Source organism: Pedobacter xixiisoli (assembly GCF_900215335.1).
In the GTDB taxonomy this organism is placed as follows: Bacteria; Bacteroidota; Bacteroidia; order Sphingobacteriales; family Sphingobacteriaceae; genus Pedobacter; species Pedobacter xixiisoli.
Genome location: NZ_OCMT01000004.1, coordinates 57672 through 115342 on the forward strand (window position 1 = coordinate 57672; position 57671 = coordinate 115342).

Annotated in this window: 52 protein-coding genes (2 of these 52 cut by a window edge); 27 read left to right on the forward strand and 25 right to left on the reverse strand. The window is 37.8% G+C overall.

The window, feature by feature from the left end; all coding sequences use genetic code 11:
* Positions 1–518: the 5' portion of a gluconate 2-dehydrogenase subunit 3 family protein gene (locus CRO54_RS16330; protein ID WP_097133164.1), read on the reverse strand. The gene continues 142 nt to the left of window position 1, outside the view; 518 of the gene's 660 nt are visible here — the first part of the coding sequence; it begins with the start codon at positions 516–518; its stop codon lies beyond the left edge, outside the window.
* Positions 519–521: 3 nt separating this feature from the next.
* Positions 522–2255 (reverse strand): GMC oxidoreductase, encoded by a 1734-nt coding sequence (locus tag CRO54_RS16335; RefSeq protein WP_097133165.1) that lies wholly within the window; start codon positions 2253–2255, stop codon positions 522–524.
* Positions 2256–2523: 268 nt separating this feature from the next.
* On the opposite strand from CRO54_RS16335, the gene CRO54_RS16340 reads away from it, so the two are divergent.
* Positions 2524–4509 (forward strand): M61 family metallopeptidase, encoded by a 1986-nt coding sequence (locus tag CRO54_RS16340; RefSeq protein ID WP_240775169.1) that lies wholly within the window; start codon positions 2524–2526, stop codon positions 4507–4509.
* Positions 4510–4646: 137 nt separating this feature from the next.
* Complete coding sequence (locus CRO54_RS16345) at positions 4647–5957, forward strand: M20/M25/M40 family metallo-hydrolase (RefSeq protein WP_097133166.1); 1311 nt, start codon at positions 4647–4649, stop codon at positions 5955–5957.
* A gap of 126 nt (positions 5958–6083) precedes the next feature.
* Here CRO54_RS16345 and CRO54_RS16350 read toward each other — a convergent pair whose 3' ends face one another.
* Positions 6084–6578, reverse strand: coding sequence for a GNAT family N-acetyltransferase (locus CRO54_RS16350; protein WP_097133167.1), 495 nt, complete (start codon positions 6576–6578; stop codon positions 6084–6086).
* 138 nt (positions 6579–6716) lie between these two features.
* On the reverse strand, positions 6717–7283 hold the full coding sequence (locus CRO54_RS16355; RefSeq protein ID WP_097133168.1) for a thiamine pyrophosphokinase: 567 nt from the start codon (positions 7281–7283) through the stop codon (positions 6717–6719).
* Between the two features lie 153 nt (positions 7284–7436).
* Here CRO54_RS16355 and CRO54_RS16360 point away from each other — a divergent pair, with 153 nt between their 5' ends.
* A complete protein-coding gene (locus CRO54_RS16360) occupies positions 7437–7937 on the forward strand; it encodes a DUF1579 family protein (protein WP_097133169.1) in 501 nt (166 codons plus the stop codon).
* 90 nt (positions 7938–8027) lie between these two features.
* On the opposite strand, the gene CRO54_RS16365 is transcribed toward CRO54_RS16360, so the two are convergent.
* Positions 8028–8969: an SPFH domain-containing protein gene (locus CRO54_RS16365; RefSeq protein WP_097133170.1), complete on the reverse strand. Its 942-nt coding sequence runs from the start codon at positions 8967–8969 to the stop codon at positions 8028–8030.
* Between the two features lie 168 nt (positions 8970–9137).
* On the opposite strand from CRO54_RS16365, the gene CRO54_RS16370 reads away from it, so the two are divergent.
* Entirely contained in the window at positions 9138–9323 is a 186-nt protein-coding gene (locus CRO54_RS16370) for a hypothetical protein (protein WP_097133171.1), read from the forward strand.
* A gap of 1 nt (position 9324) precedes the next feature.
* On the opposite strand, the gene CRO54_RS16375 is transcribed toward CRO54_RS16370, so the two are convergent.
* The 3 genes from CRO54_RS16375 to CRO54_RS16385 form a co-directional block, all read right to left on the reverse strand.
* Positions 9325–9513 carry a hypothetical protein gene (locus CRO54_RS16375; protein ID WP_097133172.1) on the reverse strand — a complete coding sequence of 63 codons (189 nt, stop codon included), beginning with the start codon at positions 9511–9513 and terminating at the stop codon, positions 9325–9327.
* Positions 9503–10603, reverse strand: coding sequence for a CapA family protein (locus CRO54_RS16380; RefSeq protein ID WP_097133769.1), 1101 nt, complete (start codon positions 10601–10603; stop codon positions 9503–9505). The genes CRO54_RS16375 and CRO54_RS16380 overlap by 11 nt, the downstream gene beginning before the upstream one ends.
* A 76-nt stretch (positions 10604–10679) precedes the next feature.
* Positions 10680–11231, reverse strand: a complete 552-nt coding sequence (locus tag CRO54_RS16385) for a C40 family peptidase (RefSeq protein WP_097133173.1) — start codon at positions 11229–11231, stop codon at positions 10680–10682.
* 457 nt (positions 11232–11688) lie between these two features.
* Here CRO54_RS16385 and pdhA point away from each other — a divergent pair, with 457 nt between their 5' ends.
* Together pdhA and CRO54_RS16395 are read left to right on the forward strand one after the other, a co-directional pair.
* Positions 11689–12684: a pyruvate dehydrogenase (acetyl-transferring) E1 component subunit alpha gene (gene pdhA / locus CRO54_RS16390; protein ID WP_097133174.1), complete on the forward strand. Its 996-nt coding sequence runs from the start codon at positions 11689–11691 to the stop codon at positions 12682–12684.
* A 34-nt stretch (positions 12685–12718) separates the two neighbouring features.
* Positions 12719–14386 carry a dihydrolipoamide acetyltransferase family protein gene (locus CRO54_RS16395; protein WP_097133175.1) on the forward strand — a complete coding sequence of 556 codons (1668 nt, stop codon included), beginning with the start codon at positions 12719–12721 and terminating at the stop codon, positions 14384–14386.
* Positions 14387–14727: 341 nt separating this feature from the next.
* Here the strand turns inward: CRO54_RS16395 and CRO54_RS16400 are convergent, their stop codons facing one another.
* Positions 14728–16437, reverse strand: coding sequence for a sodium:solute symporter family protein (locus tag CRO54_RS16400; RefSeq protein WP_097133176.1), 1710 nt, complete (start codon positions 16435–16437; stop codon positions 14728–14730).
* A 247-nt stretch (positions 16438–16684) separates the two neighbouring features.
* Positions 16685–19102 (reverse strand): PIG-L family deacetylase, encoded by a 2418-nt coding sequence (locus CRO54_RS16405; RefSeq protein ID WP_097133177.1) that lies wholly within the window; start codon positions 19100–19102, stop codon positions 16685–16687.
* Positions 19103–19263: 161 nt separating this feature from the next.
* Here CRO54_RS16405 and CRO54_RS16410 point away from each other — a divergent pair, with 161 nt between their 5' ends.
* From CRO54_RS16410 to CRO54_RS16420, 3 genes are all read left to right on the forward strand, one after another.
* Entirely contained in the window at positions 19264–19863 is a 600-nt protein-coding gene (locus CRO54_RS16410; protein ID WP_097133178.1) for an LEA type 2 family protein, read from the forward strand.
* A 182-nt stretch (positions 19864–20045) separates the two neighbouring features.
* Positions 20046–22817, forward strand: coding sequence for an outer membrane beta-barrel protein (locus tag CRO54_RS16415; protein ID WP_097133179.1), 2772 nt, complete (start codon positions 20046–20048; stop codon positions 22815–22817).
* A 92-nt stretch (positions 22818–22909) separates the two neighbouring features.
* The gene (locus CRO54_RS16420) at positions 22910–23542 is read left to right on the forward strand and encodes a transposase (protein WP_097133180.1); all 633 of its coding nucleotides are present in this window, start codon (positions 22910–22912) and stop codon (positions 23540–23542) included.
* A 28-nt stretch (positions 23543–23570) separates the two neighbouring features.
* Here the strand turns inward: CRO54_RS16420 and CRO54_RS16425 are convergent, their stop codons facing one another.
* From CRO54_RS16425 to hutU, 3 genes are all read right to left on the reverse strand, one after another.
* Entirely contained in the window at positions 23571–24200 is a 630-nt protein-coding gene (locus tag CRO54_RS16425) for a hypothetical protein (RefSeq protein WP_097133181.1), read from the reverse strand.
* Positions 24201–24266: 66 nt separating this feature from the next.
* Positions 24267–24644 (reverse strand): fluoride efflux transporter CrcB, encoded by a 378-nt coding sequence (gene crcB / locus CRO54_RS16430; protein WP_097133182.1) that lies wholly within the window; start codon positions 24642–24644, stop codon positions 24267–24269.
* Between the two features lie 80 nt (positions 24645–24724).
* Positions 24725–26365, reverse strand: a complete 1641-nt coding sequence (hutU, locus tag CRO54_RS16435; RefSeq protein WP_097133183.1) for a urocanate hydratase — start codon at positions 26363–26365, stop codon at positions 24725–24727.
* A 218-nt stretch (positions 26366–26583) separates the two neighbouring features.
* Here hutU and CRO54_RS16440 point away from each other — a divergent pair, with 218 nt between their 5' ends.
* The 6 genes from CRO54_RS16440 to CRO54_RS16465 all read left to right on the forward strand — a co-directional run bounded on the left by CRO54_RS16440 (position 26584) and on the right by CRO54_RS16465 (position 32592).
* Positions 26584–26919 (forward strand): hypothetical protein, encoded by a 336-nt coding sequence (locus CRO54_RS16440; RefSeq protein WP_097133184.1) that lies wholly within the window; start codon positions 26584–26586, stop codon positions 26917–26919.
* A gap of 117 nt (positions 26920–27036) precedes the next feature.
* Positions 27037–29343, forward strand: coding sequence for a TonB-dependent receptor (locus CRO54_RS16445; protein ID WP_097133185.1), 2307 nt, complete (start codon positions 27037–27039; stop codon positions 29341–29343).
* Between the two features lie 408 nt (positions 29344–29751).
* Positions 29752–30579 carry an ABC transporter ATP-binding protein gene (locus tag CRO54_RS16450; RefSeq protein ID WP_097133186.1) on the forward strand — a complete coding sequence of 276 codons (828 nt, stop codon included), beginning with the start codon at positions 29752–29754 and terminating at the stop codon, positions 30577–30579.
* Positions 30580–30585: 6 nt separating this feature from the next.
* Complete coding sequence (locus CRO54_RS16455) at positions 30586–31356, forward strand: hypothetical protein (protein ID WP_097133187.1); 771 nt, start codon at positions 30586–30588, stop codon at positions 31354–31356.
* Positions 31357–31372: 16 nt separating this feature from the next.
* On the forward strand, positions 31373–31741 hold the full coding sequence (locus tag CRO54_RS16460; protein ID WP_097133188.1) for a GntR family transcriptional regulator: 369 nt from the start codon (positions 31373–31375) through the stop codon (positions 31739–31741).
* Positions 31742–31752: 11 nt separating this feature from the next.
* Positions 31753–32592: a GIN domain-containing protein gene (locus CRO54_RS16465; RefSeq protein WP_097133189.1), complete on the forward strand. Its 840-nt coding sequence runs from the start codon at positions 31753–31755 to the stop codon at positions 32590–32592.
* Between the two features lie 193 nt (positions 32593–32785).
* Here CRO54_RS16465 and hutH read toward each other — a convergent pair whose 3' ends face one another.
* Positions 32786–34264: a histidine ammonia-lyase gene (hutH, locus tag CRO54_RS16470; RefSeq protein ID WP_097133190.1), complete on the reverse strand. Its 1479-nt coding sequence runs from the start codon at positions 34262–34264 to the stop codon at positions 32786–32788.
* Between the two features lie 90 nt (positions 34265–34354).
* Between hutH and CRO54_RS16475 the strand changes: the two genes are divergently transcribed.
* Positions 34355–35338, forward strand: coding sequence for an alpha/beta fold hydrolase (locus CRO54_RS16475; RefSeq protein WP_097133191.1), 984 nt, complete (start codon positions 34355–34357; stop codon positions 35336–35338).
* Positions 35339–35514: 176 nt separating this feature from the next.
* Here CRO54_RS16475 and CRO54_RS16480 read toward each other — a convergent pair whose 3' ends face one another.
* Entirely contained in the window at positions 35515–36531 is a 1017-nt protein-coding gene (locus CRO54_RS16480; RefSeq protein WP_097133192.1) for a Gfo/Idh/MocA family oxidoreductase, read from the reverse strand.
* 113 nt (positions 36532–36644) lie between these two features.
* Between CRO54_RS16480 and CRO54_RS16485 the strand changes: the two genes are divergently transcribed.
* Positions 36645–36989, forward strand: a complete 345-nt coding sequence (locus CRO54_RS16485; protein ID WP_097133193.1) for a hypothetical protein — start codon at positions 36645–36647, stop codon at positions 36987–36989.
* A 54-nt stretch (positions 36990–37043) separates the two neighbouring features.
* On the opposite strand, the gene CRO54_RS16490 is transcribed toward CRO54_RS16485, so the two are convergent.
* From CRO54_RS16490 to CRO54_RS16510, 5 genes are all read right to left on the reverse strand, one after another.
* Positions 37044–37724 (reverse strand): YiaD family glycine zipper/OmpA-like lipoprotein, encoded by a 681-nt coding sequence (locus CRO54_RS16490; RefSeq protein WP_097133194.1) that lies wholly within the window; start codon positions 37722–37724, stop codon positions 37044–37046.
* A 183-nt stretch (positions 37725–37907) separates the two neighbouring features.
* Positions 37908–38603 carry an ABC transporter ATP-binding protein gene (locus CRO54_RS16495; RefSeq protein WP_097133195.1) on the reverse strand — a complete coding sequence of 232 codons (696 nt, stop codon included), beginning with the start codon at positions 38601–38603 and terminating at the stop codon, positions 37908–37910.
* Between the two features lie 4 nt (positions 38604–38607).
* On the reverse strand, positions 38608–40080 hold the full coding sequence (locus tag CRO54_RS16500) for a DUF5687 family protein (protein WP_097133196.1): 1473 nt from the start codon (positions 40078–40080) through the stop codon (positions 38608–38610).
* A gap of 1 nt (position 40081) precedes the next feature.
* The gene (locus CRO54_RS16505; RefSeq protein WP_097133197.1) at positions 40082–41362 is read right to left on the reverse strand and encodes a replication-associated recombination protein A; all 1281 of its coding nucleotides are present in this window, start codon (positions 41360–41362) and stop codon (positions 40082–40084) included.
* Positions 41363–41613: 251 nt separating this feature from the next.
* On the reverse strand, positions 41614–42849 hold the full coding sequence (locus tag CRO54_RS16510) for a DEAD/DEAH box helicase (protein ID WP_171047963.1): 1236 nt from the start codon (positions 42847–42849) through the stop codon (positions 41614–41616).
* Positions 42850–43623: 774 nt separating this feature from the next.
* Between CRO54_RS16510 and CRO54_RS16515 the strand changes: the two genes are divergently transcribed.
* From CRO54_RS16515 to CRO54_RS16535, 5 genes are all read left to right on the forward strand, one after another.
* Positions 43624–44292 carry a succinate dehydrogenase cytochrome b subunit gene (locus CRO54_RS16515; protein ID WP_097133198.1) on the forward strand — a complete coding sequence of 223 codons (669 nt, stop codon included), beginning with the start codon at positions 43624–43626 and terminating at the stop codon, positions 44290–44292.
* 31 nt (positions 44293–44323) lie between these two features.
* The gene (locus CRO54_RS16520) at positions 44324–46303 is read left to right on the forward strand and encodes a fumarate reductase/succinate dehydrogenase flavoprotein subunit (RefSeq protein WP_097133199.1); all 1980 of its coding nucleotides are present in this window, start codon (positions 44324–44326) and stop codon (positions 46301–46303) included.
* A gap of 90 nt (positions 46304–46393) precedes the next feature.
* Positions 46394–47164, forward strand: a complete 771-nt coding sequence (locus CRO54_RS16525; RefSeq protein ID WP_097133200.1) for a succinate dehydrogenase/fumarate reductase iron-sulfur subunit — start codon at positions 46394–46396, stop codon at positions 47162–47164.
* 320 nt (positions 47165–47484) lie between these two features.
* Positions 47485–47691, forward strand: a complete 207-nt coding sequence (locus CRO54_RS16530) for a YtxH domain-containing protein (RefSeq protein ID WP_097133201.1) — start codon at positions 47485–47487, stop codon at positions 47689–47691.
* 57 nt (positions 47692–47748) lie between these two features.
* Positions 47749–48429, forward strand: a complete 681-nt coding sequence (locus tag CRO54_RS16535; RefSeq protein ID WP_097133202.1) for a class I SAM-dependent methyltransferase — start codon at positions 47749–47751, stop codon at positions 48427–48429.
* A 96-nt stretch (positions 48430–48525) separates the two neighbouring features.
* On the opposite strand, the gene pepT is transcribed toward CRO54_RS16535, so the two are convergent.
* Positions 48526–49779, reverse strand: a complete 1254-nt coding sequence (gene pepT / locus CRO54_RS16540) for a peptidase T (protein ID WP_097133203.1) — start codon at positions 49777–49779, stop codon at positions 48526–48528.
* 25 nt (positions 49780–49804) lie between these two features.
* Between pepT and CRO54_RS16545 the strand changes: the two genes are divergently transcribed.
* The 3 genes from CRO54_RS16545 to CRO54_RS16555 all read left to right on the forward strand — a co-directional run bounded on the left by CRO54_RS16545 (position 49805) and on the right by CRO54_RS16555 (position 53112).
* Positions 49805–50551: a porin family protein gene (locus tag CRO54_RS16545; protein WP_240775168.1), complete on the forward strand. Its 747-nt coding sequence runs from the start codon at positions 49805–49807 to the stop codon at positions 50549–50551.
* 82 nt (positions 50552–50633) lie between these two features.
* Entirely contained in the window at positions 50634–52376 is a 1743-nt protein-coding gene (locus tag CRO54_RS16550) for a M14 family metallopeptidase (RefSeq protein WP_097133204.1), read from the forward strand.
* A gap of 118 nt (positions 52377–52494) precedes the next feature.
* The gene (locus CRO54_RS16555; RefSeq protein ID WP_097133205.1) at positions 52495–53112 is read left to right on the forward strand and encodes a rhomboid family intramembrane serine protease; all 618 of its coding nucleotides are present in this window, start codon (positions 52495–52497) and stop codon (positions 53110–53112) included.
* On the opposite strand, the gene CRO54_RS16560 is transcribed toward CRO54_RS16555, so the two are convergent.
* Positions 53092–54054, reverse strand: a complete 963-nt coding sequence (locus CRO54_RS16560) for a hypothetical protein (protein WP_097133206.1) — start codon at positions 54052–54054, stop codon at positions 53092–53094. The genes CRO54_RS16555 and CRO54_RS16560 overlap by 21 nt on opposite strands.
* Positions 54055–54133: 79 nt before the next feature.
* A complete protein-coding gene (locus tag CRO54_RS16565) occupies positions 54134–55267 on the reverse strand; it encodes a hypothetical protein (protein ID WP_097133207.1) in 1134 nt (377 codons plus the stop codon).
* A 73-nt stretch (positions 55268–55340) separates the two neighbouring features.
* Here CRO54_RS16565 and CRO54_RS16570 point away from each other — a divergent pair, with 73 nt between their 5' ends.
* Both CRO54_RS16570 and CRO54_RS16575 read left to right on the forward strand, forming a co-directional pair.
* Positions 55341–56372: a dipeptide epimerase gene (locus CRO54_RS16570; protein ID WP_097133208.1), complete on the forward strand. Its 1032-nt coding sequence runs from the start codon at positions 55341–55343 to the stop codon at positions 56370–56372.
* Positions 56373–56727: 355 nt separating this feature from the next.
* Entirely contained in the window at positions 56728–57012 is a 285-nt protein-coding gene (locus CRO54_RS16575) for a helix-turn-helix transcriptional regulator (protein WP_097133209.1), read from the forward strand.
* Between the two features lie 67 nt (positions 57013–57079).
* On the opposite strand, the gene CRO54_RS21525 is transcribed toward CRO54_RS16575, so the two are convergent.
* Both CRO54_RS21525 and CRO54_RS16585 read right to left on the reverse strand, forming a co-directional pair.
* Complete coding sequence (locus tag CRO54_RS21525; protein WP_097133210.1) at positions 57080–57283, reverse strand: DUF6358 family protein; 204 nt, start codon at positions 57281–57283, stop codon at positions 57080–57082.
* Positions 57284–57368: 85 nt separating this feature from the next.
* Positions 57369–57671: the 3' portion of a rhodanese-like domain-containing protein gene (locus CRO54_RS16585; protein WP_097133211.1), read on the reverse strand. 15 nt of this gene lie beyond the right edge of the window; 303 of the gene's 318 nt are visible here — the last part of the coding sequence; its start codon lies beyond the right edge, outside the window; it ends in the stop codon at positions 57369–57371.

Consider the following 57671-nt stretch of genomic DNA (forward strand, 5'->3'; position numbering starts at 1 on the left):
GTATAGAACCCAGAAGCTACCAAATTCCTCAACCTGCTAAAAAAAGAAACACCCTGACTTAGCTCCTTTGGTGCTTTTTTAGGATAGGCAATTAAATCCACTAACTCAATTTGCTGTGTTTCATTACATTCTCTAAACGGTTTGCCAAAACGCTTTAGGCATTGCATATCAACCCAACGCAAACCACCTCGCATCGGTATTTGGTGCTGTGGCATATCGCGGACAATGAAATCAATAAAATCAGGTACTTTTGCATCAGAAGCACTTCCGCTCACTTCATCTTTAGGTATAATAATATCCGACAGAATGGTGATTGTAGCCATTTCTTCCTTTGTAAAAAACTTACCTTGCGCAATCAGCTGCTTTTCTCTTTCTAACTCCTCTTTTGCCCTATCATAATTAAAAACGGGTTCCTCTTGTTCCTTCTGAATAGGTAATTCTGCCTTGCTGCTATTTACCAAGGCAGTAGCAGAAATGGCACCAACGCCCAACATTTTTAACGTTTCTCTTCTGTTCATGGCTTATAAGTTTTGTTTTTTCATTTCCGAAATAATGTATTCACTAGCTCGCATCGATAATGCTAAAATAGTCCATGTGATGTTTTTATCCGCTTGTGAGGTAAAGGCAGCGCCATCTACCACAAACAAATTCTTACAATCGTGAGCTTGGTTATATTTATTTAAGACAGATGTTTTGGGGTCGCTACCCATCCGAGCGGTACCCGCTTCATGAATAATCTTACCTGGAGGTTCCAGTCCGTAGTTATTCCCTTTGTTATAATCGCCACCCCAAGTTACAATAGCGCCCATGTTGTGCATCATTTCGTCGAAAGTTTCTTTCATGTGCTTGGCTTGCAAAATTTCATGGTCGCTCCATTTCACATTGAACTTCAACACCGGAATACCGAATTTATCCACTACGCTCGGGTCAATTTCACAACGGTTATCATACATCGCGATAGCTTCCCCACGACCTGCCATACCTACACTTGCACCATAGAAATAACGATAATCTTCTTTTAAGGATTTACCGTAGCCACCCGCTTCCTTCTGCTGGCCACGAACTGCAAACTTTCCGTTCATTCCTTCGATACCGCCACCAAAACCATAAGCTGGTTGGCTCATTCCGCCCCAATACTCAATATGGTAACCTCGAGGGAAATCCAGTTTTTTATTATCTAACCACCAAGGCGAGTAGATGTGCATGCCGCCAACGCCATCTTCGTTATAGCGTTTCCTGTCAAATAATTGAGGCAGTACACCACCTAAGGCTGCTCCAGTAGAATCATGTAAATAGCGGCCAACTACATCGCTGCTGTTAGCTAATCCATTTGGATGACGCTTTGATTTTGAGTTTAATAACAAACGAGATGATTCACAAGCACTCGCCGCTAAAATTACGGTACGACCGGTAACTTGATATTCCATCATATCATCTTTATTGATGTACGAAACACCAGTTGCCAAACCTTCTGCATCGGTCAATACTTCCCTTGCCATCGCATTAGGAATAACATCAACATTTCCAGTTTCTATAGCGGGGTAAATGAGTACATTGGTAGAAGAAAAATCTGCTTTTGCCATACTGCAATTTCTATTACACTGACCGCAGAAAAAGCAAACACCTCTATCATCATTTAATTTTTGGGTAAGGATAGATAACCTTGACGGAATTACCTTTACCCCAGAAACTGCTGCTCCTTTTTGAATAAAAAGTTCATGTAAACGAGGTTTTGGAGGCGGCATGAAAAATCCATCTGGATGGTCTTCTAAGCCTTCATTAGTACCAAAGATGCCAATCAATTTATCCACTCTATCGTAAAAAGGTTTAATATCATCATAGCTAATCGGCCAATTTTCGCCTAAACCATCTACGTCTTTTCTTTTAAAATCTTTAGGCCCGAAACGTAAAGAAATACGTCCCCAGTGGTTGGTTCTTCCACCTAACATACGAGCACGCCACCAATCCCATTCGGTATCTGGTGCTTTGGTGTAAGGTTCGCCTTCTATGTCCCAACCATAGTAACAGGCATCAAAATCTCCAAAAGGACGAAATTTTGTACTTGCACCTCTACGTGGAGACTCCCAAGGATTCTTTAATTGTGTAATGTTCTTTTGTGGGTCGTACATGGCTCCGGCTTCTAAAAGGCATACTTTTAAACCAGCTTTGGCAAGTGTATAGGCTGCCATACCTCCACCAGCACCCGAACCTACAATTACCGCATCGTAATGTTTGCTTTGTTTCTTGATTTGCATCTAGGCTTATAAATTAGTTAGGTAATTTGAAGTTAATAGATTTTTGTGGTTTGGTCAAATGTTGATGAATCAAATAGCATAGCGGGCTTATGTCTTTGCGTTAAATATTTACTACCGCAAAGATTTTTGAAGTTCTCGCAAAGAACGCAAAGTTTAAAATTCATTTTGCCAGTTAGCCGATTGCAGCTAAAATACTTTTGCAAGTGTCATCCTGAGCTTGTCGAAGGATTGTTTTGTAATAGATGCATGATAAACTCAGCATGAAACTATGGAAAGCAGTATCAGCAAAAGATTGAAGTGGAAAGCAGGAATGACGAAGATATTAGCAAGTAAATGGCTTCAAATTATAAAAATCGTAATAAAATACTCACAAATCAGAATATTTATTAGCGAAGTATTAACTTCAACTATTAAATTACAAGCAATGAAGAATTATATACTCGCTGCTCTAATCATTGGCGCCAGCACGGCGGCAAAAGCGCAGCAAGAAATCAGCTATGAAGTAAGTTTCCCAAATGCGGTGCATCACGAGGCGGAAGTAAGCATGACCATTCCAAATATACCAACAAATGCACCATTGAAGGTAAGATTTGCTCGTTCTTCGCCAGGAAGATATGCTACCCACGAGTTTGGTAAGAACATTTATAACCTTAAAGCATTTGACGCAAATGGAAAATCTCTAGCTTTAAAACAGCCAGCTGGCGATGTTTATGAAATTGCGAAGGCCAGTGGTAAAATCAAGATTACGTACACCATTTTCGGAAACTGGATTGACGGCACTTACTCTGGCTTTGACGAAACGCATGCCCACATGAATACGCCTGCGGTTTTTGCTTTCCCAGTCGGGATGGATAAAAGACCAAGAACGGTAAAATTTAACTATACTGGTAAAACAGACTGGAAAGTTGCCACTCAGTTGAAACCACTAGGAAACGGCGTTTATTTTGCAAGAGATTTCCAATATTTTATGGATAGTCCAATAGAGGTATCTAATTACAAAGCGGCAAGTTGGGAAGTAAAAAATACCGATGGAAAAACCCAAACCATTCATTTAATGGCCCATTCAGAAGATGATGAAATGACCATCTTTAACTATGCCAATATGCTAAAAAAAGTGGTTGCTGAGCAAAAGGCAGTTTTCGGCGAGCTACCTAATTTCGACTACGGAAATTACTACTTTTTACATTGTGTGCATCCCAGTTATGCTGGCGATGGCATGGAGCACAGAAATTCTACGGTAATTGTACAGCGCACCCCAAAAATAGGCGGAAACGAAAGCAATTTGCTGGGAACTTTTTCACATGAATTTTTCCACGCTTGGAATGTAGAACGCCTACGTCCCAAAACCTTAGAGCCTTTTAACTTTACACAATCTAATATTAGCGATGAACTTTGGATTGCAGAAGGTTTTACGCAATACTACGGCAACTTAACATTGAAGAGAGCAGGCTTTAGAACTTTAGAAAATATCACTAGAGTTTTTGGCGGCTTGGTAAACTCGGTGAGCAACTCGCCTGGAGCAAAAAGTTTCTCGCCAGTACAGGCCAGCAGATATGCTGTTTTTGCAGATGCTGGCGTAGCTGTAGACCAAACCAATCAGAGAAACATCTTTACTTCTTATTACACTTATGGCGCAGCAGTGGGTTTGGCACTAGATTTACGTTTAAGAGCTGATTTCAACCTTACTCTAGATGATTACATGAAAGCGCTTTGGAAAGCTTACGGAAAACCAGAAATTGCTTACACTATCCCTGATTTAGAAAAAACCTTGGCTAACCTTACTAAAAACCCAAACTTTGCAAAACAGTTTTTTAACAACTATGTGTATGCAACTAAAAAGGAAGATTATGCATCTTTGTTGTTGAAAGCAGGATTGGTTTTACGCAAAGAAAATGCCGGCAAAGCGTATAGTGGCATCGGTCGTTTAGAAGGAGCTGACGGTAAGGTTGTCATTCCTGCTACATTGGTTGGCTCTCCAGCTTACATTGCAGGTTTAGATATTGATGATGTACTTTTAAAAGCTGATGGAATTGACATTAAAACTGCCAAAGATTTTGAAACGGTTACAGAAAAACACCAACTAGGTGAAACAATTGAAGTGGTTTACAGTCGAAAAGGAGTAGAAAGAACTACAAAGCTTACCTTTACAGAAAACCCATCTTTAGAAGTATTACCTATTGAAAATACTGGTGGAACTTTAACAGCAGAAATGAAAGCTTTTAGGGGTAAATGGCTGGAAAGTGCGGTGAAATAAGTGGTCAGGGATTAGGGAACGGGAATTAGTCAAGTTAAAACTGAAAATTCAAAAATAAAAAAACAGCAAGATGATGAGGAGGGTTGCTCTTGATACTCGGCACTCAAATCTCGCTACTAATATCTAAAACTATAAAAATGAAAAAAACAATATTCGCAATGGGATTAGCGGTTGCCTCACTAACGGCAAGCGCACAAAACATTGACAAGATTATCACTAAAGACTATGTAGACCATTTGATTAAAACTTTAAGTTCTGATGAAATGGAAGGTCGTGGTACCTTTACACCTGGTATTGATAAAGCAGCCACTTTTATTGAAAAAGAATTTGCTTCTATTGGCTTGAAACCTCTTGAAGGACAGGCAGGCTATCGTCAGACTTTCTACAAGTATAAGTTGAAGCCAGTGAGTACTAAAGTGACTGTTGATGGACAGGTTATCGCTGACGAAAATATATTGATTTATGGCAGCAGAGCTGAAAATGTTTCTTTCGACCAAAGCAATGGCGATGGCTGGATTAAATTAGATGAAAGCAAGGATTTCATGAGCCAATTTAGAACTTTAGCACGCAGTGGAAAAAGACAATTAGTTTTAGTTGATGTGAAGTTTGTTGATGCTTTTAAACGTATTAAGGGCATGATTGGCAGAGAAGCTATTTTAGATGAAGCTGAATTACAAAACCCTAAAAGTCCAGCGATAGTGTTTGTACTGGATAAGGAAAATGTAGCAAGCACTTTCAGTGTAGAACTTAAAAACACTGTGGCTAAAATGCCCTTGTTTAACGTTGCCGGTATCATCCCTGGTAAATCTAGAGCAAAAGAGTTAGTTGTTTTCTCTGGACACTATGACCACATGGGCATTGTAAAACCTGTGGAAGGTGATAGCATTATGAACGGAGCAGATGATGATGCTTCTGGAACTTCTGCAGTAATTGCCTTAGCTAAATACTATAAAAAACTGAACAAAAATGAGCGTACCCTAATCTTCGTAGCTTTCACGGGCGAAGAAATGGGAATGCTAGGGTCTAAGTACTTTTCAGAGAAACTAAATCCAGATGAAGTAGTTGCCATGTTCAACATAGAGATGATTGGAAAAGACAGTAAGTTTGGCAAAAACACTGCTTTCATCACCGGCTACGATAAATCTGACTTAGGCAAGATCTTGCAGAAAAACCTAGAAGGAACTGAATTTACTTTCCATCCAGATCCATACAAAGAGCAACAACTTTTCTACAGAAGTGACAACGCTACCTTGGCTGCCTTGGGCGTACCTGCACACACCATCAGTACTGACCAAATTGATAGCGACAAATTATATCATACAGTGAAAGACGAGTATAGCTCTTTGGATGTAGATAACATTTTATCAACCATTAAAGCAATTGCAAAAAGTGCAGTAAGTATTTTAAGCGGAGCTGATACGCCTAGTAGAATCCCGAAGTTGAAATAAACTTTTGCACAGTCGTCATCCCCGTGAAGACGAGAATCGTAATGCGAGTTATACAGAAATCCTTTATCTATCGCATTAAGATCCAAAATAAATTTGGGATGACGTTAAATCGAAGAAGGATAAGATTTACAACTCCTTTTCCATCACGTAATCATTCATATAGAAACCGTTACCAATATCAAGGTCAACGGTTTCTTTTATTTTAAAGTCAGCTTTTTCATAGAAATCTTTGGCCTTATTGGCTCTATTTACATTGAGTTGTAGAAACTTTCCACCCTGAGCTTTCACTTGGCTTACTACTTCATTCATTAAGATTTTACCTACGCCTTTACCGTGCATTTTGGGCAACACATAAAGCTTATGCAGTTTAAATGTATGGGTATCGGAATCTATCACAGAAAAACCGGCAAAACCCACCTCTTTTTCTAATTCAGATGCAATGATAAAATGGTGACCCTGAAGCATCTGCCCCAGCAATTCGCCTTTATTGTACATCTTTTCCAACATGAAAGCAATTTGTTCCTGAGAAATAATATCGTCATAGGCAGTCGGCCAAGTTTGTTCGGCTATTGTTCTAATGATAGGTAAATCTTCTTCTTTCGCTTTTCTTAGGTAAATCATTTTTTCTAGGGGTCAGGAGTTAGTGGACAGGTATCAGTTTAAGTTAAAAGTATAAAGGCAAAAGTAAAAAGTTTTGAAAAGCACTCGTCTATTTATTCTCTCCCAGCTATCTAAATACTAACTACTAATATCTAAAAACTACAACAACTCTCCAAGAAACAAGTATGGTGCTTTGAACCTGAAGTTCACCATACCATCTTCTACTACTACGAACTCTGAGGTTTCTTGCTGCATTAAATTATCTGCTTCAAAATAAGCAATGATATCAATCAAAAAGATAGTGCCAGCTGGTTTCCAGACACTAAAGCCATCTTTAATGGCGTAATGCTTAGTTCTTTCGGTAAACAGCACCAGGTTTAAATCTGGCAAATAGCAGGTTAAATCATCAAAGCTGTTCATTTTGCTAATCACGTTTACCGCAGGATATTTCTCTTTTACCAAAAATTCCATCGCATCCTCAATTCCCTTTTTTTGTTGGGGAATAATTCTAATATTTTCTTGTAGCGCTGCACCTGCTTCTAGATTGCCAATTATAACATCTACCTTAAGACCTAAAGAAACTACTTTCTCGTATTCACTGGCCGCAACAATTACGGTTGGGCTCCACTCCAAAAGCTGACCAAGATGTTCTTCGTCAAAATTTGCAAACTCATGGATATATAAAGCAGGTTCTTGCTTTTCTTTTACAATATGATGTGATGACATTTGGTGAAGTTAAAAGTTTTTCAGTTTAAATTTTATAGTTTTAAGTTGGCAATTTACAGTTTTCAGTTAACCGATTAAACGGTTTGAACAATTAAGTAAAACATTTCAACCTTCCAACATTAAAACTTTACAACATAAATCCTATCTTAGAATATGAGCAAAAGTAAATTCGAAATTTCAAAAGAAGGTGGTCCGCACTTGAGACTGTTAAGTTTAGTAGGCAACTGGGATGGTAGCACCCGTACTTGGTTTGAGAAAGATGTACTGGCAGATGAATCGGCAACTACCAGTAAAATTATTGGCTTGCTAAACAAAAGATTTATACGATACGAATACCGAGGCACCATTAACGGAAAAACCCATGAAGGCTTAATGGTTTGGGGTTTTGACTTGGGCAATAACAAATGTGTTTGCAGCTGGATCGACAGTTTTCACATGGGTACCGGAATTATGTTTTCTGAAGGTAGTGAAACTAGCAATGGTTTTTCGGTTACCGGACAGTATAGCAACAGCGAAATGCCCGAACCTTGGGGTTGGCGTACAGAGCTAGAGATCATCAACTCCGACCAGTTTATCTTACGTGCCTACAATATATCGCCAACTGGAGAAGAAGCCAAAGCGGTAGAGACGATTAACTTGAGGATTGACTTGTAGTATTTGAAACACCTTAGACACCTTAGTTCATTTAAGAAAAATGTTTAAGCCAAATATCTAAAGTGTTCTTAGATATCTAAGGTGGTAAATCTATTTTTTATCCGCTGCAATTTGATTCGCTCTGCTCTGTTGCATTGCCATCATTTGCTTCATTGTATTGTTCATTCCTTCGGTGCTACCATCTAAGAAAATCACGTTGCCTTCGCTATATTCTGCAAATTGTTTGATCGCTTCTGTCCACATCGTGAATAGAATTACTGAAGTATCTAAATTAGCTTGTTGCATTTCGTGAGCAGCATTGGTCATACCTTTCGCTACCTCTTCCCTAAATAAAGCAATACCTTGTCCTCGTAATTGAGCGGCTTCACGTTCTGCTGTGGCAGCAATTTTTATTGCGTTACCATCAGCTTCTGCGCCTTTAGTTTTGGTAATTAATAATGCTTGACCTTCGTTTTCTGCAGCAGCTTTTAAATTGTTAGAAGCCACAACTCTACTCATTGAACGCATAATTTCCTCATCGAAAGTGATATCATTCAACTGCAAATCTTGCAAATGATAGCCCCAGCTTTCTAAAACCTGATCAATCTGATGTTTTACGTGTTCTACAATTTCATTACGTTGAGCTAATACATTAGCTTGTTTCTGCGTGGCTACATAAGCACGGATTGAACCTTCGATAGTACGAATTAATGCTTGCATCAAATTGTTAGCATCCACGAATTTAAAAGCTACATTTTTAATCGTTTCCTCGTCGTGGTTTAACACCGAATAAAGCAACATCGCCTTGAAATATACATTCGCTTGGTCTTGCGTTACTGCTTGGAAAGAAAGTTCAACCGAACGATTCTGGATAGAAATTCTAGAATGTATTACCTCGATCAAAGGAATTTTTAAGCTTAAACCTGGACGCAACAACCTTTGGTATTTACCAAAAATAGTGATGACTGCAATTGTACCTTGTTTAACGGTTACAAAAGAACTGAAGAGAATAATTAGCGCAAATACAAGTACGCCGTAGCCGAAATAATCCATACTGTGGGGGTTTGATACCCAATGATACTAAAAAATAACTAGTAAGAAGTAAAGGCACAACTATTCTTGTCAAAAGTTATCTTGAAAATACCCATATTAAATACCCCAAACAATAGATCAAAACAAAAAAGGTGAAGTACTGTTACTAGATGTGTTTAAGCTAATAACATGAACGTAAAAAGAATTTTTGGCACCACCCTAACAGTACTCGGTATTTTCGGATTAATTTACTGCGGCTGGGGATTCCTGAAACATACGCTAGGCACTAAAGAGCTTATTGTTGTAGGCATTATTGGTCTAATCTTTTTTGTATCTGGAATTGGGCTAATCAAAAACACCAAAGACGAAGCTTAATCTATTTGTTCTTCGATTTCTTTTGTCTGATAATTAGTATTTGGCCAACTGCTACCAAAGAACATCCAACAATAGTTACAATTAAAGATCTGGTACGCTCAGGATTTAGATAAAGCAAATACAAAGCATACATAACAATTGCAAAAGCGGCAATTCCAATTACATAATGTAGCGTTAGTTTATTCTTCATTTAACGATATTCTATTGTTATCAAATTTTAACCCATGACCTTTGAAATCGACATCGGTTAATGATTTTATTTTGTTAAACGCTGCATGAGTTTCATCTACTGTTAATCGATTAATTTTGTCCTGTTTCACAGAAACCACATCAGCGTAAAGGAAATCTCCTTTGGAATTTAATTTTAGTTGCAACAATGGAGCGATTCCATTTGGACCTTTCAAACTAAACATACCATAGGTACAGAAATTACCTAAGCTATAGGCAATAAATTTATTTTTGTAGACCTCTACTGCTCTAGTTACATGAGGTCCGTGACCTAAAACCACGTCTGCTCCTGCATCTATTACAGCATGCGCAAAAGCGTAAACATTGCCACGATTTTCCCTATAAAAGATTTCCGTTTTACGGGTAACGTGTTCAAATTTTGCACCTTCGCCACCGCCATGAAAAGACACGATAACGATATCAGCCTGCTCTTTTAGCTTTGCTATCAATAATTTAGCGCTATCAATTTTTCTGATATCTACCGTATTTTCGTTGGGAGCAAAAGCCGCGAAAGCATATTTCACACTGTCGATGGTAAAGAAATCAAATGGTTTATCTAACTGCCCAGCGTAGCTGATTTGCAAAGAATCTAAAATCTTCGCTGTGTTTTTTCTTCCTCGTGTGTTAAAATCACCAACATGATTATTAGCTACACTCAACACATTGAAGCCTGCGGTTTTGAAAATACCAGCATAACGATCGGGCATTCTAAAAGCATAACAACTATTAGGGTTAATACCATTACATTTGGATGAGTTGCCAGTGTTCAAGAAACATCCTTCTAGGTTACCAAACACTACATCGCCTTTGAGAAAAGTATCTACCTCTTTGAAACTATTTACAGCATCATCTGGTGGCAAATTTAATTTACTAGGAAAAGCAGAGCCCAACATGATATCGCCCACGGCAACAATGCTAATGGTATCTTTTAACTTTCTTATCTTAACAGTATCTGTTTTTACTTCTTGCTTGGTTTCAACTGGCTTATTCTGACAGCTCAACATCAAATAGGTGATGCCAATCCCAGCAAGTAATCCAAAAATTTTCTTCATCATATTCCAAAAAAAATCCTCCCCAAAATGGGAAGGACTATATCTTTATTCTGTGTTCCTTAATCTTTTATCAAAATTATTCAACAACCGCTCCGTCACCCGGCTCTAAAATTCTACCACCTTTATAAAAATAACGACTGTAATAAGGTTCGTTTAAATTGCTAATTACCACGCCTCTAGTACTCGATGCATGAGCAAAGCGATTTTCGCCTAAATAAACACCTATGTGAGAAATACTGCGGCTTTTAATTTTGAAGAAAACTAAATCGCCTTCTTTTAATTCATCTTTAGACAATGGATTTACCATGCTAAAAATATCACGTGAGTTACGTAAGATATTTGTATTGAAAACTTTATCGTAAATGGCTTTAGTAAAAGCAGAACAATCAATACCTTTTTTAGTGTTGCCACCAAAACGATAAGGAGTTCCAATCCATTCGTAAATAAACTTATATAACTTTAGGTTTGAAGTTGCATCTACAGCAACACCCATTACTTGCGAGAAATATTGCGAAGCTAAATTGTCTGGATCTTCTACTTTAGCAGCTTCTTTGGTTTTAGTTTGGGCAAACGTTGCCGAAAAAGATGCGAGAACGATTAAGGTAGAAAACAAAAACTTTTTAATCATGTGATACTATTAAGTTTGGGTAAAAAACAACACTTACACTTAACGTAAACCAACAAGGGCTTATTGTTACGGCAGCAAAAATAAAACTTAACATTGTTTTATCCAAACTTAAAATGTTAAAAAATAGGAGTTATTAACATTTCCATCCTTCATTAGATGGTAAGCACACATTTTTCTAAGTTTTTTTGATAAATCAATCTACCATTCTTTTTAAAAATTAAAAATTAGGCTAAACCCTAAGTACACCAAATTAAATTTCTGTTTTGAAAGCCTTTGAGTTTTAGCCAATAATCGCAAAACGAATAGCGTAAAATTTACCATTTTAAAAACTGGTATAAAAAGCAGTACAACAATGGGTTTAATTGATAGTTCATGTTGTTTTTACATTAGCGGGTATACAAAAATCCAAGAAAATAAATTAGATTTGCTCTCGTAAATAAAAATTTATCATCAAAACATGAGTGCAGTAGAAATTAATAAAGATACCTATTTGAAGTGGTTTGAATCGATGTTGCTGATGCGCAAGTTCGAAGAAAAAACTGGTCAACTTTATGGTCAACAAAAAATCAGAGGTTTTTGCCATTTATACATTGGTCAAGAGGCCGTAGTTGCGGGAGCAATCTCTGCAATGCAAAAAGGCGATTCGATGCTTACTTCATATAGAGATCACGCTCATGGTTTAGCTTTAGGAATGAGTGCTAACAGCATCATGGCCGAAATGTATGGCAAAGTAACTGGCTGTTCTAAAGGAAAAGGTGGTTCGATGCACATTTTCAGTAAAGAGCACAACTTCTACGGAGGTCACGGTATCGTAGGTGGTCAAATGCCACTAGGTGCTGGTATTGCTTTCGCAGAAAAATATAAAGGTACAGACAACGTAAACATCTGCTACATGGGCGATGGCGCTGTTCGTCAGGGAGCTTTAAACGAGTCGTTCAATATGGCGATGTTATGGAAACTTCCAGTAGTTTTTGTTTGTGAGAACAATGGTTATGCGATGGGTACTTCGGTAGAACGTACTACTAACATGATGGATATCTACAAAATTGGTTTAGGTTTTGATATGCCATGCGCACCAGTTGACGGTATGGATCCAGTTGCGGTACACAATGCAATGGATGAGGCTATTCAACGTGCTCGTGCTGGCGAAGGACCAACTTTCTTAGAAATGAGAACTTACCGTTACAGAGGTCACTCGATGTCAGATCCTGCTAAATATCGTACCAAAGAAGAATTGGAAGAGTACAAAGCAAAAGATCCAATTGAACAAGTAAGAGAGGTTATCCTTAAAGAAAAATATGCTGATGAAGCTTGGATTACCGAAATTGAAGAGAAAGTAAAAGGTATTGTTGATGAGTCGGTGAAATTTGCTGAAGAATCTCCTTGGCCACAACCAGAAGAATTATTCGATGATATCTACGTAGATACCAAATATCCTTTTCAAGAAGTTTAATTTTTAAGACAAGCATTCAAATAAAGATATATAAATGGCTGAAGTAATTAAGATGCCCAAAATGAGCGACACCATGACCGAAGGGGTTTTGGCGAAGTGGCACAAAAAGGTAGGCGATAAAATTAAAAGTGGCGATGTTTTAGCAGAAGTTGAAACAGACAAAGCAACTATGGACATGGATTCATATTGGGATGGCACTTTATTATATATTGGCGTAGAAGAAGGTCAAGCGGTTCCAATTGATGCTGTAATGGCAGTAGTTGGTAAAGAAGGCGAAGACTATAAAGCTGCGTTGGAAGCTGAAACTGGCGGTGCTGCAAAAGCAGAAACCAAAGAAGAAGCTCCGAAAGAAGAAGCAAAAACTGAAACAGCTCCTGCACAAGGTGGTGGTTTAAGTGAAGCAGAACTTTCTGCAAAAGGTATTACGGTAATTCGTATGCCTTTGCTAAGCGATACCATGACTGAAGGTGTAATTGCTGAATGGCATAAAAAAGTAGGTGATAAAGTAAAAGACGATGACATCTTAGCTGACGTAGAAACTGATAAAGCGACTATGGAAGTAATGGGTTACGCTACTGGAACTTTATTGCACGTTGGTGTACAAAAAGGCGAAGCTGCTAAAGTTAACGGCATTATTGCGATAGTGGGTCCAGAAGGAACTGATGTAAGCGCTATTTTAGCTGGCGGCGATGCTCCTGCTGCTCCTAAGTCGGAAAGCAAAGAGACCGAAAGTCCGAAAGCTGAAGCTGCAAAAACTGAAGCTCCAAAAGAAGAAGAAAAAGCGCAAGTTGCTGCTAGCTCAAACGGTGGTCGTATCATCGCATCGCCTTTGGCTAAGAAAATTGCAAAAGATAAAGGAATTGATTTAGCACAAGTTGCTGGTAGTGCAGAAGGTGGTCGTATCATTAAGAAAGATATCGAGAACTTTACACCATCGGCTGCTCCTGCTGCTAAAGCCGACGCACCTGCTTCATCTGAAAAAGCTGCTGCTGCTCCAGTAATCCCAACTTATGTTGGCGAAGAAAAATATACAGAGAAACCAGTTTCGCAAATGCGTAAAGTAATTGCTAAACGTTTAGGCGAAAGTTTATTTACAGCTCCACATTTCTACTTAACCATTAGTATCGATATGGACAACGCAATGGCGGCTCGTACGTCAATCAACACTGTTGCTCCTGTAAAAGTTTCTTTCAACGATATCGTGATTAAAGCGGTTGCTGTAGCATTGAAAAAACACCCAGCGGTTAACTCTTCATGGGGTGGCGATAAAATCCGTTTCAACGAGCATACTAACATTGGTGTAGCTATGGCGGTTGAAGATGGTTTATTGGTTCCTGTAGTTCGTTTTGCTGATGGCAAATCTTTATCTCACATTTCTGCTGAGGTGAAAGAGTACGGTGCTAAAGCAAAAGCTAAGAAATTACAACCATCAGATTGGGAAGGCTCAACTTTCACCGTATCTAACTTAGGTATGTTCGGTATCGATGAGTTTACATCTATCATCAACTCTCCAGACGGAGCAATTTTATCGGTAGGTGCTATACAAGCAGTTCCTGTAGTTAAAAACGGTGCTGTGGTACCTGGAAACGTAATGAAATTAACTTTAGGTTGCGACCACCGTGTAGTAGACGGCGCAACTGGTGCAGCTTTCTTACAAACGTTAAAACAATTGTTAGAAGCACCTATTACGTTATTAGCATAAAAATCTCTCTTTCGAGAACAATATAAAGGCTTCCAATTTTGGGAGCCTTTTTTATTTGGTAAAGATAATTGGTGCTTCTATTTATGTTAGTCCCGCTTTCGCTCATAGTCCTCGCTCCGCATCGCTAACGCTCTTGCTCGCTGTGGGCTAATCCACTCAATCGGGTTTTGATAACAAAAGACTTTACTGAACCACTTCATCTTTCCGTCATTTCGAATGACAATGAGAAATCTAACACTAGTTGGCAATTTGCTAGATTTCTCCTCGTTCCTCGTTCGAAATGACGTTACTATTAAGGTTTTCTAGGGAAGAAATTAGGATGTGAAGAATTGCAAAAAGATTTAAACCAAAGTGGTCGTGTCAACAGCCCTTTCCTTCATTAACTTTTGTATCAGATAAGCAATAATCACTACCGCTAAACACCCTACTACATTTAGCCATAAATAAGCCACCACTTCTGCAAAACCCAAAGCACAAACAATAATTTCTGCTGAAATAGCCGCATAAAAAACCGCTTTGCTTTTCACGTTCTTTAGGTAGAAAGCGACTAAGAAAACGCCTAAAATGGTTCCATAAATAAATGAACCGAGAATATTTACTGCTTCTATTAAGTTTCCGATTTTACTGGTAAACAAAGCCATAATGATACAAACCACCCCCCACAAAACCGTTGCCCATCGCGATGCATTCACATAAGTTCCATCGCTGCCAGTTTTATTAAAGATACGTTTATAAATATCCACCACTGTGGTAGAAGCTAAAGAGTTTAAAGCACTAGCTGTAGAACCCATGGAGGCCAAGAAGATAATGGCGATCAAGAGACCTATCAATCCCTTTGGAAGATACTCGGTAACGAAGCTCAGAAAGATGTAGTTGTTATCATTTGTAGAAGCATTAGCATCATTCTTTTTCATCAAAGTCGTTAACTCTTCTCTAATTATTTTGCCATCTTCATCATACTGTTTAACCAAAGTACGTTGTTGGTCAATCAATCTTTGGTTGTCACTTGCTAAAGCTGCATCTAGCTTTTCTACTTCCATTTTTTTCTTCTCAAAAAGCTGGTCGTACTTAGTTTGAATTTGGGCTAACTCTGCCTTGTGTTCACTTTTCTCGAGTTTATTTAACTCGTAACTATTGAAAAACAAAGGTGCTTTATTGTATTGATAAAAGGTAAATACTAGCACACCAATCAATAGAATTAGAAACTGCATCGGGATTTTCACCAAACCATTCATCAATAAACCCAATCGGCTTTGCCCTACAGAAGAGCCTGTTAAATATCTTCCTACCTGACTTTGATCGGTACCGAAATAAGATAATTGCAGGAAGAAGCCCCCAATAATCCCACTCCAAACATTGTAAGGGTTAGTCCAACTGAAATCGAAATCTATGGCGTTGGTACGTCCCATTTTTCCAGCAATGCTGATGGCTTTTCCAAAACCTACGCTCTCAGGCAACAAGTGCACTACCATAACTCCCGCAGCAAATAAGCCACAAAAGATAATACTCATTTGCAATAACTGTGTGTAAGAAACTGCCTTTGTTCCACCAAAAACTGTGTAAAAAATTACCAAGCCACCCATAAATAAAGTAGTATAAGTAACGTTGATATTTAGAATAGTAGAAAGGATAATTGCTGGTGCGTAAATGGTAATTCCAGTGGATAAACCGCGTTGGATTAGGAACAGAAATGCGGTTAAGGCACGTGTTTTAAAATCGAACCTTTGCTCTAAATATTCGTAGGCAGTATAAACCTTTAACCGATGGAAAATTGGCACAAAAGTGACGCACAAAACAATCATCGCCAATGGCAGACCAAAATAGAACTGCACAAAACTCATCCCTGAAGAATAAGCCAAACCTGGTGCAGAAAGAAAGGTAATGGCACTAGCTTGCGTAGCCATCACCGAAAGACAAACCGTGTACCAAGGCATGCTCTGTCCGCCCAATAAATAGGCATCCATGCTCTTCGTTCCACGACTTTTGTAAAGACCATAACCTACAATTCCCAATAGGGTTAACAGCAAAACCGCCCAATCTATATTGCTCATTGGAAATATTTAGTAAAAGCGTAAAACAAAGCGATTAGTAATACCAACCAAAATATAAGGAGGTAGTAAAACTGTTTCCAGGTTTTTACGAAAGGAGGTAAATCGTTTGGTTTTTCTTGCATGGTTGTTTTTTATGTGGTAGCGGTTACTTTAAATACTGCGTCATTTCGAACGTATGTGAGAAATCTAACAATTAATTAGCTTGTTGTTAGATTTCTCCTCGTTCCTCGTCGAAATAACGGAAGTGCTATTTGGATAGTAAATTCGCAAATAAACGATAAGCCCCAGGCACTCCGGCTGGCAATTGCCTGAAAAACGCTAATGAAGTGTAAACAAACTTTCCTTTACCGTAATTTGCAATCAGCAACGAACCGCCATTAGGTGCTTCACCAGTATCATTCATCTTTAAAATCGTTTCATATTTCGGGTCGATATCATCAGCAAAATACAAACCTCGTTCTTGTACCCAGCCAATAAAATCTTTCTCCGTAATTTTATTTGGTTGATTTAATGCCGCATGATTAGCTTTAGTAAAGGTAACTTTCGCATCCTCTTCGGTAACACGTTTATTTACCAATCTAAAGGGATAAGGACCAAAATTAGTTGATTTTAAACCATTGTTAACATTGTACTGTTCTAACAAAACCCCTCCGTTTTTCACGTAGTCCATCAGTTTGTTATAAACGTTCTTGGCTTCTTCGTTTACGTTAAAAAACCTCACACCAATGACAATAGCGTCAAAAGAAGAAAGGTCGTTTAGCATTATTTGCGTTGTATTCAAATGTACCACTTCATAACCTACTTGCTGTAGCGCATTGGCTACTAAATCTCCCGCACCATCAATATAGGCAACACGCTTGCCGGCAATTTTCAAATCGGCTACTTCCAATTTAGCGGTAGCATTTGGAAATAAATTGATATTCGGAATATGATCATAGCGAATAGTTCTAAAACCTTTACTCTCTGTTTCACCAGCAATTTTAACTTGTAGATTTAGCGTAGCTGATGTCGAATTTGCAGCAGGCGTAATGGTAAAAACGGCCAATTGCCCATCGCCTTTTTGTGTAAGACTGAAGGTGATTTTCTCTGGACTACTTTTCCATCCGGCAGGTAAAACTGGAACTACATCCCCAACTACATTTTTAGTGAAGCTCTTTAAGTTTACTTCTATCGCCTTTGGCTGACCGTTTACGAATAGATAAGCTTGATCACTTAAAGTTGCGGTTACTTTTGGCGCAATTACCAAAGGTTGATATTGTTCGCCCTTAATTGGATTGGTTGATTTAAAAAGGATAGGTAAACCTACCTCAATTTTTTCTCCTTTAACGATAAATTGAACGCTAGCAGCTAAACCATTCGGATTTTCGGGATAGCCAATTTCATCTTGTTGATCAATGGCGTAATAACCTATGGGATGCTCTTTTTTAAGATAATAAGGCTGTGTAATATCAGATTTTTCTGCTTTTAAGTTGTATTTCATCGATGAAAGACGATTGTCCTGTAAATCGATGTTTCTATCCTTTAACTGTCCGCTAATTTTTACTGGACTTGAGGCTCTGTAAATTGCATTTATAGTCACAGGAATGCTATCGCCTACGGCATAACTCGCTTCTGGCACAATAGCCTCTGCCCATAAACCTACACAAGCCATAATCAGTTCATCTAATAATTTATGATTAAAGCCCTGTTCTTTTGCAGTTAAATTTTTAAGCTTTAGTAAATCTGTTAGCGATGCTGATGGTTGATTGACTTTGTATTGCTGTTGTATCTGATTCAACAAATCTAAAACCTGCTTATTACTCACCGAGATATTGATGCCATCGAACAAAGAAACTTTTGCTGGTTCACCAGCGGTATGACTAAAATATTCGAAAGCCTCGCCTCTTTGCAAGGCAGAGCCAAAACCTTGGCTTTTATGGTTAGTACGACTGATAGCAGCAATTTCTCCGTAGTTTTTACCCAACAAAGGATTGTAAGTTCCTACATCCATTTTCAACTGGTCGGGAGCTGTGGTGTTGTTATTTCCAAAATTGTAGGTATTCCATAAAATGCGTTTTGCTTTCCAAACTGTTATCCCATTTTTTAATTGTTCTGGAAATTGCTTAGGGTCTGCAGCAGCTATAAAAGCTTCTCTAGCAATAATTGCCGAAGCAGCATGGTGCCCGTGTCCTGCTCTGGCATCTTCCGGAAAACGGGTGATAATTACATCCGGCCTGAACTTACGAATTACCCAAACAGCATCCGCTAAAATTTGCTGCTTACCCCAAATCTTGAAAGTTTCTTCTGAAGTTTTAGAAAAGCCGAAGTCGTTTGCTCTACTGAAAAATTGTTGGGCACCATCTACTTTTCTAGCCGCTAAAAGTTCTTGTGTTCTTATCTGCCCTAGCAGTTCTGCCTGCTCGTTTCCAATTAGGTTCTGTCCACCATCACCTCTAGTTAATGAAAGATAAGCAGTTCTTACCTTGGCTTCTTTTGCCAAATAGGCAAGTAATCTGGTATTTTCGTCATCGGGATGGGCTGCCATATAAAGTACGCTACCTTTTACTGAAAGACTTGCGATACCTTGAGCAATTTCTGCGCTATTGAGGGCATTTAGCTGTTGTACTTGTGCTTTCACAAAGCATGGCAATAGCATAGCAGCAAGAAAAAATGTCTTGATGTTCATTGTGTATTGGTTGTATGGCTAAAATAGTTAATTTTTGTAAAAGCCTCCCGAAATGGAACATTGTTTGCAGAACTTCTATTATATTTTTACAAGCCACAGATGCGCAGATTTTTCATCCCTGATTTTATCTATGGCCAAACTAAATTTTAAACACACACAAAATGAAAAATTTACTTTTAGCTTGCCTTATTGTCGTTAGCTTAGGCTCGTGTGGCATTAATAAACAGGCACAACAGATAAAAGCCTTGGAAAAGTGCGATTATCGCCTTACTGATGCCACAAACATTACGATTGCTGGAGCAGATGTAAGAAAAATTATTCAAGGTGGAGCTACTTCATCGCTGAATATTCCTGGTTTAGCATTAGGTTTATTGAGGAAAGATATTCCATTGAGAGCAAAATTGAATTTGGAAATTACCAATCCTACTAGCGCCTTAGCTGCCATTAACAACTTTGACTACATTGTACTAATTAACCGACAAGAAGTTTTCAATGGCTCGGTTGATCAGAGCGTGAGTATTGGTGCGGGTCAAACTACCTTAGTTCCTGTACAAGTAAATGCAAACATCTACCAGTTTTTAACAGATAACAAGATGGTTGACGAAATTGGTGCATTCATTGGTGGCGCAACCAACGGTTCTGAGAAAAAAGGATTGGTTACTTTAAAAATCCGTCCTTCTATTAAAGTTGGTGGCGGATTGGTAAAATATCCTGGTTATATTACCATTGATAAAGAGGTAAGCAGTAAGATTTTGCTGTAAAGAAATCATTTCGTAAACAAATATTACCGAGCCTATAAACTAAATCTTGAGAGATGAGTTTATAGGCTTTTTCTTTTAATTAATAGCCAAATCTTCAGAGGATTAATACATTATCTACAACTAGTTCTTCAATTCGGTGCAACATTAAACATTCCAGTGCGTCTTGTTGTAAAATCGAATAAATGAAGAAAATTCTATTATCGCTACTTATTATGCTAAGCTATCAGCTCTCTTTTGCACAGAAAGGCAGCGTTACTGGAAAGCTGTTAGACAGTGCCAACAACAAAACGACGCTCAACTTTGCTACTATCTCAGTATTTAAAGGGACTGATACCGTACTGCATACCTATAAACTTTCTGACGATAAAGGCGTATTTAAAATCAATAACTTAGAAATAGGCATTAAATACCGTTTGGTAGTCAACGCTTGGATGTATAATATTCACCGTCAGGAAGTAATTATTCAGGCTACTCAACCGAACGTAAATTTAGGAAGTATCTTCCTTTCAGAAAAAACAAATACGCTGAACGAAGTGGTGATACAATCAGAACGTCCGCCCATTATTGTAAGAAAAGACACCATCGAGTTTAATGCGGAATCTTTCAAAACTTTACCGAGTGCTGTAGTCGAAGATTTATTGAAGAAGTTACCAGGTGTATCTTTAGAAACTGATGGAAGTATTCTGGTAAATGGAAAAGCGGTTAGCAAGATTTTGGTAGACGGAAAGGAGTTTTTTGGTGGCGACCAACAGATTGCGACCAAAAATTTGCCTGCTAATATTATCGATAAAGTTCAGGTAAGCGATGACCCTGAGGCCAAAAGGAGAGATCCAGATTTAGTAGCGGCAAATGTTCCTCAAATCATCAATCTAAAACTTAAGAAATCTATTAAAAGTGGTGCTTTTGGAAAACTTTATGGTGGCGGAGGACCAAGAGAACTGTTTGAAGTTGGTGGAATCATGAACTTCTTTAGAGACACGACCCAAGTAAGTATTTTAGGCTACAGCAACAATGCCAACAAGCCTGGTTTTAGCATTGGCGATGTCATGCGAATTGGTGGATTTTCTAGGTCGGGTGTTAATTCTACGATGGTTAACTCAGATGGTGGTTTTTCTTTGAACGGAATTTCTTTTGGTGGTGCCATGAATGGTGGTGTACAAACATCGTCTGGTGCAGGGGCAAATTTCAATACCATCACTAAAAAAGGCATTAAAATCAACGGAAAATATTTCTTGGGATACGCAAAAACCCTAATAGAGCAACTTACCGATATTGAACAAACCCGTGGCGACAATCCGTTTTACATCAATACCAATTCGTTACAAAACAATAGAAACTACAGCCATAACTTTGGTGGACGCATTGAAGCAAAACTAGATAGCTTGACCAAGCTTACCATTGAGCCCAATGTTTCAATTGGATTGGCGAGAAATGCCGTAGATTTAAAAACAACGACCTTAAATAGCAACCGAGAATTGGCTAATAACGCTGATAACTTGTCTAGAACAAAGGGAAACAATGTCGATTACAACATCTCTACCAGCTTATGGAAAGATTTTAAGAAAGCTGGAAGGTCGTTAAACCTAACCCTGAATCTTTCGCAAAAAAATAACCTGAGCGACAATTTTATCTTAGACAATTTTAACGATCTAACTTCTAACACGGTACGAGATCAATGGCGGGATAATGACATTAGTAATTTCAATGCCAATATCAACGCAAATTACAGCGAGCCAATTAGTAAATCGTTAAGCTTAAATATTGCCACGAGCGCTAATTACATCGATAATGAGAATGCTTTAGCGACTTTTTTAAGAAATCCAAGCAATCAAGCTTACGACATTGCTATACCCGACTTTACAGAAACTGTTATGCAAACTGGTTTCAAAACAAACAATAGAGCTAGCTTGCGTTGGAAGGTAACGAAGGATTTAAATATTCAGCCAGGCTTTGTTTTCAATACCATCGACTTAGAAAATAAATTCACGAAGCAAGAAAACATTGAGCAGCATTTTAATTTCTTTGCTCCTCAGCTAATTATCAAGTACAAAAACCTAAACTTCAGTTACTCTCCTTCATTTAGAGAAGCCGATGTCAGATATCTACAAACAGTTCCCAACAACACCAACTCTACATTTATACAAAATGGAAATCCTAATTTACGCCCTTCTAGAACACATCAGGTTAATTTAAATGTATATAAATACGATACGAAAAGGACTCTAAACTATAACATTTACCTAGGCGGAAGTGTACAAAACGACGGTGTTATCATGGCAAGAGAAGTGGATGCTAATTTGAGACAGATTTCTACTCCAGTTAACCAAGATGGCATTTGGCAATTCCATAGCAATGGTAATATTTCGAAGGATTTTAAAAGTGCAAAAAGGCAGATTACCCTTAGCGCCGGATATTGGGGCAATTACAACAAGAGCTATGTAATTGTAGATAATGTAATGAGTGATAGCCGTTTAATTAATGGTGGGCCAAGATTGGGTGCTAGAATTAATTTGAACGATAAATTTGAATTTGGAGAAACTTACAGTTTTGGTTTCAACAAGAGTTTCTATGAAAACGATTTCTATACTAATTTAAACTATTACAATCATGGCAGCGATACTGAAATGATTATTCGCTTTCCTAAAAAAGTAGTTTGGGAAACGAACTATCGCTTGCAACATAACACACAAACCGTTAACGGGCAAAACAATACCATCAGCTTCTGGAATGCAGCAGTTACATTTCTTTTCATGAAAAACGACAGGCTACAATTAAAATGCGGCGTTAACGATATCCTTAACACTACCAATAGACGCTACGTTTACCTTAGCGAGAACTCAGTAAGAGATTTAAGAATAAATAACATAGGCAGACACGGGCTTTTTACCCTCACTTACAACATCCAAAATTTTGGCGGCAAAGTTGGCGGTAAAGACACCATGTTTAGGTTCTAAAAATGGTTAATAGTTAATTAAGATAAAAGACCGTGGATGCGGTCTTTTATTTTTTGTAGTATCTTTAATATACATCAAAACCTATTGAAGATATGCCTGAAAAGTTTCAAAACAAATACCGAATTCCATCGGCTAGAGCCACTTGGTGGGATTATGGCTCGAATGCACCTTATTTTGTAACTATCTGCACAAGCCGAAGCATACATTATTTTGGCAAGGTGATAGATGGAACAATGCGATTATCTGCTATCGGCTTAATTGCCCAACAATGCTGGAATGAAATTCCTTTACATTTTCCTTTTGTGATATTGGATGAATTTGTGGTGATGCCTAATCATATTCATGGGATTATCATTATCAATAAACCTAATATCTATATGCAATCTGCCGGCAATGTAAAGACGCAAAATTTTGCGTCTCCTAACTCATCCAATGGGACGCAAGATTTTGCTTCTTCGGCATCCAATGAGACGCAAGATTTTGCGTCTCTACCTGCGGAAAATCATACAAAAAACAAATTCGGGCCACAATCAAAAAACCTGGCATCTATTATCCGCGGATTTAAAATTGGCGTGACCAAATCTGCTCGATTATCAAATCCTGATTTTGCTTGGCAACCCAGATATCATGACCGTATTATTCGTGACGAAAAGGCATACGAAAATATTGCGAACTATATCCGAAACAACCCAAAAAACTGGAAGAAAGACAAATTTCATCAATAAAAAAGCCCCGACTAAATCGGGGCTTATATTATATTTTTTCTCCTCTTTCGAGTTTTTCTTTTCTATGTTCTTGCGATAGGTAATGTAACAAGGTATTCAATACCACGGCATTCCAATCGTCATGTAAACTTACATTGATATTCTTTTTTCTATCGTACATATCCTGAATATGCAAAACACCTTTATCCAGAAAATATTTGATTTGGCTCCAAGGTAAGATAGCTGTTTTTGTTTTGCCTAAAAACCAAGTTTTGTAAGATACTTCAAAACCTTTATAATCAAATTTTGCTGCGCCAACCTCTAATTTCTCTTGATTATTCAGTTTCTCAATGAAATCGTTTACTAAGTGTTTCTTCACATACTGCCACAAACCCGACATGATGTAGTAATAAGTATGGTCTTCCTCTAAAAGCTCTTCAACCTTACTGCTTTCAAACTGTACGCTAACAGATTTACCATCTTTACTTTTTACATCGATAGTATATTTCTTCTTGGTAGGTTTTTTTACAGGACCAATTAACGATACACCGTATTTCACAGCGGCAACATCGCCACAAGCTATACGGGTTTGATTTACTTCGATAGCTTCGGCAGTAATCTTTACTTTTTGCTTTGATGAAGGGATGACGATATCTACGTCGAAATTATGATGTTGCATGGGTCCGAATATACAGATATTTTAGAAATGAATATATATCAAAGAGCTATGATGTTTAAGATTATTTTACCAAGACTTACCGAAGCTTAAGCCAACGGCTACAGCTAAAAATCCAACCAATAAACTTGCGAGTGTGTAAATAATTAGCAGCGTATAATTTTGCTGTTGTAATAATTGAATATTTTCTGAGGCGAAAGTAGAGAAAGTGGTATATCCTCCACAAAATCCAGTAACAAAAAGCAGTCGTAGATTTTCATTTTCTGTTGGATTTTTTCCAAATATTCCTACACATATTCCGAGTATAAAACAGCCCAAAACATTAGCGATAAAAGTTCCCAATGGAAATCCATTTACAGCATATCTGGTTGCAAACACCGAAGTTAGAAATCGAAAAATGCTTCCTATTCCTCCTCCCAAACCTACTAGTAAAATTTGTTTTAGCATTCGTTTGAATTAGCCACAGATGCACAGATAAATCTAAATATTTAATAAAGATAAAACATCTGTGCATCTGTGGCGAAAAATTAAAGCCCTAATCTATGTTTTCTTAACGTATCTTTAGCAATATCGTAACCCGCATCGGCATGACGAATTACGCCCATTGCAGGGTCGTTGTGCAACACTCTTTTCAATCTTCTAGCGGCATCTTCCGTACCATCAGCAACAATCACCATACCTGCGTGGATAGAGTAACCAATACCTACCCCACCACCGTGATGTAAAGATACCCAACTTGCGCCACCCGCAGTATTAATCAACGCATTTAAGATTGGCCAATCTGCTACCGCATCCGAACCGTCTAGCATTGCTTCAGTTTCTCTATTTGGAGAAGCTACAGAACCTGTATCTAAATGGTCGCGACCAATGACAATAGGTGCTTTTACCTTACCTTCAGCTACCAATTTATTAAATGCCAAACCAGCTTTTTCTCGTTCACCTTGTCCCAGCCAACAAATACGAGCTGGCAATCCTTGAAAAGCAATACGTTCTTGTGCCATGGTAATCCAGCGTTTTAAACTTTCATTCTCAGGAAACAGCTCTAAAATCACTTTATCAGTTTCGTAAATATCCTGTGGGTCGCCACTTAAAGCTGCCCAACGGAAAGGTCCTTTTCCCTCACAAAACAACGGACGGATATAAGCTGGCACAAAACCTGGAAAATCGAAGGCATTTTTAACACCAACTTCCAAAGCTCTGCCGCGTAGATTATTGCCATAATCAAAGGTGATAGCCCCTCTTCTCTGCAGTTCCAGCATCTGTTCAACGTGTTTCGCCATCGTAGCATAACTTCGCTTAACATATTCTTCAGGATTTTTCTCACGTAATTCCGCAGCCTCAGCAACGGTCAATCCCTCTGGAAAATAGCCAATCAATGGGTCATGTGCCGATGTTTGATCCGTTAAAGTATCTGGAACTATGTTTCTGTCAATCAATCTTTGCAACAGCTCTACCGCGTTACAAACCACTCCGATAGAAATGGCTTTCTGCTCCTCCTTATATTGTAATGCTTTGTCAATCGCTTCATCAATATTATAAGCAATTTCATCAATGTATCTCGTTTCTAAACGTTTTTGAATGCGCCATTCTTCCACATCCGCAGCTAAGCAAACGCCTTGGTTCATGGTAATGGCCAACGGTTGTGCACCGCCCATACCGCCTAAACCCGCAGTTACATTTAGCGTTCCTTTTAAGTTACTATCAAAATGCTTCTTAGCCAAAGCAGCATAGGTTTCATAAGTTCCTTGCACAATGCCCTGCGAACCGATGTAAATCCACGAACCGGCGGTCATTTGTCCGTACATTATCAAACCTTTATCTTCCAGCTCATCAAAATGTTGCTGTGTAGCCCATTTGGGCACTAGCTGTGAATTCGAAATTAGCACTCTAGGTGCATCCTTATGTGTTGGCAAAACTCCTACAGGTTTCCCAGATTGGATTAATAAAGTTTCATCGTCTTCCAAGTTTTTTAATGCTTTGATGATGAGTTCTAGTGCTTCTTTGTTTCTCGCAGCTTTACCTCTTCCTCCATACACAATCAAATCTTCAGGTCTTTCGGCAACAGCTGGGTCTAAATTATTTAACAACATTCTTAACGCCGCTTCTTGCACCCATCCTTTACAATTTAAGGTTGCTCCAAGTGGTGTTTGACTTTCTTTCAGGTTCATATATTTGGTGGTTATTTTATTATTAAAAGTATTTTAACCACCTAAGACACCTTAGAAAACCTAAGACCTAAATGAGCTAAGATGTCTGAGGTGGTTCATTTAATCAACGCGTTGTTTATCACAGAAATCTAAAATTGTAATACTAAAATCGTAAATACCTTCATTGTTACAATTTCAAATTTAACGAATTATTATTATTTGATTAATTTCGCATTAGAATGCAAGCAAAGAAGCGTCATTTCTTGAAACAAATTTCTGCGGTACTAATTCTGGCGATATTTTCGTTAGCCATTACGCCTTGGGGAGCCTTGCATCATCATGAGAGCGAAACCGTTGTTCACGAGAAACATTGTACACATACCGTACACGTAAAAACATCTACCGAAACTTGCTTGATTTGTAAAGCACATTTCGAAAAGAATTTCACTACCGATTTCCATAATTACCTAGTTTATTTAAAAGGTAATCCTGTTAAGGCAATATTTCCATTAGTTGGTAATTCATTTACTGATATTATTGCCAGCTGCCTACGTGGCCCTCCAGCTCATCCATAAATCTACCTATTCTTTGTGTATGCTGTCTTTTTTCTGGCCAACAGGCGATGAAAGAGCGGTCCATTAATTATCCATCGTTTTACGTGAGTGGAAATACCGCTTAATTATATTTCTTTTATGAAAAGGTTACAACTTTTAGTAACTGTTTTTGGCATTTTACTGTCTTTAAATACCTTCGCTAATTCATTAGTTAGCATTAAAGGTAAGGTTGTCGATGCCTCAACACAAGCACCTCTAGCTGGTGCAACACTTTATATTTCTGATTTAAAAACCAGTACAAGCACCAATACCAATGGTGAATTTACCTTCAATAACGTCCCTTCAAAAGGTAAGTTCTTATTAGAGGTTCGTTATTTGGGCTACAAAACCACTTCAAAACTGATTGACTTAGCCACACAGCAAGAAATTACCTTTGCTTTAGAACCGTCGGTAATAGAAAGTGCCGAAGTCGTCATTACCGGAACTCCATTTAGTGCCAACAACAAAACCAACAGTTTGGCCGTGGTATCGGTTAGCAGAGATAAATTGGCACAATCTGCCGCTACCAACTTGGTAGATGCCATTGCTAAAATTCCAGGAGTAGCGCAAGTAACTACTGGTGGCGCAATTTCAAAACCCACCATCAGAGGTTTAGGCTATAACCGCGTATTAACGATGGTTGATGGCGCAAGAGAAGAAGGCCAACAATGGGGCGATGAACATGGAGTGCAAGTAGATCAATTTGCTGCGGCTCGTATCGAAGTACTGAAAGGTCCAGCGAGTTTGCTTTACGGTTCTGATGCCTTGGGCGGTGTTATCAATATTATTGATGATTTGGTGCCTGCCGAGGGAACTTACAACGGCAACTTCACCACCAACTACAACACCAACGGAGGCTTAACGGGCTCTTCGTTAATGATGCAAGGCAATACTAAAGGTTTTGTTTATCGTGGTCGTGTGTCTTACAAAAATGCTTACGGTTTTGGCTATAAAGGCCATGTAGTGCCAAATGCAGGTTTTAACGAAATCAACACGAGTGCCATGTTGGGCTTGAATAAAACTTGGGGTTATACGCACCTGAGTTTATCTCGCTTTGCAACCAATATTGGTTTGGTAGAAGAAGGTCCAGATGCTGATGGAAACTATTTAGACGAAGAGGGAAATGTGATTAGCAAAAGTGATGCAAAATCGAGGTCGTTGAACTTACCTTTTCAAAATATCAACCATTATCGTGCAGCTTTAAATAGCAATGTACTTTTGGGTGGCGGTCAGTTAAAATCTACTTTTGCATTTCAGCGCAACATTAGAAAAGAGTTTGAGGAAACTAAAGAGGAGCCTGGTTTAAACTTAGGCTTAAACTCTTATACTTACGATGTAAAATATTCTTTCGCCAATAACGGAGTTTGGGAACCGACCATCGGTTTGCAGGGCATGTACCAAACTAATAGAAACAGTGGTGAAGAATTTTTAGTACCTGATTATAATAGTAACAACATTGGTGCTTTTGCCTATTTGAAACGCAATTTCGAAAATGGTGCGATCAACGCCGGTGTACGTTACGATTACAAAAAAATTGATGGTAAAGATTTGTTCGAAGATCATGGCGACCATCAAGACCAAGTCTTCAGTGCCTTTAACAATAGCTTTTCTAATTTTACAGGTTCTTTGGGTTTTGCATTTGATATCGCTAAAAACCTAAACTTGAAAGGAAACATTGGTTCTGGATTTAGAGCGCCAAACATTGCAGAGCTAGGTGCCAACGGTAAACACGAAGGTACTTTTAGATATGAAATTGGTAACAGCAATCTGAAACAGGAAACTAGTTTACAGTTCGATTTAGGTTTGACGTATCAAGCAGAAAACATTACTTTGGGCTTAAATGCCTACAGCAACAAAATCTATGATTACATTTATTTAAGCAACCTGAACGATGAAACCATTGTGAACACCGACCATGATGGCAACACGGAAACTTTACCCGTTTATCGTTTCTTACAAACAGATGCTAACTTAATAGGTGGCGAAGCTTCGGTAGATTTTCATTTAATTAAGGCATTGCACTTTGAGAATACTTTTGCCTATGTGAAAGGCACTAACAAAGCCACCAATTCTCCTCTGCCATTTATTCCCGCAGCAAGTTTAAATAATGAGATCCGTTTTGAGCCGAACCTAAAAGGATTAAACGACAGCTTCATTAAAGTAGGTTTAACCAATGTTTTTAAACAAGATAGAATTGATGCTTTTGAAACAGAAACTGATGGCTACACCTTGTTTGACGCTGGAATTGGCACTTCCTTTAAAACTAAAAAAGGCAAGCTAAACGTTTGGATTACTGGGCAAAACTTAACCAACAAACTTTATTATAACCACTTAAGCCGCTATAAATTAGCGAATATTTACAATCCTGGTCGTAATGTAAGTTTTGGAATTAGCGTGCCGTTGTAGTATTGCACTTATTAGCATATTAGACTTACGAAGTTTTTAAACGGCGAAGCCTTCACCTTATTTACAATTATAAGCTAAAGTTAAACTTCGTAAGTCTTCAAGAATTGACATTCATAGTCCGTCATACCCAACTCGATTGGGTATTGTAAAGCGAAAGAAAGTCAATATAATTTCCGTCATTTCGAACGTAGAGAGAAATCTAGCATCATGTAGTTGGTTGCTAGATTTCTCCTCCTTCGTTCGTCGAAATGACGAAAACATAAAAGAAGTCCTTCATACACAAATGAAGAGCTTTTCTTTTTCTATCTCACCCATTCTCTCCAATCATCCTCAAAAAATTATTTACAAAAAATTTGGAGATCAAAAATTTAGAATTACTTTAGTGTATTATTTAACTAATACACTAGTATGATAAAGATAGACAATCTAAATTTTAGCTATAGCAAGCATAGAGTTCTCTTTAAGGATATCAGCATGCAACTGAGCAGTGGTCATATCTACGGACTATTGGGCAAAAATGGTGCAGGCAAATCAACCTTATTAAAAAACTTAGCCGGTTTGGTATATGCACAAAGTGGAAAAATTGAAGTTTTAGGCTTAGACCCTGCAAAAAGACAACCTGCACTATTGCAGCAAATCTGTTTCATTCCCGAAGAGTTTCATTTACCAGCTATCAAAATCGATAGTTATGTAAAAGCCAATGCTGCTTTCTATCCAGAATTCGACCATCAATACTTTGCAGATTTATTGAAAGAGTTTGATATCCCAGTTGGACAAAAATTGATTGACATGAGTTACGGACAGAAAAAGAAAGTGATTATCTCTTTCGGTTTAGCAACCAATGCCAAGTTAGTGATCATGGACGAACCAACCAACGGTTTAGACATTCCTTCTAAAGCGCAGTTCCGTAAAATTATGGCATCTGCATTAACGGAAGATAAATGCATCATTATTTCTACTCACCAAGTACGCGATTTGGATAATTTGATTGACACCGTAATTATGTTGGATGAAAATAAAATTGCGCTAAAAGCTACGGTAGAAGAAATTACAGACAAGCTTTCTTTCAAACGCCTAAAAGAAATTGATGAAACGGTAATCTATGCCGAACCTTCTTTAGCTGGCTACAATGCAGTAATGCCAAATTATCATCAAGAAGATAGCAAGCTAGATATGGAATTGCTCTTTAATGCAGTTTTAGCAGAGAAAAACAAACTGAAACCAATTTTTAACTAAACAGACATGAACAATACTTTCGACTTACATCGTTTTACGCTATTGCTTAAGAGGCAGTGGCTAGAGTTTGGTAAAATCTTTTTGATTACGTTATTGGTGGCTACAGGTGTTGTTGCTGCATTTTACGCACTAACGCTGTTACCTTTACAAGAACTTGGCTACATTTCTGATCAATTGCGCTTTAGAGAGCCGCTTTTCATCATATTTGGTTTTTTGTTCATTAGCATCATTGCAAGTTCATATTTTGCTCATCTGGGGCAAAAATCTAAAGCCATCATCGATTTATTGATACCAGCTTCTACTTTTGAGAAGTTTTTAGCTGGGTTTTTCTTCACTTCGATTTTATCTGTACTCGCTTTTCTTCTAATTTTTACGATTACAGATTGGGCTTTCATTACCTATATCAAATCATACTTCAGAACAGGAGACTTAAAGGAATTAGCAGAAGTGAAAACATTTTTCAGCAAAAATGAAATCGGCACATTTGCTCCTGTATATGTAATGCCTTTTACTGTTACCAGTGTTTTCCTACTTGGATCAGCTTATTTCAACAGGTTCCACTACATTAAAACTGCCATCTGTGTAATGCTTTTTAGTGGCGCATGGACTTACATTGTAATGAACGTGGTAGATGTACTATTGAGCGGTAAAACTTCAATTAATTTAGGCAACAATGGCAAAGATACCATGGAGTGGCTATTGTTCTCTATTATAGCACTATGCACATTGGTGGTTTTGAGCATCACCTACGTTCGCCTTAAAGAAAAAGAGGTTTAATTTTAAAGAGAGAAACATGGAATTTAGAGATAACAAAGCGATATATCTTCAGATAGCCGAATATGTTTGCGAGCATATTTTACTGGAGAAATGGCAAGCTGACCAAAAAATCCCATCGGTGCGGGAAATGGCAGTAACGCTAGAAGTAAACCCCAATACAGTAATGCGTACTTACGAATTACTTCAAAATAAGAATATCATTAACAACAAAAGAGGTATAGGTTTTTTTGTGGCTGAAGAGGCGGTAGCAAATGTAAAAAGCTATAGAAAAGCTCAGTTTATGGAAGATGAGTTGCCTATCGTATTTAGAAATATCTATTTGCTGAACATAGATTTTGAAGAGTTACAAACTCGCTATAACACTTTTGTTAAAGAAAACTTTTAATACTTGAACTCATGAAAACCAGTAATAAATTATTAATTGCTTTTGCAGCTGCACTTATCATTGTTCCGATTTTGAGTATGGTATATGCTTCAAAAGCTTACTACATAGATAGCCAGACTTGGGCTGATTTAGAGAAGCAAAATGACAGCTTCGATGGCAAATCAGAAAACATGGAAGCCATTCAATTGAACCAATTTAATGCCATTAGCATTGCCGATGGGAAGGAATATACCTTCTACATTCGCTTAATTAAGGATAACAAATTTGGTATCAAGATATATAAAGAGCATAAAGACTTGGTAAAGTGCAGTGTAGATAAAGATGGAAAGCTACAAATTACCTTAACAGGCAAAAACGTAGAACGTCGTTACATTAATTTGTTGATTTATGCACCAACCACAAATGCCTTAAACGTGAATAACGCTTCAACAATTGAGCTAAATGCAAAAGGAGATTCCATAGTTGTAAATCTTAAGAAGTTCGAAGATTTTAGATTTGGTAGAGATGCGAAATTCCAAAAAGCAAGTATTAACGCTGAAGATGGCTATACAATTTTTGAGGGAAATACAGCCGCAAAATCGATATACCTAAATTTAAAGAATGCAAACTTTAGAAGTGCGGGAGTATCTTTTGAAGACTTAGATATCGCTTCGGCAGGAAAATCTGACATTGATGTATTTGGTGGCAAAGCCAATAAGGAAAAATACGCCATCCGCAACCTAGCTTTGAAAACTACAGACAGTGCCAACGTTACTTTCAGATCTATTGATATTGGAAAAGCCAAAGGTTCTTTATCAGACCAAACCATTATTCAAATACCTGTTGCTAACTTAAAACAGATATTGAAGTAATCAGCAATTGGCGATAAAACCGTCATTTCGAACGCAGAGAGAAATCTAACATTCTATTTACTACTTGTTAGATTTCTCCTCCTTCGTTCGTCGAAATGACGACAAACCGTCTAATCTGGAGAACTTACTACTTAAAAACCCCTAACCTTATGATTTTCCTTATCGTAATCCTAATTATTCTTTGCCAAGCTTGCTAGTTTTGAATAAACTGCAAGGCAGCTTTAATATCCGTTGCCAGCAATCTATCTGCATCGTTAAAGCCTACTACCACTCTAAAATCCTGCATCAATTTTTCAATTTTTGGAGATGATTTTAATGGTCTTCTCAATTCTAAAGCTTGTGTTGCAGTAATCAGTTCGATGGCCAAAATACGTTCTACATTTTCTACCACACGCAAACATTTGGTAGCGGCATTAGCGCCCATACTTACATGGTCTTCCTGACCGTTGCTACTTACAATGCTATCTACCGATGCTGGTGTACACAACTGTTTATTCTCGCTAGCAATAGATGCTGCAGTATATTGCGTAATCATCAATCCAGAATTTAAACCCGCATTTTTCACCAAGAATGGTGGTAAACCTCGTGTTCCAGAAATCAGTTGGAAAGTTCTTCTTTCAGAGATAGAACCGATTTCGGCCAATGCCAAACACATAAAATCCAAAGTCAAAGCCAATGGTTGTCCGTGGAAATTACCTGCCGAAATAATCAAATCTTCATCAGGAAATACATTAGGATTATCCGTTACCGAGTTAATTTCCGTTTCAAAAACGGACTGAATGTATGTTACGCTATCCTTACTTGCACCATGCACTTGCGGCACACAACGAAATGAATAAGGGTCTTGCGTTTGCTTACCTTTTTGTACAATCAGCTCGCTTCCTTCTAGCCAGCTTTTTATATTTTCTGCTGTCTGCAACTGCCCCTTATGCGGACGAATGATGTGGCTTAGGTTTAAAAATGGATCAATGCGACAATCAAAAGCATCGATAGCGGTGGAAGCAATGGCATCGGCCCAAGCCAGTAAATTTTGAGCTTTTAACAAACAATGAACCCCATAAGCACTCATAAATTGTGTACCGTTAATCAACGCTAAACCTTCCTTACTTTGCAACGTTAAAGATTGCCAGCCGAGTTGCTCGTATAATTTAGCAGTGCTGATTTGTTTATCTTTATACCAAACATCGCCCTCGCCAATTAGCGGCAAAGCCAAATGTGCCAAAGGAGCTAAATCTCCAGAAGCTCCTAATGAACCTTGGGTATAAACTACTGGCAAAATATCATGATTATAGAAATCTATCAATCGTCGTACTGTAGTCAAAGCAATGGCAGAATGACCATAACTCAAAGACTGAATTTTTAACAAAAGCATCAACTTTACAATCGGCTTTGGCACTTCATTTCCAGTTCCACAAGCGTGAGACAGCAGTAAATTATGTTGAAGTTGTGTGAGTTTATCTGCTTCAACTTTTACATTTTGCAGGTAACCAAAACCAGTGTTAATTCCGTAGATGGGCTCTTCGGTTCTACTCATTTTATCATCCAAATAAGCTCTGCATTTAATAATTTTTTCTTCAGCAACAGCCGATAAAGCAATTTTTTGCGATGAATGAATAATTTCTTGGATAGCAGCAATAGTTAACCTATTAACGCCTACGTTGTACACGGTCATATCAATTCCATTTGGTCGCTTAAAAGTATAAATAATGATAAATTTAAACTAATTTGTTTCCTTCACGTTTATACTATTATTCGATTTATTATGAAACGTTTACTCTTATTTGCCGTTGCTTTTATTTTCAGTATCAACTTGTTTGCTCAAAAAACCGATACTTTATCCATCACTTTAGAGCAGGTAAAATATGCTTATCCCGTAAAATATTTACCAATACAGGTAGAAGGGCAAGATTTACGAATGGCTTACATGGACGTGGCACCAACCTCCAAAGCTAATGGCAGAACGGTGATGTTATTTCATGGCAAAAACTTTGGCGGTTATTACTGGACTAACGTCATCAAGGCATTAACAGCGAGCGGTTATCGTGTAATTGTTCCCGACCAAATTGGTTTTGGCAAATCGTCCAAAGCATTTATCCATTATAGTTTTCATCAAATGGCCAAATGGAATAGCCAATTATTGGATAGTTTGAAGATTTATAAAGCTGTGATTTTAGGTCACTCTATGGGTGGAATGTTAGCTACTCGTTTTGCGTTATTATTTCCAGAAAAAACGGAAAAATTAGTATTAGAAAATCCAATTGGATTAGAAGACTACAGAGCATTTGTACCTTATGTTACTACCGAACAACAATATAAGACCGAGCTAAAAACTACTGCAGAAAGTGTAAAGAAATATTATCAGAATTCCTATTTTACCGAGTGGAAACCGGAATATGACGATTTGGTGCGCATTGCTGGTGGTGTAACTTTCAGCGCCGATTATCCACGCTGGGCAAAAGTAGCAGCATTAACTTTTACCATGATTTACGAACAACCTGTAGTGCATGAATTTCCGTATGTGAAGGTACCAACTTTGTTATTAATTGGTAAAGAAGACAAAACCATTGTTGGTAAAGGTTTGCTTAGTACCGAAGACCAAAAAAAGTACGGACAGTATAAGGTTTTAGGAAAAGCTACCGCAGCTAAAATACCAGGTTCTAAACTGATTGAATTTGATGGCCTTGGGCATATTCCTCACTTAGAAAAACCAGAGGAGTTTATGAAAGCGCTGATTGGGAATTTGTAAATTGAAGCACAACCATAAATCAAAACGTCATTGCGAGGCACGAAGCAATCTTTCCAATTAATAAAAGATTGCTTCGTGCCTCGCAATGACGACAAAGTTTGAAAAGTAATTATTTCCTCTCTACAATCATATAACTCACTTTCTGAAATGAAGACCGATTTATGCAAATGCTTAGTTTAACTCTCTAAAATCTCCAGCTGAGCAATCACGTCTTCTTCCGTAATTGGGTATGGCTCGTTGTTAGCAATAGCTTGATAAACCAATTCGAAAAGTTCTCCATAATTACCTTTTGGCGATGCCACAGTTGTAATTTCTCTTCCGCCATCTGGTGTTACAATTGTCAGTTTGCCTGCATCTTCAGGTATTTCAATTCCATAACCTTCATCGGTTGGTTTCATGCCCTTTAATAATTGGCTTTCTTGAATATCACCGTGATTTTTAGAAAATGAGCCTAAAGAACCGCTTACAACAAATGCGGGAGGAATATCTGCTGCCAACATTGTAGAGGTTAAATACACATTTAATTGGTTAGCATAAGCCAAGTGAATGAAAAAATAATCATCTACCTTGCTTCCTTCTCTGTTGTTAGCGAGTACTTTATAAAACCTGTCTGGTTTACCGAATAAAGCAATAGCTTGGTCTAGCAGGTGCGGCCCTAAGTCGTAAGACAATCCACTGGCTTCAAAGCTACTGTCCTCTTTAAAAGTTTTAACTCCAATTTCGTTTCTATACCTATCGTAACGAAAATGAACTTCAATTAATTTTCCAAGTTTTCCACTTTCTATTATTTCTTTGGTGATGTTAAATCCACTATCAAACCTTCTATTTTGATAAACCAAAGCTTTTTTGCCCACTTCTTTTGCCAACGCAAATAGCTCTTTAGCTTGCGCTACTGTAGCTGTAAAAGGCTTTTCCACCAAAATATGCTTACCCGCTAACAAGCACCTTTTTGCATAATCGTAATGCGTATAATTTGGCGTATTGATAATAATAAGATCGATATTTTCATCAGCAATTAACTCATCGATGGTATCATAGCTTTTTACACCAGGATAATCTTGAGCTGCTTGCTTTTTACTACGCTCTGTAACTGCTACAAAATTAAACCCATCATTTAAATGGACAAAAGGTGCATGAAACACCTGTCCAGACATGCCATAGGCCATTAAGCCCACATTTATTTTAGAACCCATAATTACAAAGCTAAAAGACTAAAGCTAAAAGAACGAAGATTAAGGATGAAAGAGTAAAGACCAAAGCTTAAAGTGTAAGTACATAGCTTGAGTCAAATCTGTATATTTGCAATATGAAGCCAGCAGAAATCAATATTAGATGGAAAGAGCTGCAAGAAAAACTAGCCAAAGATTTTGACTCAGACACTCCTGATTTAAAAGTGGTTTTGTTTTTAATTGGTGTACAAGAGTTAGGTAAAGGACCAGGAAAGTTCAGCAAAAGACAAAAAGAAGAGTTAATGCATATTGCTACTTGTCGTTTGTTAAGCGAAATGGGATTTTATGAATTAGAAGCGCTAGACCAAGATGGATGGCCACATTGGAAATTGGTAAAACAAATTCCAGCGTACGCAGGTCTTGAACAAGAGATGCTTCTAAAATCTCTAGCTATCACTTATTTTGCAGACATCTACGAATAAAAAAAGTCCCGATTACTGAATCGGGACTTTTCTATTTATAAAGATAATCTAAAATTATCCTGCTTTTTCAGCAGCTTCTTTTTTCAATTGCTCGTTAGCTACGATTACAATCTCAACTCTACGGTTTGCCGCACGACCAGCGTCGGTAGTATTATCAGCAATAGGCTCGTTTAAACCTTTACCTTCTGTAACTAAACGCGATGCAGGTACACCTTGAGAAACTGCGTAAGTTTTAACAGCAGCAGCTCTTTTTTCTGATACTGTTTGGTTTACCGCAGCTGTACCAACATTATCAGTATGACCAATAACTTTTACGTCAGTTCCTGGATATTGATTTAACGAAGAAGCTAAAGATTGGATGTTAGTTTTAGCTGCATCTTTCAATTCTGTTTTATTGAAGTCGAAAAGGATACCACTATCAAATCTAACGATGATACCTTCACCTTCGCGAATTACCTCTGCTCCTGGAATTGCCTGCTTAATTTCAGCCGCTTGCTTATCCATTCTTTTACCAATGAAACCACCAGCAGTACCACCAACTGCAGCGCCAATTACAGCACCTACAGCAGTATTACCAGCCTTTTTACCAATTAGCGCACCAATTACGCCACCTGCAGCAGCACCAATACCTGCACCTTTTTGAGTATTGTTTAAGCTGTCGCAGCTTTGAAATGTCATTGCACCTACCGATAAAGCTATAGCGACAGTTGCTGTCTTAAATTTTGTAGTCATCATTTTCTTATTTCGTTTATTATAATGTTGTTAATTTTATATTCAAAGGTAATGCCAATTTTACACAACTGCATAAAATACTCTTAATACGAATAGAATCATCGCCTCAGATAAACAATCCTGTATAAAGATAGTTTTACATTTACCTCGAATTGGGCAAATAATTGACCATAATTATATACAGCCTTATTCCGAGAAATAGGCTTCCAGTTCCTTTAATGAATTTTCATCTGTATAAAAATCCTTTATTACCTTACCTTTTTCCAATAAGATAATTCTATCGCAAACATCCGTTACGTGATTTAAATCGTGGCTAGAAATAAAAGTAGTTAAGCGTTGTGTTGTACTTAAATTTTTCACTAGAGCTTTGAGCCTGATTTGTGTAGTTGGATCTAAATTTGCGAATGGCTCGTCCAAAATTAGCAGTTCTGGTTTTTGCATTAGCGCCGCTGCAATTCCTACTTTATTCTGGTTTCCCTTAGAGAAATCACGAATATATTTTCCTCGGCTTAAAATCTCCCCATTGAAAAATTCTTCATACTGTTTCAAATAATCACTTACATGGGCAACACTTAAACCATGCAAACTGCCAATGAAAGTAAAATATTCTTCGGGCGTTAGGTAATCTATCAAGAAACCTTCATCTAGATAAGAAGCCGTATAATCTTTCCATTGAGAACTATTGGCTACATTTACATCTTTTGATAAAATCTCACCGCTATCTGGACGGATCAAGTCCAAAAGCATTCTAAAAAATGTTGTCTTACCTGCCCCGTTATTTCCAACTAAACCAATGGTTTCACCAGCCTTAATATTTAAATGCTGAATATCTACTACGGTACGACCAGCGTAACCTTTTATTAAATTCTTAACTTCTATCATATTGTTATTCTCTAAAGCCTTCGGCTATTTTATAACGTTGTTTCTCAAATTTTCTAACAATAACCCCTACCCAATAATTACGCAAGAGTAAGCCTATTAAACCTAACAAAGCCAACATCGCCAAACCCAAATAAGGCTTATTAAATATTCCAAAAGGGATGTAAATAATTAAGGGAACCAGCAAAAGAGGTAAGCCCAACAGCCATTGCGAAGCGCCAACTCCTTGCCAGTTGAAACTTGCACTGCTAGTAATATCTAATCTTTTGTAATTAAAGTTGGCGAAATAAAGCACCACTACTGTACCCACACCAATGTTGTACAGGTAAGCTGCCAAATGCAATAACAGCAGTTTGTAGCTCATGAAACCATAAAAGCCAGAAAGCGCTGTAATAAGTGTACTGCTAATGGTAAACAACAAAAATTTAGCTTTGATAAAATCTCTATAATTGATTTTATTGACCAACAATCCGTCGAAATGCGCACTTTGCCAAGCATACATAAACTGTCCGTAAACTGAGATATTTATACCTGTCATGAAGATGGCTGCGAATAGCATTTTCCCAAACTCATCGTTATCAATTAAAGGCATACGGTAGAAAAAGAAGCCATAGCACAAAAACAAAAAGCCCATAATTACCGAACTTCTAGAACGTTTGTGCCGCAAAATCAATTTTAATTCTAGCGCTGCCAATTCTCCTGCTCTACCAAAATTATTCAGGAAAGGATAATCTGTACTTACTTTTTTATCGTCTTTTGTACTTAATTCTTCGGTATACAAATTAGCTGTTAAAAACTTAGCATTGATATAGAAGACCGCAAATGCAGCCAATGGGAATATCAAAGCCAAAAAAGGCCATTTTGCTATGTTTTGAAAAACTAGATTAGAGAAATCTCTGATGGAGATAAATCCGTAATAATCTGAAGCCGCCAAGCCTAAAACCACCAAAATGCCGACTGCAAAGATCAATACATTGTTAATGGCTCTGCGTTTGATATACAGCACCAAGAAATTATTGAAAACAATAAGCCCCAATATAGATACCATATAGGCCAATACTGCTACAGCACCACCTGAAGCACTGATATTGATAAAAATAAATGGAAAGAAAATAAAAAACGGCAGAATATTAAAGAACGAAAACAGCGACTTTAAATTCAGGAAGTTTACAATGGTTCTTCTAAATATATTTAAATGAAGATAAGGTACAATACTTAATGTTGGCAAATCCTGCATTTGTATTCTCACCGCTAAATCAAGCAGGAAATAATACAATATCAAGCCATTAAAAACTATGGTGGGATTAATGCCTGGCATAATTTTTTCGATGATAGAAGTCATCCAAAAGCCTATACCAATAGCTACTACTAAAAAGTACAGCATAAAAAAGCCCAGTACAATTTGGGCAGCAATACTTCCTGCCTTGTTTCTACTTCGCCAAAAAGATTTCCACTGATGCGATAAAAAAGTTGTTAGCATATTAATAATTGTATTTGTCTTTCCAATTTTGTTTCAGTTTCTCTCTTAATTTTTCTTCTGCTGGATTTTTACCAGGGTCGTATAGTTTGGTACCCCTTAGCTTTTCTGGCAAATACTCTTGTTCTTCGAAGTTACCATCGTAAGCATGTGAGTATTTATAATCTGCGCCATAGCCAATGTTCTTCATCAACTTTGTTGGCGCATTACGTAAATGCAATGGCACAGGCAAATCTCCTGTTTCTTTAACCAAAGCTTGCGCATGATTGATTGCCATATACGAAGCGTTACTCTTTACCGATGAAGCCATGTAGGTTACACATTGCGACAAAATAATTCGGCTTTCGGGAAAACCGATCACATTTACTGCTTGGAAACAATTGTTAGCTAATAGCAATGCATTTGGATTGGCATTTCCGATATCTTCTGAAGCCAGAATCAACAATCTACGAGCGATAAACAATGGGTCCTCACCGCCTTCGATCATTCTTGCTAGCCAATATACTGCACCATTTGGGTCGCTACCGCGGATGGACTTAATAAAAGCTGAAATGATATCATAATGTTGCTCGCCTGCCTTATCGTATAGTGCTAAGTTCTGTTGAGCATGAGCGAGTACATTCTCATTTGTCAACTCAATTTTGTCACCACCAATGCCGTTGATAGCAATTTCTAAAACATTAAGCAACTTTCTGGCATCGCCACCACTTAAGCGGATTAAAGCTTCATGTTCCTTAATCTTTATTTTCTTCTTCGATAAAATTTCGTCTTTGGCAATAGCTGAATTCAGTAAACCAACCAATTCTTCTTCGGTTAGGTTCTGAAGAATGTAGACTTGGCATCGAGATAGCAAAGCTGATATGACTTCGAAACTCGGATTTTCTGTAGTTGCACCAATTAAAGTGACCAAACCACGTTCTACTGCACCCAACAAACTATCCTGCTGAGATTTGCTGAAACGATGAATCTCGTCGATAAAAAGCACAGGCATTCCCATAAAACTGCCTTTCATTGCCGCAGCTTTATCGATTACTTCCCGCACATCCTTTACACCCGAGTTAATGGCGCTCAATGCAAAAAAAGGTCGGTCTAAGTTTTGAGAAATAATGGTTGCTAAGGTAGTTTTTCCCACTCCTGGTGGGCCCCAGAAAATCATGGATGGAATGCGACCGCTTTCTATAGCTTTTCGCAACACCGCACCTTCACCCACCAAATGCTTCTGCCCTACGTATTCATCAAGGCTTTGTGGGCGTAATCTCTCGGCTAACGGTGGAAGGTTTTGCATTTTTTAAAGGTAAGAAATTTAGCTACAAACTTTAAAAAGTTATATAAACTATACCTAGTACAAAACTTTGTCGTCATTTCGAACGCAGAGAGAATTGAAAATCAACGCAGTTAAATCTAGCAAAATGTATTGCTATGTACTTATTTAGCTCTCGTTAGATTTCTCCTCGTACCTCGTCGAAATGACGAAAATAGGAACGTCATTGCGAGGAACGAAGCAATCTCAAAGCGTCAAATTCTAAGCAATAAAAGTTACTCCGTTTTTGCGGGAGCAGCCCCCTGTGGCTTCGGCTTCTTCTTAAAAAATTTCTTCTTCTTTTTGAAAGGTTTCTTTTCTCCAGCTGGTTCATCTTTTGGCGCTTCACCTAGATGTTCTGGCAAAGGCATTCTCTCTATTTGACGTTCGATTAGCTTCTCGATATTAGCCAAACGACGTTTATCTTTTCCATTAACCAAGGTTATAGCTGTACCTGTAGTTGCAGCTCTAGCAGTACGACCAATTCTATGAATATAATCTTCTGGGTCTTGTGGTGCATCAAAATTTATTACCAAATCAATTCCAGTTACGTCAATACCACGGCTTAAAACATCGGTACCGATTAAAACATTTAGTTTATCATTCTTAAAATCAAGCATGATACCTTCACGCTCCTTTTGTTCTAAATCGCTATGAAACGCCGCGGCTTTTAAACCTAGTTTTTTAAACACTTTACCTAGCTCTTTAACCTTTTCTTTACGACCAGCAAAGACAATGATGCGGTTGTAAGTGGCAGATTTTAGCATCTCGGTAAGCAAAGGTACTTTTTGGTCGTCGTGTATCAAATAAACCTGTTGATTGATACCTTCTGCTGGCTTTGAAATTGCCAAACTAATTTGTTCTGGTTCGTTTAACAAAGTAGCTGCCAGCTTACGAATTTTTGGAGGCATGGTTGCCGAAAACATTACCGTTTGCCTGTTTTTTGGTAGATAACCCACAATTTTCATGATGTCATCATAAAAGCCCATGTCCAGCATACGGTCAGCTTCATCTAATACCAAATGTTCTAGCTGATCCATTTTTAAAACGCCAGAAGCCAAGTGAGAAATCAATCTGCCTGGGGTAGCTATAATGATATCTACACCTTCACGCATCGAACGTTTTTGCTGCTCGTACGCCACACCATCACCACCCCCAAAAACAGTTAAAGAACTGATGTTAGTGAAGTATGAAAGAGCTTCTACTTGTAAATCTATTTGTTGCGCCAGCTCACGCGTCGGCGTTAAAATCAGCACGTTATTGTGGCGCTCATGTTTGCCAGTCAGCATATTCATGATAGGCAGTAAAAAGGCTCCAGTTTTACCTGTGCCAGTTTGAGCGCAGGCAATTAAGTCTTTTTTCGCTGTAATTATAGGGATAGCTTGTTGCTGTATAGGAGTAGCATTTTTGAAGCCCATTGCTAGCAGGCCTTCTAAAAGCTCCGCATTAAATCCAAATTCTTTAAAATCCAATTGATATTTTTAATAATAGTATAAAAGTACCTTAAATTGGAGCCAAAAACAAATTGAGCTATGCAGTATAGTGAACTTTATGAATCTTCATCTGCAAAATAATTAGAGGATTGAGAAAGTTTGTGTAGGAATTTTTTCTTTGTTTCTAAGGATTACATTTTTAGCTCGCCGCCGCTGGGCTCTTACTTTTTTCATTTTCCTATTTCGTCTTCATAGGTATTCAAGCTTTTCGCTACGCTCAGGTTTGACCGCAAAAAGTAACAAAAACTCTCGGTTGCTTATTTTTCTTTTAAAGAAAGTGGTTTGGCTAATTGGTACTATCCAAAAAATAAGAGACCGAAAATGAGGTATACGGTTGATGGAATGGCTATCGCTCACTAAGTTTATTGTGCAGTTTTAAGTTAAATAAACCTGATGGCAGCGAATATCCTTTTTGTAGCAAGTCATTAAACTTCGTAAGTTTTTAAACGGCGAAGCCGTCAACTTTACCATTAAAAGAAAATAACTGATAATAGTTAAACTTACGAAGTTTCTAATAGCATTTACACTCACAAAAAGATAGGAGCGTACAGCAGGACTATCGTCTGCAATGAAATACTAACACACATTTTCAAATTTAAGTACTTAAACTTCAAGTGCAAACGTTGCCGAAACACCACTTTAACTTAGAACGTTTCTAAATTGACGTTTTGTCGTTTTTTTGTAAGTTTTATTCCTAATATGTCTTCATATTTTAAATAGATTTGCACACTAGTAATATAAATAAACAATCTAATGAGTAGTTTAAGTAAAGCTTTTACGTCGTCTATAGGTAGAAAGTTTGTAATGGGGCTAACGGGTCTGTTCTTGATTTCGTTCCTCCTTATCCACGTATCTATAAATGCGCTAATTTTTTTAAATGACAGTGGAGAAACCTTCAATGTAGCGGCCGACTTCATGGGACACAACATTGTAATCCGTATCATGGAAGTTGGATTATTCGCAGGAATTATCCTTCACATTGTTCAAGCGATTATGCTTACGGCACAAAACAATGCAGCGAGACCAGAAAAATATGCCTATAACAAGGCATCTGCTAATAGCAAATGGTACTCTCGCAGTATGGGTTTATTGGGCACATTAATTTTAATGTTCTTGGTTTTACACCTTTACCATTTCTGGTGGCCAACAAAAGTGGCTGTTTACACACACCAAGAGCATAACACTTTCCAAAACATTGTGATGATTTTCCAAGAGCTTTGGGTAGTAGTTGTTTACGTTTTAGGTGTAATATCTTTAGGATACCACTTATTACACGGTTTTCAATCGTCTTTTCAAACAATGGGCTGGAACCACAAAAAATGGACGCCAGTTGTAAAAACTGTAGGTGTATGGTTCTCGATTATCGTACCGATCATTTTTGCATTAATGCCAATTTCCATCTATTTAGGTTGGATAGGCTAAACCGAAACGTTTAATTAAAAGGATTAAGTAAATGTCGAAATTAAATTCAAATATCCCTGCGGGCGAATTGACCCAAAAGTGGACTAAATATAAATCTTCTGTGCCGTTGGTTAACCCGGCGAACAAAAGAAGTTTGGAAGTAATTGTAGTAGGTTCTGGTTTAGCGGGTGCATCTGCAGCGGCTACATTAGCAGAAATGGGCTACAAAGTTAAGTGTTTTTGTTTCCAAGATTCACCTCGTAGAGCACACTCTATTGCAGCTCAAGGTGGTATCAACGCTGCAAAAAACTATCAAAATGATGGTGATAGCACTTACCGTTTATTTTACGACACCATTAAAGGTGGTGACTACAGAGCACGTGAAGCTAACGTACACCGTTTAGCTGAGGTGAGTGCAAACATCATTGACCAATGTGTGGCTCAAGGTGTGCCTTTGGCTCGCGAATATGGTGGTTTGTTAGATAACCGTTCTTTTGGTGGTACGCAAGTTCAACGTACTTTCTATGCTGCTGGTCAAACAGGTCAACAGTTATTATTAGGTGCTTACTCTGCTTTAGAGCGCCAAGTTGGTATGGGTAAAGTACAAATGTACACCCGTCACGAAATGCTTGATGTAGTTGTAATTGACGGTAAAGCTCGTGGCATCATTGCTCGTAACTTGATTACTGGCGAGTTAGAGCGTCATTTTGGTCATGCAGTGGTCTTAGGAACAGGTGGTTACGGTAATGTATTTTATTTATCTACCAACGCGATGGGAAGTAACGTTACTGCAGCTTGGAAAGTGCACAAAAAAGGTGCTTTCTTCGCTAACCCTTGCTATACTCAAATTCACCCTACTTGTATTCCAGTTTCTGGAGACCACCAATCTAAATTAACCCTGATGTCGGAATCGTTACGTAACGATGGACGTATTTGGGTGCCTAAAAAGAAAGATGATACTCGTAAAGCGTCGGAAATTCCTGAAGATGAAAGAGATTACTATTTAGAGCGTCGTTACCCAGCTTTTGGCAACTTAGTACCTCGTGATGTGGCTTCTCGTGCCGCTAAAGAGCGTTGCGATGCTGGTTATGGTGTGGGTGCTTCTAAATTAGCAGTATACTTAGATTTTAAAGCAAATACAGAACGTTATGGTCGTATCGAAGCTTCTAAAGCGGGTAACCACAACCCTGATAAAGAAACTTGCATGCGCTTAGGAACTGCCGTAATTAAAGAAAAGTACGGTAACTTGTTCGACATGTATGCGCAAATCACAGGTGAAAATCCTTACGAAACCCCAATGCGTATTTACCCTGCGGTACACTATACCATGGGTGGCGTTTGGGTAGATTATGATTTGATGACGACTATCCCAGGTTTGTACTGTACTGGTGAAGCCAACTTCTCTGATCACGGCGCTAACCGTTTAGGTGCATCGGCGTTAATGCAAGGTTTGGCAGATGGTTATTTCGTATTGCCTTACACTATCGGTTCTTATTTATCTAAAGAAATTGCTACTAAACCAATTCCTTTAGACCACCCTGCGTTTGTGGAGGCTGAGAATGAAGTTAAAGCAACTATCGATAAATTCTTAAGTATCAACGGAACCAAATCTGTAGACCATTTTCACAAAAGATTAGGCCACATCATGTGGGAAAAATGTGGTATGGCTCGTAACAGAGAAGGCTTAACTCAAGCTATCCAAGAAATTCAGGATTTACGCAGAGAGTTCTGGGCTGATGTTAAGGTTCCAGGTTCGGCAGACGAGTTTAACCCTGAATTAGAAAAAGCACACCGTGTTGCAGATTTTATTGAGTTAGGTGAATTGATGTGTAAAGATGCCCTTAACAGAGAAGAAAGCTGTGGTGGTCACTTTAGAGAAGAACACCAAACGGAAGAAGGTGAAGCAAAACGTGATGATGAAAACTATGCATACGTAGCAGCTTGGGAATACAAAGGCATAAGTGAATTCGAATTACACAAGGAAGAATTGATTTACGAAAACATTAAGGTAGCACAAAGAAATTATAAATAGTAGCAAGAGATGAGTATCAAGTATCAAGACTTGGAAAACTAAAAATCTTGATACTCGATACTTGTTACTCAATACTTAAATCTGAACAAGATGAGTACAGGAAATATGAATTTAACGCTACAAGTTTGGCGTCAAAAAAACAAAAACTCAGCAGGTAAACTGGTTGATTATAAACTTTCTGAAATTTCTCCAGACATGTCTTTCTTAGAGATGTTTGATGTTTTAAACGAACAATTAATTACCAAAGGTGAAGAGCCTGTTGTATTTGACCACGATTGTAGAGAAGGTATTTGCGGTATGTGTTCAATGTTCATCAACGGGCAACCACACGGACCAAAAGACTTGGTAACAACATGCCAGTTGCACATGCGTTCGTTTAAAGATGGCGACACCATTGTGGTTGAGCCTTGGAGAGCAAAAGCATTCCCAGTAATCAAAGATTTAGCGGTAGACCGTTCTGCTTTTGACCGTATCATTGCTTCTGGTGGTTTCGTTTCGGTAAACACTGGTAACGCACAAGATGCAAACGCATTGCCAATCCCTAAAATTCAGGCTGATGCGGCTTTCGAAGCTGCTGCTTGTATTGGTTGTGGTGCTTGTGTGGCTACTTGTAAAAACGCTTCGGCAATGCTTTTCGTTTCGGCAAAAGTATCTCAATTGGCTCTATTACCGCAAGGTCAGCCAGAGCGTTACCGTCGTGTACAAAGCATGGTAGCTCAAATGGATGAAGAAGGTTTCGGTAACTGTACCAACACTGGTGCTTGCGAAGCTGAATGTCCAAAAGGCATCTCGTTAGAAAACATTGCACGTATGAACAGAGATTACTTCACCGCGAAATTTATTAGCGAAGAAGAAGTGTAAGTTTAATACAATTTATCTTTGTCAAACTTATTTGCATTGTCTACTAAGTTTGACAAAGTTTTTAAAATATCAATCCCCAAATCTTTAATTAGGCTTGGGGATTTTTGGTTTAAAGCTCTAGCAGCTGTAGTTTCTTCGTCATTTCGATGAGGAGGTTCGACGAAGAGAAATCCAGCTACTTGTGTCGCAAATTATGAGATCTCTCCTCGTTCCTCGTTCGAGATGACGGTTGATGTAAGTTCACTGCAAACAACTTTTAACAAAAACCTTAAAACAATCTCCCCATACCATCGTTTTTAAATCAATAAAAGACATTAATTATGACAAAGCAAACGAAAATATTGAGCGGTGTTTTAGCAGGAGTAGCTTTAGGAGCCGTAGTAGCGATAGTTCTATCATCAGACAAAAACAATGATATGAAAGATAAAATTGGTGATTGGTTTTGCGATTTATTCGATAAATCAAAAGATAAGTTAGCAGGTGCGGCAGATGCGGTAAAAGCACAAGCTGATAGACTAAAAGCATAAACTTCTCGTCATTACTAATTGACGATTTGTATAAGGGTGTTTCCGTATCTTTGACACATGGATATTTACGGAAACGCTCTTTTAGATTTTCATCACACTGGCAAAGCCGATATTTTATGGCTACACAATTCTTATGACGAACCTGAAGAAATGCCTATCGAAGTTTTCTTTAGAGGCGAAGATGACATGCCAGAAATCGAGCTTAAAGCCTTGAGTCTTTGCAAAGGCAAAGTACTTGATGTTGGCGCTGGCGTAGGTAGTCATGCTTTGCTACTCGACCAAAAAAAGATGGATGTAACAGCTATCGACATTTCTTCAATTGCAGTTCAAATTATGCAAGAAAGAGGTGTGAAAAATGCCCAGCTACAGGACTTCTTCCAAGTAAAAGAAAAATATGATACCCTGTTATTTATGATGAATGGGATCGGTCTTACTGGAACTTTACAAGGCTTCGCAGATTTTCTGGAAAGTGCCAAACAAATACTAAATCCAAAAGGTCAATTACTTTTCGACAGCTCAGATATTTCCTATTTATACGATGACATGCCCATGCCAACTAACCAATACTTTGGCGAAATTAGCTATTGCTATGAGTATAAAGAACAAAAGGGAAATTGGTTTAATTGGCTTTACATAGACCCAACCACGCTGCAACGTTTAAGTAAACAGCACGGTTGGAATTGTAAGATTGTTTATGTAGATGAGCAAGACCAGTATTTGGCGCAACTTACTCTATAATTTATTTTGAAAATTTGTGTCAGGCTAAGCTTATTGAAGCCCCTTTAATTCGCAATGAAAACACTTCGACAAGCTCAGTGTGACAACGATTGAGGGTTAAGCTCTTTCCTCCCAAACCTGTGCCAAATGCACAATAGTCTCCACAGACTTTACCATATCTTGGATAGCTACCCATTCCTGTTTACCATGAAAAGCATGCCCGCCAGTAAAAATATTTGGACAAGGCAAACCCATAAAAGATAGTCGAGAACCATCGGTACCTCCTCTGATGCTACGAGTAATTGGATTTAAACCTGCTCTTTTCAACGCTTCAATACCGTTTGCCATAATTTGAGGATATTTATCCAACACCTCCTTCATGTTGCGATACTGCTCTTTAATCGTCAATGTATAGCTCGATTTCGGGTAAACTTTCATCACTTCTTTCACGAGACTTTCTAGAGTTTCACCGTGAGCTTTCAATAAATCATTATCAAAATCACGAAGAATAAAGCTAGCCTCTGCTTGCTCTGCCGTACCACTCATCCCTACTGGGTGAATAAAACCTTCTTTTTGCGAAGTACTCTCCGCACTTAATCTATCTTTCGGCAATGCACTAATTACATCAGCTAAAATCTTGATAGCACTTTCCATCTTTCCCTTGGCAAAACCTGGATGCGCACTCACGCCATTGATCACCAATTTAGCGCCGTCTGCGGAGAAAGTTTCATCCTCAATCGAACCTAAAGTTTCGCCATCGATCGTATAGGCAAACTCAGCGCCTAATTTTTTCAAATTAGCTTTGTCTACACCTCTGCCTATTTCTTCATCTGGTGTAAATAAAATCTTAATTGTTCCGTGTTTAATTTGTGGATTTTGCATTAAATAAGTTGCAGCTTCCATAATTTCGGCAACACCAGCTTTATTATCTGCACCCAATAAAGTTAAACCACTCGCAGTGATGATATCGTTACCTATTTGGTTTTTCAAATCTCTGTGTTCCGAAAGCCTTAAAACAATATTGTTATCATCCGGCAATACCAAATCCTCTCCTTGATAGTTTCGATGAACAATAGGTTTTACATTTTCACCACTACTATCTGGAGAAGTATCCATGTGTGAACAAAAACAAATAACTGGCACTTTTTTATCTGTAGTGGCAGAAATAGTAGCATAAACATATCCGTGTTCATCTAAATGGGCATCATTTATTCCGATTTCCAATAGTTCTTCTACCAATATTTTACCTAGATTTTTCTGTTTAGCAGTTGATGGAGTTGTAGGAGAAGAAGCGTCAGATTGTGTGTCTATTTTTACGTATTTCATGAACCTCTCGGAAACAGAAACAGCGTTTATTCTAATTTCTTGCATAAATTCAAAGATATTATTTATTTTTTTGAATAAAGATTATACTTTTGTACAGCAAGCACCTAATTATAACACCTTGAAAAAACGTTACTTAGCTCTATTACTGGTTCTCTTTACAGTTACAGCATTTGGTCAATCAAACTTCTATAAATTAAGTGCAGGCGGCGGAGGTGGTGGAACGTACTCCTTTACAGATGTTAAACAAGGAAAGTTTGGGTTTGGAGGCTACGGAACTTTAGACTATCATTTTACTCCTTTCATTACAACGGGCCTTGAGTTACAAATGGGCTTATTAAAAGGAGGCGACATTATTAACGACGCACACAACAGAGAATTTACCAATGCTTACAAGTCTATCACACTAAATGCAAAATTTAGAGCAGGTGAGTTCACCGATTTCTATTACAGCGATTTCTTAAATTATACCAAAGGGTTTTACTTAGGAACTGGAGTTGGCGTAATTAGCAATAACATGAATAAGATTGTAAGATACAAGGGAACTTACACTTTTCCTGGTAAAGACAAAAGTACCAATATGGTAATACCGTTAAACGTGGGTATAGACTTTTACTTTCCAGATGGGTGGGGTGACATTCGTTATACTTTCAATATCAATTACCAAGCAAATGTTACCATTGGCGAAGGCTTAGATGGTTATAATGATTCGGTAAATGCTGGCATTGAAAATTTTAACCCAGATATCTACAACTTTCTTTCTATAGGTTTTAAATATTCTTTTGGTCCAAAAGGATTAACCAACAAAACAATCCGATAAGCGAAGAGCTATCCATAATTTCGGATACAAATCTTATCTTTCTAAAAACAAAAGCTATTTTTATATCTAAATCATTTTTAAAATGAGGATATATTTTTCATGCCTTTTTGTTTTTGCAACCATGACTTCTTTTGCCCAACTTACACCCTATGAAAATAGTGGCAAAAAGGCTACTACTACTTACAACGAAGCAATTTCCTATTATCAGGCGCTAGCCAAATCTTTTCCCAAACAGACGAAGCTATTAAGCTACGGGCAAACAGATTTTGGTAAACCTTTGCACTTACTCGTTTTAAGTAATGATGGTCTATTCGAGCCCTCAAAAATCAAACAGGCTGATAAAAGAGTGCTGTTGATTAATAATGGTATTCATCCAGGAGAACCTGAGGGAATTGATGCGAGTATGATGCTGGCTAGAGATATACTAAAGAATCATAAGCTACCTAAAAACGTAGTGATTTGCATCATTCCAGTTTATAATATTGATGGTAGCTTTAACCGCACCAGTACATCCAGAGCTAACCAAAATGGACCACTGGCTTACGGTTTTAGAGGTAATAGCAAAAACTACGACCTTAACCGTGATTTCATTAAAACAGACTCTAAAAATTCGGAAAGCTTTCAGCAGATTTTCAATATTTGGGAACCAGAGATTTTTGTAGATACCCATACCAGCAACGGAGCAGATTATCAATATACCATGACGCTGATACCTACGCAGAAGGACAAGTTAAACCCGATACTCGCTGGCTATCTTACCAAAACTATGCTTCCGTCTTTATATTCAGAAATGAAGACTAAAGGTTTTGAGCTTATTCCGTATATCAACGCTGTTAAGGAAATACCTGATAATGGCATTAGTGGCTTTATGGAAAGCCCAAGATATAGCACAGGTTATTCGGCGTTGCACAACACCATCGGCTTTATGCCTGAAACTCACATGTTAAAACCTTATGACCAAAGGGTAGAATCTACTTATAAACTCTTGCAAACGTATATTGATATTGTAGAAAGGGACGCAAAAATTATTGGAGAAAATAAAGCAAAAGCTGACGAAACTACCGCCAACCAAAAGTCGTTTGCTATAGATTGGAAATTAAACCGTGAACAATTTGATGAAATAGAGTTTAAAGGTTATGCTGCCAAATATAAAACAAGTGAGGTTAGCGGCCTAGAACGTTTGTATTACGACCGAAACGAGCCTTACACCAAAACCATTAAGCAATGGAATAATTTTGAGCCAGCATTAACCATCGAAAAGCCGCTGGCTTACATTATTCCGAAGGCTTGGGATAAGGTGATCAAACTTTTAAAGTTAAATAATGTAAAAGTTGATGAACTGAACAGCGATGTAAAATTGGATCTGGAAATGTATTACATTGCTGACATGAAAACTGCACAGAAACCTTTTGAAGGACATTACCTGCATTCGGTGGTTAAGATTGAACCAAGAACGCAAACCATTAATTACTATGCAGGAGATTATGTGGTTTACACTAACCAGAAAACGAACAGATACATTATCGAAACTTTAGAGCCACAAGCTCCAGACTCATTTTTCAACTGGAATTTCTTCGATGCTATTTTAGGGCAGAAAGAACATTTCTCTTCCTACATTTTTGAAGACACTGCTGCAGAACTGCTAAAGAAAAACCCATCCCTAAAACAAAAATTAGAGGAGGAAAAAGCTAAAAATCCTGAGCTTATAAAAAGTGCTTATGCACAATTAGAGTTTATTTACAAAAATTCTGATTATTTTGAGCCGACTTTTATGCGCTATCCTGTTGGTAGGTTGGTAAAAGAAATTAAACTAGATATAAAATAGCAAATTCTTCATTGCTAGGTACGAAGCAATCCTACAACAAGGATAAAAAGATAATACGCTTTAAGGTTGCTTCGTACCTAGCAATGACGATGAGTTTAACTCAAAACCATAAAATTATATGTTATTAGAATATTGGAATGCTGCACCTATAGCTTCAATCATTTTTGTTTTTACCTTAATTACCAGCATTTACGCTTTCAACAATTCAGAGTTGTTTGGCAAATTTATGCTGCATCCCTATAGCGTATCAAAAGGTAATAAACTATATACTTTCATTACCAGCGGGCTAATTCACGCCGATTGGATGCACTTGTTTTTTAACATGTTTACGTTCTTCTTTTTCGCTTTTAAGCTAGAAACGATGATTGGGCATTGGCAATTTGGCTTACTCTATATTGTTTCCTTAATCTTGAGCGATATTCCAACTGCCATTAGACATAAAGATGATTACAGATATAGTAGTTTGGGTGCTTCTGGTGCAATTAGTGCAGTACTATTTAGCTATATTTTATTTCTTCCACTAAGTATGATTGGAGTGATGTTTATACCAATGCCTGCCATAGTTTTCGGTGTGCTGTATTTGATTTACTGTATGTACATGTCTAAAAACTCTAGAGATAGCATTAACCACGATGCACACTTTTTTGGTGCATTAACGGGGTTAATATTAACAGTAATCCTGCAAGCTGGAATAATACCTAATTTTATAAATCAACTATCCAGCATCTGGCAATAGCGGTTGCTCAAAAAAGCTTAACGGAGCTTTTGGGTCTTTAATGATTTCGAATAAGGTCAATTCGTAGGGTTTCCAAAAATTCTCTAATACCTGTCCGTAGGTTTTATGCTGCCATTCATCAAATATCGGTTTGTTTTGCATACCTCGTAATGGCATTGGGTCAATATAGGCAACTCCATCAGCTTCAATTATATTATATTCTGGCAAACGATTGAACAAGTAAGCAGAATAAAAGAAACGAGCAGCAAGCTCTTCAAATTGTTGGTCGCTTAATGGCTTATCCTTAATAAAATCCAACAGTTGTTGATGGTACCTTTTATTGGTGCCGTTATCTTGCAAGCAAGCTACAATTCCAAAATCTCTAAACTTTAATGAGAAGATTAAGGTATTGATCTCATCCCTAAAACTAAATCCAGTTTCTACATTTTCTAATGGAACTACTACAATAGACCAAGGCGTAAACTCTTCAAACTCCACTTTCGTGAATATGCTTTGCAACATCAGATGTAGATTTCCGAATTTGTGCATTAATCCCTGAGACATGTTCATTCCGTCGCCGCTTAACTGCTTTAAACGGATAGCACCTTGCATTTCTATATACAAAAAGCTGTACATCAACTTACCAATCCACTGAAAAAGTTCAAGCTCTGGCAAAGCGGATATGCCTCTATATCCTTGCTCAAAGGCAGCTTCTATTTTCTGCTCCAACGGCAAAATAGCTTCGGTATAGATTTCTGCACTTGCAGGAACTACCAAGCTCTTATAACTTCTTATACTCTCATCCAAAAGTTTGATCTGTTCATCACCAGTAAGGTTGGCCATATTCAGCAACCAATCTGGTAATACACGGATAGCTAGAGGCGATGCAGCATCACCACTTAAGAAGCACTTATCGTTCCTAAAATCGAAACTTTTGAAGGGATTATAAAGACTATGGTTCATCGCTGCAATATTAGTGATAATTGCATTTGAAGAAATAGTTTTATTGTCATTTGTTGGGTCGAAAAATCTTTCGCCCTAATCAATACCTACTATAGAACGAAGTAATATTATCTACCAACTGCGCATAAATTGGCTTGGTAAACTCTACAAATAAGTTGCCTGGCGGCGGTGGCATCATTTCCCTTTTTCTGGTTAACGCAAATTGTTGTTTATCTAAAGCTCTTTCGTCGCCTTTAAAAGAAGCCCAACTATCTACCCAAACGTAAGTGCCAGCCAATTTTCTATTTTGCAAAAGTTTGTTCGTATTTAAATCTACCACCGCAAAATTTAACAGCCCAGAAGAAGAAACCTGTTTCTCAAAAATACTATAGGTAGCTGTAACCGAACCGTACACTTTATTGCCTCTTCTGTCTTCTCCAATCACCACGCTGTCTCGTCTCAATTTCTCTACTCGCTCTTTCACATAAGTCTGACCAACAATAAAATCATCGAAATGAAGCTCTACCAATTGGTCGGCTCTTAATTTTTGCTTATTGGCTTCGGCTTCCGTATAAAAACGTACAAAGGTATTTCCTCGATAAGTAGCCAAATAATTCGTGATTTGCTGTTGAAAATAATCGTTACTTAACCTGTAAGTGTTGCTATTAATGATAGCTGGTTGAACCACCACCTTCAATACAGCAGCCCAGTAAGCATCTTCAATTTTATCCTTAATTCCTTTTAGAGAAGGATACAAACTCTCCGCTTTTACGAAATGATTGTAAGCAGCTTTTGCACTCTGACGGTTGTTCTCCCTCAATGCTCTTTCGCCCAATACGTAACGGGCCTCAGCAGCCTGATATCTCGAATCTTCGTATTCCTTTACATATTTAGGCGGATTTGGTACTAACCTCAAACAGCTAGGACAAGCGTTTACTTCATCGCTTAGTTGATTAATGCGTTGGTAGCGATACAAAATGCTCTCCCATTTTAAAGCATCTGCCGAAACTTTTGCTTCATCAATTTTCCTTAAATGGGTTTTAATAGCCAAATCAAAGGCAACAGGCAAAACCTCTAACGCCTCCTTATTTTGTGGCGAACTTTTTAATCGGTCTACCGCTTTAGACACTGCAGCATCGTAATCTCCTTTTTGTAGGGCATTTTTTCCAGTAGTACATCCAACAAATAATATGGATAAATAAAGAAAATAACGTAATCTTGAAATAGTTTTCATGGCCACCTCCTTTTTAAAATTTTCACAAATATAATATCGGCTATGTTTGCTTTTATGATATAGACGATTAAAGATGAAAATTAGTTGCAAAGCCTTTGAATTAGAATTGAAGCACCCCTTTTCGATTGCCAAATTTACCCGTACTAGCACACCTTTATTTTTGTTAAAGATGGAACACGAGGGCAAAATAGGCTATGGCGAGGCTAGCATGGTGCCCTACATGGGCGAAAGTTATGAAACGGCAAATGCTTTTTTGGAAAAAGTAGATTGGAATCGTTTTCAGTTTCCTTTCGACTTTGCAACTATCATGGCATATCTGGATGAGTTAGCACCCGGCAATCCCGCTATTAAAGCAGCTATCGATATTGCATTAAACGATTTGAATGGTCAGCTGTTAGGCAAACCTTGTTATGAAATTTTCGGAGCAGATCCTAAAAAAATGCCCGTTACTTCTTTCACCATTGGCATTGATACGCCAGAAGTATTGCGTAAAAAACTGGAAGATGCTAAAGACTTTAAAGTGATTAAGGTAAAGCTCGGTAGAGATAATGACAAAGAAATTATTGAAACCATTCGCAGCGTCACCAATGTACCTCTATATGTAGATGCCAACCAAGGCTGGAAAGACAGAATTAAAGCCATTGATTTGATTTATTGGCTGCACGAACAAGGTGTAGTTTTAATAGAGCAGCCCATGGACAAAAATGATTTAGACGGCAATGCTTGGTTAACTCAACGTAGCCCTATTCCATTACTTGCTGACGAGGCAATGCAACGCTTAAAAGATTTGGATAGCTTGAAAGGTGCTTATCATGGCATTAACATTAAACTGATGAAAAGCACTGGAATGTACGAAGGTCACCAAACTATTTTACGAGCCCGTAAATTAGGCATGAAAGTTTTGATTGGCTGCATGAGCGAAACTTCAATAGCCACTTTAGCTGGTGCTCATTTAGCACCTCTATGTGATTGGGCAGATTTAGATGGACCTTTTTTAACTGTAAATAATCCTTTCGAGCAGCCTGCTTTTAATGATGGCAAGTATATTTTAGAAAATTTACCAGGTTTGGGACTAAAAAGACCTCAATCCAATTTGTTTAGCTAAAACCTATTACTAAGAAATTGGATGATGACAGATATGCTTAGGCTGAACAGGCTTCTTGCTTTATCCACTGATTCCCAAGGTTTTTAAGAGTTCTTCTACATTAAAGGCTAATAAAAGAAGAACCAATACTACCAATGTTAAGGTAACAATTTTTAAATACTTGTTTTTCATGGTTTCAGTGTTAGATGACTAGAACCAAGTATGTCAAAGTAAAACTTGCTTCTTATATCCGGTTGTTATAGGTACTCAAATGTATCTACCAAATCAATCCACTCCAAAAAAACTACCCTATAAAATATTTAGGGTAAAAGTTTAGATAATGCAAAGGATATCATTACTTTAGTATATCTAAACTATGAAAACTACCATCGGAAAAGTAATTAAGGCTTTTAGAAAGCATCTTAATTACAAGCAAGAGTATGTAGCTAAAAAGCTAAATGTAACTGTGGCTACTATCGCCAATATCGAAAACGGCAGAGTAAGTGTAGATATCGAAAAACTCTACCAATTGAGCCTCATTTTCAATATCCCTTTAAAAGATATGATTGGCCTAGCAGCAGAAATATTTGAGAAAGGGAATGAGGAAGGCCTCAGTTATGCGGTGAGTTATCTGCGTATGGGTTGTTCAGTACAGCATTAACCACACCAAGCTTAAAAATAACCGAGCCTGTTGCATCCAATTAAACGAACACAACAAGCTCAGTAAATTATTTCTGTGGAGGAGGTCCTTCTTTAAATTCTTTTTTCAGGTCTTTAATCAATTTTATTTTCAAATATAGAAATGCCGCCATCATAGCGACCAAAAAAACTGAAATTAAAGGGCTCTTGTTCTCGAAAGCCCAAAAAGCACCGAGAATACAGAGTATTAACGCTAAATTGTAAAAGGCGTTAAGAAAAATCTTTTTCTTCATAAAATTTAATGATTGAATTTTGAATTAGAGAATGATTGAATGGCGTGTCTCACAATTCAGTCATTCAAAACTCAGCCATTCAAAATTAATAAACTGGCATATTTGGATCAAAAGCCTCTTGCCAAGCTAAAATACCACCTTTTAAGTTGTGTAAATTATCAAAACCGTGTACTTGCTCTAACTGCATAATTGCAGCAGCACTACGTTTACCACTGCGGCATTGCACAATTACTGGTTTATCTCTATCAATTTTGTCTGCCTCAATTAAAATACCACCCAAAGGGATATTTAAACCATCCAAATTAGAGGTTTCATATTCGAAAGTCTCTCTAACGTCGATTAATTGGAAAGGCTCGTTGTTATCTATTTTTTGTTTTAAGTCTTGAAC

Bases quoted from the DNA above. Each gene is read 5' to 3' on its own strand.
- CRO54_RS16335 (WP_097133165.1), bottom strand. From the start codon at position 2,255: ATGCAAATCAAGAAACAAAGCAAACATTACGATGCGGTAATTGTAGGT.
- CRO54_RS16340 (WP_240775169.1), top strand. From the start codon at position 2,524: ATGGAAAGCAGTATCAGCAAAAGATTGAAGTGGAAAGCAGGAATGACG.
- CRO54_RS16345 (WP_097133166.1), top strand. From the start codon at position 4,647: ATGAAAAAAACAATATTCGCAATGGGATTAGCGGTTGCCTCACTAACG.
- CRO54_RS16350 (WP_097133167.1), bottom strand. From the start codon at position 6,578: ATGATTTACCTAAGAAAAGCGAAAGAAGAAGATTTACCTATCATTAGA.
- CRO54_RS16355 (WP_097133168.1), bottom strand. From the start codon at position 7,283: ATGTCATCACATCATATTGTAAAAGAAAAGCAAGAACCTGCTTTATAT.
- CRO54_RS16360 (WP_097133169.1), top strand. From the start codon at position 7,437: ATGAGCAAAAGTAAATTCGAAATTTCAAAAGAAGGTGGTCCGCACTTG.
- CRO54_RS16365 (WP_097133170.1), bottom strand. From the start codon at position 8,969: ATGGATTATTTCGGCTACGGCGTACTTGTATTTGCGCTAATTATTCTC.
- CRO54_RS16370 (WP_097133171.1), top strand. From the start codon at position 9,138: ATGAACGTAAAAAGAATTTTTGGCACCACCCTAACAGTACTCGGTATT.
- CRO54_RS16375 (WP_097133172.1), bottom strand. From the start codon at position 9,513: ATGAAGAATAAACTAACGCTACATTATGTAATTGGAATTGCCGCTTTT.
- CRO54_RS16380 (WP_097133769.1), bottom strand. From the start codon at position 10,603: ATGAAGAAAATTTTTGGATTACTTGCTGGGATTGGCATCACCTATTTG.
- CRO54_RS16385 (WP_097133173.1), bottom strand. From the start codon at position 11,231: ATGATTAAAAAGTTTTTGTTTTCTACCTTAATCGTTCTCGCATCTTTT.
- pdhA (WP_097133174.1), top strand. From the start codon at position 11,689: ATGAGTGCAGTAGAAATTAATAAAGATACCTATTTGAAGTGGTTTGAA.
- CRO54_RS16395 (WP_097133175.1), top strand. From the start codon at position 12,719: ATGGCTGAAGTAATTAAGATGCCCAAAATGAGCGACACCATGACCGAA.
- CRO54_RS16400 (WP_097133176.1), bottom strand. From the start codon at position 16,437: ATGAGCAATATAGATTGGGCGGTTTTGCTGTTAACCCTATTGGGAATT.
- CRO54_RS16405 (WP_097133177.1), bottom strand. From the start codon at position 19,102: ATGAACATCAAGACATTTTTTCTTGCTGCTATGCTATTGCCATGCTTT.
- CRO54_RS16410 (WP_097133178.1), top strand. From the start codon at position 19,264: ATGAAAAATTTACTTTTAGCTTGCCTTATTGTCGTTAGCTTAGGCTCG.
- CRO54_RS16415 (WP_097133179.1), top strand. From the start codon at position 20,046: ATGAAGAAAATTCTATTATCGCTACTTATTATGCTAAGCTATCAGCTC.
- CRO54_RS16420 (WP_097133180.1), top strand. From the start codon at position 22,910: ATGCCTGAAAAGTTTCAAAACAAATACCGAATTCCATCGGCTAGAGCC.
- CRO54_RS16425 (WP_097133181.1), bottom strand. From the start codon at position 24,200: ATGCAACATCATAATTTCGACGTAGATATCGTCATCCCTTCATCAAAG.
- crcB (WP_097133182.1), bottom strand. From the start codon at position 24,644: ATGCTAAAACAAATTTTACTAGTAGGTTTGGGAGGAGGAATAGGAAGC.
- hutU (WP_097133183.1), bottom strand. From the start codon at position 26,365: ATGAACCTGAAAGAAAGTCAAACACCACTTGGAGCAACCTTAAATTGT.
- CRO54_RS16440 (WP_097133184.1), top strand. From the start codon at position 26,584: ATGCAAGCAAAGAAGCGTCATTTCTTGAAACAAATTTCTGCGGTACTA.
- CRO54_RS16445 (WP_097133185.1), top strand. From the start codon at position 27,037: ATGAAAAGGTTACAACTTTTAGTAACTGTTTTTGGCATTTTACTGTCT.
- CRO54_RS16450 (WP_097133186.1), top strand. From the start codon at position 29,752: ATGATAAAGATAGACAATCTAAATTTTAGCTATAGCAAGCATAGAGTT.
- CRO54_RS16455 (WP_097133187.1), top strand. From the start codon at position 30,586: ATGAACAATACTTTCGACTTACATCGTTTTACGCTATTGCTTAAGAGG.
- CRO54_RS16460 (WP_097133188.1), top strand. From the start codon at position 31,373: ATGGAATTTAGAGATAACAAAGCGATATATCTTCAGATAGCCGAATAT.
- CRO54_RS16465 (WP_097133189.1), top strand. From the start codon at position 31,753: ATGAAAACCAGTAATAAATTATTAATTGCTTTTGCAGCTGCACTTATC.
- hutH (WP_097133190.1), bottom strand. From the start codon at position 34,264: ATGACCGTGTACAACGTAGGCGTTAATAGGTTAACTATTGCTGCTATC.
- CRO54_RS16475 (WP_097133191.1), top strand. From the start codon at position 34,355: ATGAAACGTTTACTCTTATTTGCCGTTGCTTTTATTTTCAGTATCAAC.
- CRO54_RS16480 (WP_097133192.1), bottom strand. From the start codon at position 36,531: ATGGGTTCTAAAATAAATGTGGGCTTAATGGCCTATGGCATGTCTGGA.
- CRO54_RS16485 (WP_097133193.1), top strand. From the start codon at position 36,645: ATGAAGCCAGCAGAAATCAATATTAGATGGAAAGAGCTGCAAGAAAAA.
- CRO54_RS16490 (WP_097133194.1), bottom strand. From the start codon at position 37,724: ATGATGACTACAAAATTTAAGACAGCAACTGTCGCTATAGCTTTATCG.
- CRO54_RS16495 (WP_097133195.1), bottom strand. From the start codon at position 38,603: ATGATAGAAGTTAAGAATTTAATAAAAGGTTACGCTGGTCGTACCGTA.
- CRO54_RS16500 (WP_097133196.1), bottom strand. From the start codon at position 40,080: ATGCTAACAACTTTTTTATCGCATCAGTGGAAATCTTTTTGGCGAAGT.
- CRO54_RS16505 (WP_097133197.1), bottom strand. From the start codon at position 41,362: ATGCAAAACCTTCCACCGTTAGCCGAGAGATTACGCCCACAAAGCCTT.
- CRO54_RS16515 (WP_097133198.1), top strand. From the start codon at position 43,624: ATGAGTAGTTTAAGTAAAGCTTTTACGTCGTCTATAGGTAGAAAGTTT.
- CRO54_RS16520 (WP_097133199.1), top strand. From the start codon at position 44,324: ATGTCGAAATTAAATTCAAATATCCCTGCGGGCGAATTGACCCAAAAG.
- CRO54_RS16525 (WP_097133200.1), top strand. From the start codon at position 46,394: ATGAGTACAGGAAATATGAATTTAACGCTACAAGTTTGGCGTCAAAAA.
- CRO54_RS16530 (WP_097133201.1), top strand. From the start codon at position 47,485: ATGACAAAGCAAACGAAAATATTGAGCGGTGTTTTAGCAGGAGTAGCT.
- CRO54_RS16535 (WP_097133202.1), top strand. From the start codon at position 47,749: ATGGATATTTACGGAAACGCTCTTTTAGATTTTCATCACACTGGCAAA.
- pepT (WP_097133203.1), bottom strand. From the start codon at position 49,779: ATGCAAGAAATTAGAATAAACGCTGTTTCTGTTTCCGAGAGGTTCATG.
- CRO54_RS16550 (WP_097133204.1), top strand. From the start codon at position 50,634: ATGAGGATATATTTTTCATGCCTTTTTGTTTTTGCAACCATGACTTCT.
- CRO54_RS16555 (WP_097133205.1), top strand. From the start codon at position 52,495: ATGTTATTAGAATATTGGAATGCTGCACCTATAGCTTCAATCATTTTT.
- CRO54_RS16560 (WP_097133206.1), bottom strand. From the start codon at position 54,054: ATGAACCATAGTCTTTATAATCCCTTCAAAAGTTTCGATTTTAGGAAC.
- CRO54_RS16565 (WP_097133207.1), bottom strand. From the start codon at position 55,267: ATGAAAACTATTTCAAGATTACGTTATTTTCTTTATTTATCCATATTA.
- CRO54_RS16570 (WP_097133208.1), top strand. From the start codon at position 55,341: ATGAAAATTAGTTGCAAAGCCTTTGAATTAGAATTGAAGCACCCCTTT.
- CRO54_RS16575 (WP_097133209.1), top strand. From the start codon at position 56,728: ATGAAAACTACCATCGGAAAAGTAATTAAGGCTTTTAGAAAGCATCTT.
- CRO54_RS21525 (WP_097133210.1), bottom strand. From the start codon at position 57,283: ATGAAGAAAAAGATTTTTCTTAACGCCTTTTACAATTTAGCGTTAATA.